The sequence below is a fragment of the Acidithiobacillus albertensis genome (genome assembly GCF_001931655.1).
GTDB classification, from domain to species: domain Bacteria; phylum Pseudomonadota; class Gammaproteobacteria; order Acidithiobacillales; family Acidithiobacillaceae; genus Acidithiobacillus; species Acidithiobacillus thiooxidans.
Genome location: NZ_MOAD01000001.1, coordinates 1,051,584 through 1,107,483, shown reverse-complemented (window position 1 = coordinate 1,107,483; position 55,900 = coordinate 1,051,584). Strand labels below are relative to the sequence as shown.

General features: G+C 52.7%; 63 protein-coding genes and 1 pseudogene (1 of these 64 running past the window's edge). 32 read left to right on the top strand and 32 right to left on the bottom strand.

The features are described 5' to 3' along the window. The 6 genes in view from flgG to flgB are tightly spaced (at most 20 nt apart) and all read right to left on the bottom strand, a layout consistent with a single transcriptional unit that may run on beyond the window. On the bottom strand, positions 1-546 hold the 5' portion of the coding sequence (gene flgG, locus BLW97_RS05800) for a flagellar basal-body rod protein FlgG (RefSeq protein ID WP_075322618.1). The gene continues 240 nt to the left of window position 1, outside the view; the window shows 546 of its 786 coding nt (coding positions 1-546); its start codon is at positions 544-546; the stop codon falls past the left edge of the window. Positions 547-566: 20 nt separating this feature from the next. Continuing rightward, positions 567-1,307 (bottom strand): flagellar basal-body rod protein FlgF, encoded by a 741-nt coding sequence (gene flgF, locus BLW97_RS05795; protein WP_075322617.1) that lies wholly within the window; start codon positions 1,305-1,307, stop codon positions 567-569. 11 nt (positions 1,308-1,318) lie between these two features. Then, positions 1,319-2,563 (bottom strand): flagellar hook protein FlgE, encoded by a 1,245-nt coding sequence (flgE, locus tag BLW97_RS05790; RefSeq protein ID WP_075322616.1) that lies wholly within the window; start codon positions 2,561-2,563, stop codon positions 1,319-1,321. A 12-nt stretch (positions 2,564-2,575) separates the two neighbouring features. Then, the gene (locus tag BLW97_RS05785) at positions 2,576-3,271 is read right to left on the bottom strand and encodes a flagellar hook assembly protein FlgD (RefSeq protein ID WP_024892680.1); all 696 of its coding nucleotides are present in this window, start codon (positions 3,269-3,271) and stop codon (positions 2,576-2,578) included. Between the two features lie 2 nt (positions 3,272-3,273). Beyond that, positions 3,274-3,690, bottom strand: a complete 417-nt coding sequence (flgC, locus tag BLW97_RS05780; RefSeq protein WP_010640019.1) for a flagellar basal body rod protein FlgC — start codon at positions 3,688-3,690, stop codon at positions 3,274-3,276. 19 nt (positions 3,691-3,709) lie between these two features. Continuing rightward, positions 3,710-4,123, bottom strand: a complete 414-nt coding sequence (gene flgB, locus BLW97_RS05775; RefSeq protein ID WP_075322615.1) for a flagellar basal body rod protein FlgB — start codon at positions 4,121-4,123, stop codon at positions 3,710-3,712. A 307-nt stretch (positions 4,124-4,430) separates the two neighbouring features. Between flgB and flgA the strand changes: the two genes are divergently transcribed. The 5 genes from flgA to fliW all read left to right on the top strand — a co-directional run bounded on the left by flgA (position 4,431) and on the right by fliW (position 6,699). Next, positions 4,431-5,120, top strand: coding sequence for a flagellar basal body P-ring formation chaperone FlgA (flgA, locus tag BLW97_RS05770; RefSeq protein WP_035209695.1), 690 nt, complete (start codon positions 4,431-4,433; stop codon positions 5,118-5,120). Positions 5,121-5,217: 97 nt separating this feature from the next. Beyond that, entirely contained in the window at positions 5,218-5,562 is a 345-nt protein-coding gene (flgM, locus tag BLW97_RS05765; protein ID WP_075322614.1) for a flagellar biosynthesis anti-sigma factor FlgM, read from the top strand. 7 nt (positions 5,563-5,569) lie between these two features. Next, positions 5,570-5,959 carry a hypothetical protein gene (locus BLW97_RS05760; protein WP_075322613.1) on the top strand — a complete coding sequence of 130 codons (390 nt, stop codon included), beginning with the start codon at positions 5,570-5,572 and terminating at the stop codon, positions 5,957-5,959. Positions 5,960-5,962: 3 nt separating this feature from the next. Next, on the top strand, positions 5,963-6,226 hold the full coding sequence (locus BLW97_RS05755) for a carbon storage regulator (RefSeq protein WP_075322612.1): 264 nt from the start codon (positions 5,963-5,965) through the stop codon (positions 6,224-6,226). Next, on the top strand, positions 6,226-6,699 hold the full coding sequence (fliW, locus tag BLW97_RS05750; RefSeq protein WP_075322611.1) for a flagellar assembly protein FliW: 474 nt from the start codon (positions 6,226-6,228) through the stop codon (positions 6,697-6,699). Before BLW97_RS05755 ends, fliW begins: the two co-directional genes overlap by 1 nt. Here the strand turns inward: fliW and BLW97_RS05745 are convergent. Further along, a complete protein-coding gene (locus BLW97_RS05745) occupies positions 6,679-7,422 on the bottom strand; it encodes a flagellar brake protein (RefSeq protein ID WP_075322610.1) in 744 nt (247 codons plus the stop codon). The two genes, fliW and BLW97_RS05745, sit on opposite strands and share 21 nt — an antisense overlap. A 212-nt stretch (positions 7,423-7,634) precedes the next feature. Here BLW97_RS05745 and motD point away from each other — a divergent pair, with 212 nt between their 5' ends. The 11 genes and pseudogenes from motD to BLW97_RS05695 all read left to right on the top strand — a co-directional run bounded on the left by motD (position 7,635) and on the right by BLW97_RS05695 (position 16,735). Further along, on the top strand, positions 7,635-8,480 hold the full coding sequence (motD, locus tag BLW97_RS05740) for a flagellar motor protein MotD (RefSeq protein WP_010640033.1): 846 nt from the start codon (positions 7,635-7,637) through the stop codon (positions 8,478-8,480). 372 nt (positions 8,481-8,852) lie between these two features. Beyond that, entirely contained in the window at positions 8,853-9,269 is a 417-nt protein-coding gene (gene cheY, locus BLW97_RS05735; RefSeq protein WP_010640349.1) for a chemotaxis response regulator CheY, read from the top strand. Beyond that, positions 9,269-9,760 carry a protein phosphatase CheZ gene (locus BLW97_RS05730; RefSeq protein WP_075322609.1) on the top strand — a complete coding sequence of 164 codons (492 nt, stop codon included), beginning with the start codon at positions 9,269-9,271 and terminating at the stop codon, positions 9,758-9,760. Before cheY ends, BLW97_RS05730 begins: the two co-directional genes overlap by 1 nt. A gap of 5 nt (positions 9,761-9,765) precedes the next feature. Then, positions 9,766-11,862: a chemotaxis protein CheA gene (locus BLW97_RS05725; protein ID WP_075322608.1), complete on the top strand. Its 2,097-nt coding sequence runs from the start codon at positions 9,766-9,768 to the stop codon at positions 11,860-11,862. Beyond that, positions 11,862-12,482, top strand: coding sequence for a hypothetical protein (locus tag BLW97_RS05720; protein WP_031569810.1), 621 nt, complete (start codon positions 11,862-11,864; stop codon positions 12,480-12,482). Before BLW97_RS05725 ends, BLW97_RS05720 begins: the two co-directional genes overlap by 1 nt. Beyond that, the gene (locus BLW97_RS05715) at positions 12,460-13,209 is read left to right on the top strand and encodes an oxygen-binding di-iron domain-containing protein (protein ID WP_075322607.1); all 750 of its coding nucleotides are present in this window, start codon (positions 12,460-12,462) and stop codon (positions 13,207-13,209) included. The genes BLW97_RS05720 and BLW97_RS05715 overlap by 23 nt, the downstream gene beginning before the upstream one ends. A gap of 22 nt (positions 13,210-13,231) precedes the next feature. Continuing rightward, positions 13,232-13,654: pseudogene (locus tag BLW97_RS20395) on the top strand (methyl-accepting chemotaxis protein); the annotation flags it as partial. A gap of 12 nt (positions 13,655-13,666) precedes the next feature. After that, positions 13,667-14,080: a CZB domain-containing protein gene (locus BLW97_RS20390; protein ID WP_404812155.1), complete on the top strand. Its 414-nt coding sequence runs from the start codon at positions 13,667-13,669 to the stop codon at positions 14,078-14,080. Positions 14,081-14,090: 10 nt separating this feature from the next. Then, on the top strand, positions 14,091-15,047 hold the full coding sequence (locus BLW97_RS05705) for a chemotaxis protein (protein WP_010640337.1): 957 nt from the start codon (positions 14,091-14,093) through the stop codon (positions 15,045-15,047). Positions 15,048-15,072: 25 nt separating this feature from the next. After that, positions 15,073-16,416, top strand: a complete 1,344-nt coding sequence (locus BLW97_RS20195) for a methyl-accepting chemotaxis protein (protein WP_031569817.1) — start codon at positions 15,073-15,075, stop codon at positions 16,414-16,416. A 19-nt stretch (positions 16,417-16,435) separates the two neighbouring features. After that, positions 16,436-16,735: a hypothetical protein gene (locus tag BLW97_RS05695; protein WP_031569819.1), complete on the top strand. Its 300-nt coding sequence runs from the start codon at positions 16,436-16,438 to the stop codon at positions 16,733-16,735. Positions 16,736-17,000: 265 nt separating this feature from the next. Here BLW97_RS05695 and rluB read toward each other — a convergent pair whose 3' ends face one another. From rluB to BLW97_RS05660, 7 genes are all read right to left on the bottom strand, one after another. After that, positions 17,001-17,852: a 23S rRNA pseudouridine(2605) synthase RluB gene (rluB, locus tag BLW97_RS05690; protein ID WP_075322606.1), complete on the bottom strand. Its 852-nt coding sequence runs from the start codon at positions 17,850-17,852 to the stop codon at positions 17,001-17,003. Between the two features lie 92 nt (positions 17,853-17,944). After that, on the bottom strand, positions 17,945-19,252 hold the full coding sequence (locus BLW97_RS05685; RefSeq protein WP_075322605.1) for a sulfide:quinone oxidoreductase: 1,308 nt from the start codon (positions 19,250-19,252) through the stop codon (positions 17,945-17,947). A gap of 150 nt (positions 19,253-19,402) precedes the next feature. Continuing rightward, entirely contained in the window at positions 19,403-19,900 is a 498-nt protein-coding gene (scpB, locus tag BLW97_RS05680; RefSeq protein WP_024892663.1) for an SMC-Scp complex subunit ScpB, read from the bottom strand. Continuing rightward, positions 19,893-20,720 (bottom strand): segregation and condensation protein A, encoded by an 828-nt coding sequence (locus BLW97_RS05675; RefSeq protein ID WP_143214853.1) that lies wholly within the window; start codon positions 20,718-20,720, stop codon positions 19,893-19,895. Before BLW97_RS05675 ends, scpB begins: the two co-directional genes overlap by 8 nt. Further along, positions 20,717-21,928, bottom strand: a complete 1,212-nt coding sequence (locus BLW97_RS05670) for a tryptophan--tRNA ligase (protein WP_075322604.1) — start codon at positions 21,926-21,928, stop codon at positions 20,717-20,719. The genes BLW97_RS05675 and BLW97_RS05670 overlap by 4 nt, the downstream gene beginning before the upstream one ends. Next, complete coding sequence (locus BLW97_RS05665; protein WP_010640319.1) at positions 21,928-22,635, bottom strand: site-2 protease family protein; 708 nt, start codon at positions 22,633-22,635, stop codon at positions 21,928-21,930. The genes BLW97_RS05670 and BLW97_RS05665 overlap by 1 nt, the downstream gene beginning before the upstream one ends. 214 nt (positions 22,636-22,849) lie before the next feature. After that, the gene (locus tag BLW97_RS05660) at positions 22,850-23,476 is read right to left on the bottom strand and encodes an L-threonylcarbamoyladenylate synthase (protein WP_010640035.1); all 627 of its coding nucleotides are present in this window, start codon (positions 23,474-23,476) and stop codon (positions 22,850-22,852) included. 16 nt (positions 23,477-23,492) lie between these two features. Here BLW97_RS05660 and BLW97_RS05655 point away from each other — a divergent pair, with 16 nt between their 5' ends. Together BLW97_RS05655 and BLW97_RS05650 are read left to right on the top strand one after the other, a co-directional pair. After that, entirely contained in the window at positions 23,493-24,191 is a 699-nt protein-coding gene (locus tag BLW97_RS05655) for a 7-cyano-7-deazaguanine synthase (protein ID WP_158025128.1), read from the top strand. Between the two features lie 37 nt (positions 24,192-24,228). Then, the gene (locus BLW97_RS05650) at positions 24,229-25,065 is read left to right on the top strand and encodes a ferritin-like domain-containing protein (RefSeq protein WP_075322603.1); all 837 of its coding nucleotides are present in this window, start codon (positions 24,229-24,231) and stop codon (positions 25,063-25,065) included. On the opposite strand, the gene BLW97_RS05645 is transcribed toward BLW97_RS05650, so the two are convergent. Beyond that, on the bottom strand, positions 25,062-25,310 hold the full coding sequence (locus BLW97_RS05645) for a hypothetical protein (protein ID WP_075322602.1): 249 nt from the start codon (positions 25,308-25,310) through the stop codon (positions 25,062-25,064). The genes BLW97_RS05650 and BLW97_RS05645 overlap by 4 nt on opposite strands. A 578-nt stretch (positions 25,311-25,888) precedes the next feature. Between BLW97_RS05645 and BLW97_RS05640 the strand changes: the two genes are divergently transcribed. Further along, positions 25,889-28,054, top strand: a complete 2,166-nt coding sequence (locus BLW97_RS05640; protein WP_242947705.1) for a mechanosensitive ion channel family protein — start codon at positions 25,889-25,891, stop codon at positions 28,052-28,054. Here the strand turns inward: BLW97_RS05640 and proB are convergent. From proB to guaB, 3 genes are all read right to left on the bottom strand, one after another. After that, positions 28,048-29,208, bottom strand: a complete 1,161-nt coding sequence (gene proB, locus BLW97_RS05635) for a glutamate 5-kinase (RefSeq protein ID WP_075322601.1) — start codon at positions 29,206-29,208, stop codon at positions 28,048-28,050. The two genes, BLW97_RS05640 and proB, sit on opposite strands and share 7 nt — an antisense overlap. Positions 29,209-29,521: 313 nt before the next feature. Beyond that, positions 29,522-31,066 carry a glutamine-hydrolyzing GMP synthase gene (guaA, locus tag BLW97_RS05625; protein ID WP_075322600.1) on the bottom strand — a complete coding sequence of 515 codons (1,545 nt, stop codon included), beginning with the start codon at positions 31,064-31,066 and terminating at the stop codon, positions 29,522-29,524. A 3-nt stretch (positions 31,067-31,069) separates the two neighbouring features. Then, on the bottom strand, positions 31,070-32,530 hold the full coding sequence (gene guaB, locus BLW97_RS05620) for an IMP dehydrogenase (protein WP_075322599.1): 1,461 nt from the start codon (positions 32,528-32,530) through the stop codon (positions 31,070-31,072). A 195-nt stretch (positions 32,531-32,725) separates the two neighbouring features. On the opposite strand from guaB, the gene BLW97_RS05615 reads away from it, so the two are divergent. The 11 genes from BLW97_RS05615 to BLW97_RS05565 all read left to right on the top strand — a co-directional run bounded on the left by BLW97_RS05615 (position 32,726) and on the right by BLW97_RS05565 (position 45,468). After that, positions 32,726-33,691: a glycosyltransferase family 2 protein gene (locus BLW97_RS05615; protein ID WP_075322598.1), complete on the top strand. Its 966-nt coding sequence runs from the start codon at positions 32,726-32,728 to the stop codon at positions 33,689-33,691. Further along, the gene (locus tag BLW97_RS19005; RefSeq protein WP_341465656.1) at positions 33,573-34,424 is read left to right on the top strand and encodes a mannosyltransferase family protein; all 852 of its coding nucleotides are present in this window, start codon (positions 33,573-33,575) and stop codon (positions 34,422-34,424) included. Before BLW97_RS05615 ends, BLW97_RS19005 begins: the two co-directional genes overlap by 119 nt. A 590-nt stretch (positions 34,425-35,014) precedes the next feature. Continuing rightward, positions 35,015-36,499 carry a polynucleotide adenylyltransferase PcnB gene (gene pcnB, locus BLW97_RS05605; RefSeq protein ID WP_075322596.1) on the top strand — a complete coding sequence of 495 codons (1,485 nt, stop codon included), beginning with the start codon at positions 35,015-35,017 and terminating at the stop codon, positions 36,497-36,499. Between the two features lie 24 nt (positions 36,500-36,523). Continuing rightward, the gene (locus BLW97_RS05600) at positions 36,524-37,828 is read left to right on the top strand and encodes a CCA tRNA nucleotidyltransferase (protein WP_075322595.1); all 1,305 of its coding nucleotides are present in this window, start codon (positions 36,524-36,526) and stop codon (positions 37,826-37,828) included. Continuing rightward, on the top strand, positions 37,786-38,355 hold the full coding sequence (gene folK, locus BLW97_RS05595; protein ID WP_075322594.1) for a 2-amino-4-hydroxy-6-hydroxymethyldihydropteridine diphosphokinase: 570 nt from the start codon (positions 37,786-37,788) through the stop codon (positions 38,353-38,355). Before BLW97_RS05600 ends, folK begins: the two co-directional genes overlap by 43 nt. Next, positions 38,352-38,951: a deoxynucleoside kinase gene (locus BLW97_RS05590; protein ID WP_075322593.1), complete on the top strand. Its 600-nt coding sequence runs from the start codon at positions 38,352-38,354 to the stop codon at positions 38,949-38,951. Before folK ends, BLW97_RS05590 begins: the two co-directional genes overlap by 4 nt. Before the next feature lie 9 nt (positions 38,952-38,960). Further along, the gene (panB, locus tag BLW97_RS05585) at positions 38,961-39,746 is read left to right on the top strand and encodes a 3-methyl-2-oxobutanoate hydroxymethyltransferase (protein ID WP_075322592.1); all 786 of its coding nucleotides are present in this window, start codon (positions 38,961-38,963) and stop codon (positions 39,744-39,746) included. 1 nt (position 39,747) lies between these two features. Next, entirely contained in the window at positions 39,748-40,587 is an 840-nt protein-coding gene (panC, locus tag BLW97_RS05580; protein WP_010640060.1) for a pantoate--beta-alanine ligase, read from the top strand. Next, entirely contained in the window at positions 40,584-44,417 is a 3,834-nt protein-coding gene (locus BLW97_RS05575) for a DUF3683 domain-containing protein (RefSeq protein ID WP_075322591.1), read from the top strand. The genes panC and BLW97_RS05575 overlap by 4 nt, the downstream gene beginning before the upstream one ends. Then, positions 44,414-44,821 (top strand): Smr/MutS family protein, encoded by a 408-nt coding sequence (locus BLW97_RS05570; protein ID WP_075322590.1) that lies wholly within the window; start codon positions 44,414-44,416, stop codon positions 44,819-44,821. The genes BLW97_RS05575 and BLW97_RS05570 overlap by 4 nt, the downstream gene beginning before the upstream one ends. Before the next feature lie 5 nt (positions 44,822-44,826). After that, the gene (locus BLW97_RS05565) at positions 44,827-45,468 is read left to right on the top strand and encodes a class II aldolase/adducin family protein (RefSeq protein WP_075322589.1); all 642 of its coding nucleotides are present in this window, start codon (positions 44,827-44,829) and stop codon (positions 45,466-45,468) included. Here BLW97_RS05565 and BLW97_RS05560 read toward each other — a convergent pair. Then, positions 45,441-46,103: a putative quorum-sensing-regulated virulence factor gene (locus tag BLW97_RS05560; protein WP_024892642.1), complete on the bottom strand. Its 663-nt coding sequence runs from the start codon at positions 46,101-46,103 to the stop codon at positions 45,441-45,443. The genes BLW97_RS05565 and BLW97_RS05560 overlap by 28 nt on opposite strands. Positions 46,104-46,325: 222 nt before the next feature. On the opposite strand from BLW97_RS05560, the gene BLW97_RS05555 reads away from it, so the two are divergent. Beyond that, the gene (locus BLW97_RS05555; protein WP_075322588.1) at positions 46,326-47,021 is read left to right on the top strand and encodes a Bax inhibitor-1/YccA family protein; all 696 of its coding nucleotides are present in this window, start codon (positions 46,326-46,328) and stop codon (positions 47,019-47,021) included. 277 nt (positions 47,022-47,298) lie between these two features. Here the strand turns inward: BLW97_RS05555 and BLW97_RS05550 are convergent, their stop codons facing one another. The 12 genes from BLW97_RS05550 to BLW97_RS05495 are packed head-to-tail and all read right to left on the bottom strand — an operon-like array spanning position 47,299 to position 53,346. Then, the gene (locus BLW97_RS05550) at positions 47,299-47,838 is read right to left on the bottom strand and encodes a glycoside hydrolase family 108 protein (RefSeq protein WP_075322587.1); all 540 of its coding nucleotides are present in this window, start codon (positions 47,836-47,838) and stop codon (positions 47,299-47,301) included. Continuing rightward, positions 47,835-48,170, bottom strand: coding sequence for a hypothetical protein (locus tag BLW97_RS05545; RefSeq protein ID WP_075322586.1), 336 nt, complete (start codon positions 48,168-48,170; stop codon positions 47,835-47,837). The genes BLW97_RS05550 and BLW97_RS05545 overlap by 4 nt, the downstream gene beginning before the upstream one ends. Beyond that, positions 48,167-48,511: a hypothetical protein gene (locus BLW97_RS05540; RefSeq protein ID WP_075322585.1), complete on the bottom strand. Its 345-nt coding sequence runs from the start codon at positions 48,509-48,511 to the stop codon at positions 48,167-48,169. Before BLW97_RS05540 ends, BLW97_RS05545 begins: the two co-directional genes overlap by 4 nt. Positions 48,512-48,514: 3 nt before the next feature. Beyond that, positions 48,515-48,733 (bottom strand): hypothetical protein, encoded by a 219-nt coding sequence (locus tag BLW97_RS05535; RefSeq protein WP_075322584.1) that lies wholly within the window; start codon positions 48,731-48,733, stop codon positions 48,515-48,517. Next, the gene (locus BLW97_RS05530) at positions 48,723-49,538 is read right to left on the bottom strand and encodes a patatin-like phospholipase family protein (protein WP_075322583.1); all 816 of its coding nucleotides are present in this window, start codon (positions 49,536-49,538) and stop codon (positions 48,723-48,725) included. Before BLW97_RS05530 ends, BLW97_RS05535 begins: the two co-directional genes overlap by 11 nt. After that, positions 49,535-49,999 carry a DUF1003 domain-containing protein gene (locus BLW97_RS05525; RefSeq protein ID WP_075322582.1) on the bottom strand — a complete coding sequence of 155 codons (465 nt, stop codon included), beginning with the start codon at positions 49,997-49,999 and terminating at the stop codon, positions 49,535-49,537. Before BLW97_RS05525 ends, BLW97_RS05530 begins: the two co-directional genes overlap by 4 nt. Then, positions 49,996-50,373 (bottom strand): hypothetical protein, encoded by a 378-nt coding sequence (locus BLW97_RS05520; protein WP_075322581.1) that lies wholly within the window; start codon positions 50,371-50,373, stop codon positions 49,996-49,998. The genes BLW97_RS05525 and BLW97_RS05520 overlap by 4 nt, the downstream gene beginning before the upstream one ends. An 8-nt stretch (positions 50,374-50,381) precedes the next feature. Beyond that, a complete protein-coding gene (locus tag BLW97_RS05515) occupies positions 50,382-51,125 on the bottom strand; it encodes a LamG-like jellyroll fold domain-containing protein (RefSeq protein ID WP_075322580.1) in 744 nt (247 codons plus the stop codon). After that, positions 51,125-51,985, bottom strand: coding sequence for a hypothetical protein (locus tag BLW97_RS05510; RefSeq protein ID WP_075322579.1), 861 nt, complete (start codon positions 51,983-51,985; stop codon positions 51,125-51,127). The genes BLW97_RS05515 and BLW97_RS05510 overlap by 1 nt, the downstream gene beginning before the upstream one ends. Before the next feature lie 3 nt (positions 51,986-51,988). Next, on the bottom strand, positions 51,989-52,498 hold the full coding sequence (locus BLW97_RS05505) for a hypothetical protein (protein WP_075322578.1): 510 nt from the start codon (positions 52,496-52,498) through the stop codon (positions 51,989-51,991). A 9-nt stretch (positions 52,499-52,507) separates the two neighbouring features. After that, positions 52,508-52,993 (bottom strand): hypothetical protein, encoded by a 486-nt coding sequence (locus BLW97_RS05500; RefSeq protein ID WP_075322577.1) that lies wholly within the window; start codon positions 52,991-52,993, stop codon positions 52,508-52,510. Beyond that, a complete protein-coding gene (locus BLW97_RS05495) occupies positions 52,984-53,346 on the bottom strand; it encodes a hypothetical protein (RefSeq protein WP_075322576.1) in 363 nt (120 codons plus the stop codon). The genes BLW97_RS05500 and BLW97_RS05495 overlap by 10 nt, the downstream gene beginning before the upstream one ends. A 79-nt stretch (positions 53,347-53,425) precedes the next feature. On the opposite strand from BLW97_RS05495, the gene BLW97_RS05490 reads away from it, so the two are divergent. Next, positions 53,426-53,794 (top strand): acid shock protein, encoded by a 369-nt coding sequence (locus BLW97_RS05490; RefSeq protein WP_075322575.1) that lies wholly within the window; start codon positions 53,426-53,428, stop codon positions 53,792-53,794. Here the strand turns inward: BLW97_RS05490 and BLW97_RS05485 are convergent. Further along, positions 53,795-55,900 (bottom strand): hypothetical protein (locus BLW97_RS05485; RefSeq protein WP_207650560.1); only part of this gene is annotated, 2,106 nt, incomplete at its 5' end.

Genomic DNA, 55,900 nt, shown 5'->3' with positions numbered 1-55,900 from the left:
GGTGGGATTGATAAAATTGGCGAGCTGGATGGTACCCACCTGCTGAGGTTGGGCCTGCCCCGGCAGCACTACCGAAACAGTCCCGTCACTACCAATCGTAATGCTTTGGGCATTGGGTGGAATGGTTACCGGTGGCTGCAACAGATAACCGTTGGAGGTGACCAGTTGCCCCTGATTATTCATCTGAAAAGTACCGTCCCGGCTGTAAGCAATGGTCCCGTTGGGCTGCATGATCTGGAAAAAGCCCTGGCCATTGATCCCCACATCCAGCGCATTGCCGGTCTGGGTCAAGTTGCCCTGGGTCATCAGGCGTTCCGTGGAAACGACGCGCACCCCGGTGCCAAGCTGAAGTCCTGAGGGATATTGGGTAGTCTGCGAAGACTGCGCACCCGGTTGCCGCAGATTCTGGTAGAGCAAATCCTGAAAAACTGCGCGGGACTGCTTGAATCCGGTGGTGTTGACGTTCGCCAGATTGTTGGCAATAACGTCCATTTTGGTCTGTTCACCTTCCAGGCCAGTTGCTGCTACATAAAGAGAACGCATCATGATTTATTGCTCCTGATTGTTCATGACAACACCAGCAATTGATTGGCACTTTGCCGATCCTGGGAAATGGTTTGCATCAACTTGGTCTGCATATCAAACTGGCGGGTATCTTCGAGCATCTGGATCATCGCATTGACCGGATTCACATTACTGCCTTCCAACGCTCCAGGCTCAAGCACCACATTGCCATCTTCAGCTGCCGGTTTGCCATCACTATTCTGAAATAGTCCATCGGGATTTTTCTGCAAGCCTTTTTCCGAAGGATTCACCAGTTTGATCTGGTTGATTGTGACAACAGCATTGGGTTGACTGCCTACCGGCACCCCGGAAATCACCCCGTCACTACCAATGACCAGAGACTGCATCGGCGGCAGGGAAATAGGCGAGCCATTCACGCCCAGCACCGGATGCCCGGTCGCAGTCATGAGGATACCCTGACCATTGAGCTGCAGATTCCCGTCCCGGGTGTAAGCTTCCTTGCCATCAGGCCCCTGAACAGTCAGCCAGCCCTGGCCATTCACCGCCACGTCCAGAGGCCGTCCGGTGCGTACTACGGGGCCTGACTGAAAATTCACACTGGGGGTTTCCGTAGCCGTATAGGTGCGGGTCGGTAAACCTTGCCCATACACCGGCAAGGCACTGAACTGGGCTTCATCCGCACGATATCCGGTGGTATTGGCATTAGCCAGATTATTCGCCGTAACCGTCTGCTTTTGCAGAATGGCATTGGCGCCACTCATGGCAATGTAAAGGGTATCCATGACTTATCCTCTTACAAACTCAAGAGCGTCTGTACTACCGTATTCTGGGTTTTAATAGTCTGGGCATTGGCCTGATAAGCCTGCTGCGCCACAATCAGATTCACCAGATCCTTGGAAATATCCACATTGGACTGTTCCACCGCCCCGGCCTGTAAAACGCCCAGATTGGAACTGCCAGGGCCACCGGAAAGGGGTTGTCCCGAAACATAGGTTTCTGCCCAATAATTATTTCCGAGATTTTGCAAACCATTATTATTGGGGAATCGGGTCAGGCTGATTTGCCCCATGAGCTGGGATTCACCATTGCTGTATCTTCCATAAATATTCCCCCCGGCATCAATGGAAAGTCCGGATAATTGCCCGGCACTATAACCATTACTGTTGTTGGTGATGACGGAATTGGGAGAATTATAATTCGTGCTGCCGCTGAAGCTTACGTTGATGGAGGTGGGAGCCGCACCATCAGCCCACGGAGTACCAGTAATAGGTTGAGAAATTGAACTGGTTTCCTGACCATAGGCATTAAATTCCAAAGTTCCAACATAACCAGAAGTAATACCACTGGCACCAGTAGTTCCCGTTACCGAGTAATCCACGTTCCACTTTTGCCCGGATGTTGTCGTACCTGAACCGCTTTGCAATTGATAATAAGTAGTCAACAATTGCGGGGTACCCAGACTATCGTATACTGTCGTCGTGGTCGAATAATTATAGGTACTCGGATCATTCATATTAATAGTGCCACTGATGGGCGTATTGGTTGAATCCAGGTTCAAACCCAAACTCAATCCTGAAGTCGCTTGCGGGGCAATGGCATTCTGATTGATGCTCAAGGGACCGCTGGCACCGGTCAGTTGACCATTTTGCGCTTGTATCCCGATCAATTCACCACCGTTGGCATCCACAATAACGCCGTTTTTATTCAGTTGAAACTGTCCATTACGGCCATAAACTGTTGAACCATTATAGTTGAACTGAAAAAAACCATTGCCGTTAATGGCAACATCCAGAGGATTACTGGTTGTTTCAATATTACCCTGAGTAAATTGTTGAGCGATGGTTTGTACAGTAGTGCCAATACCCACCTGTCCGTCGGTTGGTGCTGTATTGGCCATGGCTGAAGCATAGGCATCAGCAAACTCGGCATTGGAGCTTTTAAATCCTACCGTATTGGCATTGGATATGTTATTACCCAGAGTCTGCAAATCCGTATTAGCTGCCTGTAATCCACTTAACGCTGTATTGAATGCACCCATTTTGCAAACTCCTTAAATAATATTCTGTACAGAGCTGAACGGCACCGAGCCTTGTTGCCCCTGTAACTGCAGGGTAGGACCAGAACTTCCCAAAGTAACGCCATTCACCACGCCAAACATGTAGGGTGTAGTCGTGACTGCATCCCCATTGGCATCGGCGGCCTGTACCGAAAACTGATAATTCCCTGACGGCAAAGCGCTCCCATTGGCGCCTTCTCCATTCCAGCTAAAAGTCTGCATTCCCGAAGACTGCGAACCCTGAGGTAAAACCGCCAGTGTCTGACCGGCACTATTCTGTACCAGCACGTCCACTGCACTGGCGGCGCTGCCCAGATTATAAGCCCCATTGGCACTGCCGCTGCTCAAGGTCAACTGATTCCCTGAAGTAGTGACCGACTTGCCAATCAGGGAAGCAGCCTGCAATCCCTGGTTCTGATTGATTTGATCCATGAGAGAACTCAGCGAACCCTGAATGGCCTGGACGCCATTGGCCATGCTGAATTGTGCCAGCTGTGAAGATAAATCCTGATTACTGAGTGGGTTCAGGGGGTCCTGATTGGTGAGCTGGGTAACCAGAAGATTGTAAAAGGTGCTTTCGCTGGCAAGGCCACTGGCGCCGCTGCTGGCTGTACCTGAGCTACTTGCCGAACTGGTCTGCAACGATTGATAAAAAGGATTGACGCTGGATGTCAGAGAATTGACGCTCATGTTCAGGCTCCAAGGCTAAGGGTTTTCTGCAAAAGGGATTTCGTGGTGTTCATCACATTCACATTGGCCTGATAGGCCCGCGAAGCCGAAATCATGTTGACCATTTCATCGACGGGATTCACATTGGGCATTTTGACGTAGCCTTCTTTATCTGCCAGCGGATTCCCTGGTTGATAGACCATTTTGAATGGCCCGGGTTTACTGATGACCCCGGCCACCCGTACGCCATTGACCCCAGCGGGAGCGCCAGCATTGGCAAAAGGTTGCGCGGCAAAAACCACTTCCCGGGCCCGGTAGGGTTGACCATCTGAACTGGTTGCCGAATTGGCATTGGCCATATTACTGGCGACCACATTAAGCCGATAACTTTGGGCGGTCAGCGCCGAGCTCGCTACATCCAAAACTGAAAACAATGACATAAGTCTTACTCCTGCATGTTTAAGCGGTTGTTCCCGTAATGGCCGAGGTCAAGGTTTTAATTTTTCCGGTCAAAAAGGTCAGATCGGCCTGGTAACGCACGCTGTTTTGCAAAAAATCTGCCTGCTCTCGATTCATATCCACCGAATTATTATCCAGTCCTACCTGGCTGCCACGTTGATATTGCACAAAAGCAGCCATGCTCGCGTTATTGCCGGTTTCAGTAAATTGCCGGTTACTGTCAGTCGTCAATGGTAAACTGCCTTTATCACCCGCCTGAACGGCTTGCATCACCTGAGCAAACGGAATATCTACGGCCCGATAATTGGGCGTGTTGGCATTGGCGATATTGGCTGACAGCAGTTGCTGCCGGTAACCCGTAACCTTAAGCGCCGCAGCCAAAGGATCCAGAGCCTGATCTAACAATCCCGACATTGTCGTGAGCCCCTTAAAATTATTCACAATCACCTTAAAGCAACATACATGCCAAAAATTATCCCGTGATTACCCCTTCATTACGCATGCTACACGGCAGAATAAAGCCGCCCCGCTTCAGTCCTCAGGACACAACCGGCAAAAAAATGCCGCTCAACCATTCCCGCTGCGCGCATTCAGAAACCACTGGACGAAATAACCTCCTTAAAAGTCTGGCGCATTATTTGCTTTGCTTGTTGACTAACACCCTATTTACATGAGGTGCCTTGGGGTTATGAAGCTCAGTTTCACAAACAGCATAAAATCTATGGTTGCCAGCTTGCTGCTCGCGGCGATATCCGCCATGGTCAGCCCCTGCGCTCAGGCTGCTGTAGAAAACCCCGCAACTATTCGTGAGGTGGTTCGGAATTTTGTGCGGGCGCATTTACCTGATCAATCAGCGGATGTTCATATTCAATTGGACGGACCGGCCCCGGGTATTCATTTTCCTGCCTGCAGCAAGTTGAAAGTGGCGTATTTTGGTTATAGCAACCCCTATGGCAACCAAACCGTACAAGTCCACTGTCAGTCGCCTTCCCCCTGGCAGTTATATTTACCCGTACAAATCCAAATGGATCAGAGTGTCGTCATTGCCTCCCGGCCACTATCTGCCGGATCCATTCTGCAGGCTGGAGATCTGGCTGTCGTACGCAGGGATACCAGTGGTTTGGGGGGCAACACCTTAAATTCGCCCCAGGAAGCCATCGGTAAAATTCTGCGATTCGGAACATTAGCCGGACAACCTATTACTACGAGCATGCTGAATGCCCCTGATGTGGTCCATGCAGGGGAGCAGGTCACTCTTTATGCCGAAGGCAATGGGATTCGTATTGCCACCATCGCCGACGCCATTGAAAGCGGTCGCCCCGGACAAAGCATCATGGTCAGAAACCTGCAGTCAGGTCGCGTAATCCGGGGGACAGTAACCGCACAAGGGCATGTCGTGGTAGACTTTTAGGCCAATTCAGAGTAATTCATTGGCTATTTCGCTTTAGTTTTTAATCTGATGTGTCGTAGTAGTGACTATGGCAGCAGATACGTTAGGAGATAAGCGCATGAATCCCATCAATCCATATTCTGGATCACTTGCAGGAATACCGACTGCAGACACGCGGAGTAACACCGACAAAGCAGTGAGTGGGTCCACCCCGGACTCTGGTAAATCTTCCGGACAAGCTCTTGCCCCGAGCACTGTTGCACAGGATCATCTCACGCTTTCACCGCAGGCGCGGCAATTGATGGCTGCTCAGGATACGAATACTGGCCATACTGATCAGCTCGCGCAGATCAAAGCCGCCATATCCAATGGAACCTATCAGATTTCTCCCCTCAAAATTGGCCAGGGCCTGACTCAGGATAATCAGCAGTTCATGCCTGCAAGTACCAACAAGTCAGCCTGAGCCGATCATGGATCTCAACGATTCGACTGATTCTCAAGAAAGCTTGCTGCTCGAACAATTGCAGGCCTTACTGGATGACGAGACTGAGTGCCTGAAATCAGGTCAGATGGCAGAACTCCAGCGGATTGCCACTGAAAAAATGTGCTGTTTTGCCGATATTCAGAGCTGCATGACAGCAGCAAGGCAACCTTCAAAAAATTCATCCGCTGATGCGCATTTACGCAATTTATTAAACGAAATCATGCGTAAAAACCAACTAAATGGTCAGATTATCAGCGCATTGCAACGCTTTAATCAGGGCGCCTGGGAAATTTTTTTCGGTGTACAGCCCGCCACATACTCAGGCCTGGGTACTGCAAAATCATCAGCTGAACACCATTTGATCGGGAGCGCCTGAATCGTGCTGGTTCTTACCAGACGACGCGGTCAGGCCATATGTATTGGTGACAATATTCGTATTGTAGTGACCCGTATTGAGGACGGGCAGGTCCGCCTGGGCATAGAAAGCAGTGACAATGTCACCATTTTACGTGAAGAATTACTGGAAACCGTCAAACAGGCCAACCAGTCCGCTCTAAGCTCGGCCCCGGAAGCATTCAATCACTGGCTGAATCAACAGCCCAAAGCCGTTGATGATGCTGGCAATACAAAGGACAAAGCCTGATGAAAACCTATGATACCCGGTTCGGCCCATTTTCTATTGCCGACGAGGAAGTATGGCACTGTATTGCGCCCATGCCAGGCTTTACCGACTTGCAACGCTTTGCTTTACTACATCTTCCCAGTCAAGGGCCATTTGTCTGGTTACAGTCACTGGATGAAGCGTTGATCACTTTTTTACTGGTTGCTCCCGAACACTTCAATATACGGTATTCCCAGGTTCCGCATTTTGCCAAAACGTCAGGGGTACCCATGGTAATGGTGATACTACCCCAAACGGAAAACGGCACACTCCAAAGTAACTCGCTGGCCCCGCTTTATTTCCTCCCGGAAACCAGACAATTTGGACAATGGATTGTAGAACATCACGAAATGCCTACTGAACCATTAAGTGCTGCACATCTACCACCGGCTGAACTTCAAGCTCAGATTATTGTTCCCATTCAGGATCAATCCCTAGCGACTGGCACGGCGTAGGCATTCCCGATCATAACGTAGCGTGTACTGAATGATTTTATCCTCCAGCGCAACGGGCAAATGGATAAACGCCAAACCTAACTGCTGAACCCCACCTTGGGTGTAAATTCCTGGCCCCAGATGACAGACCTTAGCCTCCACTGAACAGGCTTGCCCCTGAAACTTAAACTGAACCTGGGCCAGGAGTTCACCCTGAGTCACCGGATAGTCCTGTGGCGCGGTGATGGCGATACGCATACCACCGGCACCAATATCCACACATTCACCCTCTACAGCCCTTGCTCCATAACGTTTTAATAATACAGAAGTTTTATTGGACGAATCGACTACTGCACGCAATGTACTGCGCCTTTGCCATTGAAAAACCATTTCGGGTCGCTGGATACGAATGGCCGCAAAACGCTGCCAGATAAGTTGCTCTACAACCACCGTCTGAAAACCAAGGGGCAAGGCATCGTCAGTCCACAGCAGCAGGTCTTCGCCGGCGAGCGCATAAGCATTAGCCGCATCCGGCGTCAGAGCATCCAGAATCAGGCTCTCATGAAGCGCATCATCATACAGCAGAGCGGCGTGCCCCATGAAAGTGCCGGGTTGACCTACCAGGACCTGCATGTTTTGCTGATTTTTCACCAGGAACTGGAGTGCGCGATCGCACGCTGCTTTTAACGTCAAACGATTGGCATCTACAAACAGTTTATCCAACCGGGTTTCATCATTGACCATGACTGCTTCCTTCTCACATCTATCCATATGTCAAAAATTTGACAAGTCCAGTAAGGTTGGCCCTGCATTGACGACCTTTCAGCAGAATTCATGCCGCTTCACAGCCAGCCTGATCAGGCATAAATCTCGCTTATTTTTCGAGCGGACGCTGTAAACGTAAAAAACCGACTATTTAATGGCTGAGTGTATTAGAGAACACAGGAGAATATGGGATGGCACGCAAAAAGAAAGCAGAAGAGGAATGGGAAAACCACGAACGATGGTTGGTCTCCTACGCCGACTTCATTACCCTGCTTTTCGCATTTTTTGTGGTCATGTATGCCATTTCTTCAGTAAATGAAGGAAAATACAAGGTATTATCAAAAACTCTGGTATCCGCCTTTAGTGGTCAACCCTGGTCACCCGTCCCGATACGATCGGATACCAATAGCCTGACCCAAACCCCGGTAGCCCTGCCGGCATTACCGAAAGTAGCCACCCTGGACCCGGTTCCCCATGTGCAGCAAGGTCAGGTATCACCCCGAGCGCATGAACCCAAACCCCAGGTAAATCCGGAAATGCAAAAAATTGAGGCGCAAATGAAGGCCTTACTCAAGCCATTGATTGATCAGGGTAGCGTGGCCATCCATCGCAGCAATTTGGGAGTAGTCATTGACTTGAATGCGAAGATTCTCTTTCCATCAGCGCAGGCACAACTCAGCGGTAATGCGCGCAGCACCTTAGGCAATATCGCCAAAGTTCTGGCGCAGGTACCTTATCAAATCCAGGTGAACGGCTTCACGAACGACCTGCCCATCCGTACCCCACAATTTGCCTCCAACTGGGCACTATCTGCAGCGCGGGCCGTATCCGTCGTCGAACTGTTTATTGAGCATGGCGTCAACCCGCATCATCTGGTTGCTGCCGGATATGGCAAGTACCACCCTGTAGCATCTAATAATACCGCCAAGGGTCTGGTCATGAATCGTCGTGTGAGTATCGTGGTGGTCGCTCCTCAAAACCCCAGCAAGGCAGGAACAGACCCGATCATGGCAGGCAACATCAGCCAGCGCGGCTGATTGCCTATGTAAGCATTCTTTAACCTAAAAACGGCAGTTGCCGTGGGTGCTTTTTGCTCCCTTGTTCTTCGCCTGTTGTTCTACGGCTCATCCTGCTGTCAGGAGAGAACTCGCCCTGCGGGCTCAAACAGCTCTCCTGACGGACGCAGGATTTCGCCAAGAACAACAACGGCTCGAAACAAAAGTCGCTACAAAGCACCCACGGCAACTGCCATTTTTAGATTTGGATTTAACCAACCGGCTTTAGTTTTCCTGGAGATGTGCCGTATTGAAAAGCAGAACATCTGCACTACTCCATCCAGACAGGTGGTACAGGAATTGCTTTTCCGTATGCAACGGATGGAGTACGACTCAAGGAGGAGATCAGCATTTATGGGTATTGATCAGGTCGACAAGGGCATCCACATTTTAGTGGTGGATGACTTCTCTACGATGCGGCGCATTGTACGCAATTTGTTACGCGAACTCGGTTTCAGCAATTTTGATGAAGCTGAGGACGGCGTTCAGGCACTACAGAAACTGCACAGCAGACCCTTTGATTTCGTTGTTTCCGACTGGAACATGCCCAATATGCAGGGAATTGATCTGCTGCGTGCCATCCGTTCAGATCCACAACTCAAACATATTCCGGTACTCATGGTCACAGCTGAAGCCAAACGCGAAAACATCCTGGAAGCAGCCCAAGCCGGAGTCAACGGGTACATCGTCAAGCCTTTTACGGCCGACACCCTGAAAGAAAAGCTGGATAGCGTGTTCAAGCGTCTTCAGGCGGCTCAGGGAGGCCAGTGATGACCACACAAAATCCGCTGGATCCTAATCGTCTGCTCAGTGAGGCCGAGTTACTGCTGCGTGAAGGCCTGAAGCGAATCGCCAATACTGCCGAAGAAAATTTGTCCGGCGCACAAAACCCTCTGGAAGAAGCACTGCGCTTAACCGAAGAGCAGACTATGGCCACTCTTGCCGCTGTCGAAAGAGCGCAAGATGCGGTAACCATCATTCGCAACACGCACAATAGCTATATTGATAAGCCCCTGAAAGACATTGAAAGCGCCCTGCTCGTTATTCTGGCCAGCCAACAGGGGCAGGATCTTGCCGGTCAACGGCTGAAAAAAGCCATCACCCTGCTTCAGGCCGTTGAAGAGCGCATACGCCTTACCCTGACAGAAGCCGGTATGGAATCAGCCAGCAGTATCGCAGAGGAAAACGCCGCAACCGCCGAGGCTAATCCCAGCATCAATCAGGAAGAAGTGGATAGCTTGCTGGCAGAACTGGGGATCTAAAAAGCATGGATATGGAAATTCTGCAGGATTACTTGCCGGAAGCTCGGGAACTCCTCGAAAAAGCTCAGGACGACACCCTGCGTCTGGAATCCGATCCGAACAATGATGAGGTGCTCGCCTCTGTCTTCCGGGCTTTTCATACCCTCAAAGGGGGTGCCGGATTTCTCGAAGCCGATCATCTCGTCAGTTGGACCCATCATCTGGAAGATCTGTTGGACAAGCTGCGTTCCCATACCCTGGTCGTTAATGGAGCGATGATTGATGCCATCCTGCGCGGCCTTGACGTGATTGATGATATGCTGCAACAGCTTGCCTGTGGAGAATATCCCGGGCCAGGACCAGAAGAACTCGGCCAGCTTATTCAGGAACTGGCAGCAGGAAAACGCGCAGAGCAAGTTTCTGTAAATGGACCGATCGAAAGTGACGCAACACCTTCCAACCCCTTTCCTCCGGAAGCCACGCTATTGGTCAGCCAGCGACCCACAGCTGCTGGTGAATCTGGACTGTTCCTGGAACGCACGGAATCCGCATCTTCCAGCGAGACTGCAGCGGATGAAATTACCGACGCAGAATTTGAGGCCACTCTGGACGCTCTTTATGGAAACAAGGCCCCAGGGGTTACCAGTGCGTCCGATTCCGGCCAATTGAACAGTGACGAAATTTCGCCGGAAGAGTTTGAGCAGGTGCTGGATCAACTTTACGGCCAGCAAGCTCCAGGATATGAACAACCCGCCCTTACCGCAACCGTTTCTGCAAGTTCGATAGATTCAGAAAAAGCCACTGCCGAGATTGCTCCGCCAACACAATCAGTCAGCACAACGACCAATCCATCCTCGGAAGCAACCAATGCAAGCAAAGCAGCCCCCCCCGCACGCAGCGCCGCCGCTGCGCAAGAAGCAGCCGATACTACATTGCGCGTCGATGCCGCCCGTCTGGACGCCGTAATGAATCAGGTGGGTGAACTGGTTTTGCTCCGTAACCGACTGAGTTCTGCCATCGGCAGCCTGGGCGAAGAAAATGAAGACATGCTGCGCATCGCCCGCGAAGTGGACATCACCGTCAACGACATTCAAAGCACCGTCATGCGTCTGCGTATGCAACCCTGCAAGCGTCTGTTTCAGCAGTTGCCCAGAGTAGTCCGGGACGCTTCCCGGCAACTCGGCAAAGAAGTTGCGCTCGAAATTGTGGGCGAAGACGTTGAAATCGACAAAGCTGTGGTCGATGCACTATCTGGTCCTATGACCCATTTGCTCCGTAACAGTCTCGACCATGGCGTTGAGTTACCTGCAGATCGCCAGGCCGCAGGGAAGGCGCGCAGTGCCAAAATCAGAGTTGCTGCTATTCATTTGGGCGATAAGGTGCGTATTGAAGTCTCCGATGACGGGCGCGGTATTGACAGTCAGTTTGTTACCCGGAAAGCCGTGGATAAAGGAGTCATCACTGCAGAGCAGGCGGCGCGCCTCTCGGAACAGGAAGCGGTTGAACTGATTTTCCGCCCCGGATTTTCTACCAATGATCAGGTTACCGACATTTCCGGACGAGGTGTCGGCATGGATGTGGTCAAGGAAACTGTTCGCAAGCTGCGTGGGCGCCTGGATATTCAGACCAAACCGGGTTTAGGCACAAGTATTTCCATGGAATTTCCTTTGACCATGGCGGTACTACCCGTGCTTTACCTGCGTTTGCGGCGGGAAATCTACGCGCTTCCGGTATCCAGCATCGAAAGTCTGTTAGATATACAGGAAAGCCGGATTCATCGCATGAGTGGTCGCAGTGTCTATCGGGTAGACGGTACTGAAGTCATCCCCATGGTCGATCTCGGCAGACTTCTTCATGATCGCCCCCTCCGTTTAGGATCAGAACCGATAGAGGGGATATTGACAGAGCGGGGTTTGATTATGGTTTCTGAAGTGCTTGGAAACGAGGACTCTGTGGTCAAACCCATTGATTTCCTCGCTGAGCAGAACTGGTACCAGGGCGCTACCATTTCCGGAAAAGGTAATGTCGTGCTGATTCTCGATGCCGGCGCCCTGGCTAACCATGTTATTGATCATGGTGGAGATTCGACCATTATAAATGTTTCCTGTAAGGGAGCTGCCTGATGGATATTCAGCACATCATGAGGGTCGTAGACGCGTCCTTTGCAGCACGGCAAAGTATCGAAAAGGCATTGCGTGAAATTGACCGGCGCGCACTTAATGCCATGGTGCTGGTCAAGCGTCATGGTAACGCCTTGGCCGGTTATGGCGTGGTAGCCCAGGCCTTCCGGGAAAGAGCAGCCATTTTAAAGACATCAGCCTCTCATCTTCAGGAAAGTATCGCGCCACTCATTGAAGCTTATATGCGCATTTTGCAGCATCAGCGCTTTGCTCAATCATTCCAGGAAATGCTGAGTGACAGCCCGATCCATGGCAAGGCTTGTCCCAACCTGATCAGCACCCAGAACACCTGGCAAAAAGTTATTCAGCAGGAAGAAGTCGAAGCTGTCAAAATTTTGGGCCATCTCCTGGAAACCGTTCAACAACTTCAAGAAGGTATTGAAGAACAAGAATATGTAGTCACCAACGGCCGAATCGAAGCGGCACTTGCAGAAAGAACCGGAGCTCCGCTGATGCGGGTTTCCAGAGATATGGGCGAAGCCGTCCGCACCGTCGCGCAGGCGATTCGTAGCTATCGCCATCAATTGGAGAGTCTGGAACATGAAAGCAGCACCCGTCTTTGAAGCAGGCAGCCATCGCTGGTGGATCATTTACGATCAGGACGAACATCGGGTCATTGATTCCAATGTTTACGTCATCGAATCGAACGGACAAAGCATCATTCTGGATCCAGGCGGATTTGAGATTTTTCCCCAGGTCTTTGCAGCCATGGTGGAAGTCATTCCGCCTTCCAGCCTGAAAGCAGCCTTTGTTTCACATCAGGACCCCGATATTGCTTCCAGCTTGCCGCTATGGCATGCCTGTAATGATAAAATGGAATGGCACGTTCCCAAGCTATGGGAAGGTTTTATCCGTCATTATGGTGCGCTCAATGCCCCACTGCAAAACATTCCTGATGAGGGCGGAGATGTGATGATTGGAGGGCGGCGCCTGGAGTTTATACCGGCTCACTACCTGCATTCTTCAGCTAATTTTCATGTTTATGATCCAGAGGCAAAAATTTTGTTTTCCGGTGATGTGGGTGCCGCATTATTACCCCCCGGTCATGACGCATGGGTAGACCGACGCGATAAAACCGGGCGCGCTTTTGAAGAACATATCAAGAAAGCCAAATATTTTCATGAACGCTGGATGCCTTCCAATGCCGCCAAGAAAAACTGGATAGAGCGGGTAAGCCAATTAGATATACAACATCTCTGCCCACAGCATGGGGCTATTTATAGTGGCGACAATGTTAAGCGCTTTCTGGACTGGTTCGACAAAATCAATGTCGGTACCGGGATCAATTAACCATTAAAGGGAATAGAGTACTATGGATGAATTTTCGGAAAGTAGCTCCAGAAATGCGACCCAAAATGCGCGTATACTCACCCATACCTCCGCTGAAGCTGCTTCGGCTATGGAAACAGTCAACAAAAACCTGACGTTACTTACAAAAGCTATTGATGATAACCATCAAGCCTCGCAGTCCCTCATGAATCAGGTAGTTGCAATCAGCCGCATCGCCCAGACTATCCGCGAAATTGCTTATCAAACCAACCTGCTTGCATTAAATGCCGCCATTGAGGCCGCTCGTGCCGGAGAACATGGTCGAGGTTTTGCCGTAGTAGCTGATGAAGTCCGGAATTTATCCAAACGTGTCCAGGATGCCACAGACGAAGTGCAAAACAATATAACAGCCGTCAATTTAACGGCAAAAAATATTGATAGTGCCGCACAGAACAATCAGCAACAGGCGCAGCAATCCATGGATGTGACGCGCAATCTGCAAAAAGAAATAAAAAATTTACGTACGCTAGCGGTATCCATGACCCTGGATGCCGCCCGTCAAAGTCATGAAGCATTGGTTCACCGCCTGCAAAATGCCGTGAGTGATAATGGGTCACCAATGAGTCCGGATGATCTGCAGGACCAACATCAGTGTGCTCTGGGCTCATGGTATGAAGGAACAGGGAGGCAGCTTCTGGGCAATGAAGCTGAATTTGTCGCCCTGGCCGAGCCGCATCGGCAATTCCATCAACGCGCGCGGGAACTACTGGCTGCACATCAAGCCGGTGATCAGGAAAGTACTGGCAAATTACTGCGGCAGGTCCTGGATAGTCGGGATAATATTTTCCAGCATATGGACGCGCTAAGCGCGATCATTCAAAAAACCTATTGAGGATTGGATCATGAATCAGTTACTGCGGGAAGTTGATGAACGCGCCCAGCTTGCGGGCACCAACAAGTTTGAGCTGCTGGTATTCCGTCTCGGCACGGATCCCAAAATCAATAGCCGCGAACTTTTTGGGATCAATGTGTTCAAGGTCCGTGAAGCACTGGTCATGCCCAAAATCACGCCCATGCCCGGTGCGCCTGAGCATGTGATGGGCGTCGCCAACATACGTGGACAAATCATTCCCGTGATTAATTTACCAGAGGTGGTCGGCTGCAAAACAGACGGATTAAATATTCTGCTGGTTACAGAATATGAGCGTTCTGTGCAAGGATTTGCCGTTGAAGATGTCGAAGAAATTGTCCGACTGGAGTGGAGTCGCGTACTTTCTGCGGAGGGTGCCTCAGTAGGCGGCCTGGTCACCAGTCTGGCACGGCTTGATGAGGACGAAGAAACCGCACGCCTGGCTCTGGTGCTGGATGTGGAACACATTCTTCGTCAGGTATTACCTTCGCGTTTCAAAGCCGGAGATGAACTCGTACAACAACATGCCATAGAAATTCCCAAAGGTGCCGTCATTCTTTATGCCGATGATTCTGGTGTCGCGCGCAATCAGATCGAAAAAACCCTGAAAAGTTTGGGCTTGGCTTTTATAGGAACCAAAACCGGCAAGGAAGCACTTGAACGTTTAAAACAGCTCGCGCAAGATGCCAAAGCGTCAGGCACCCCACTTCGTGACAAGGTCGCACTGGTTTTGACCGATCTTGAAATGCCCGAAATGGATGGATTTACATTGACCCGTCATATTAAAGAAAATGAAGCCCTCCGCGATGTACCGGTCGTCATTCACTCATCGCTATCTGGTACCGCCAATGAAGCCCATGCGCGCAGTGTCAACGCGGATGGCTACGTAGCAAAATTTTTACCGGATGATCTGGCTCGCGCTATTACGAGCGTTATTCATTCTCACTAAAATCTCACCATGACGAGGCTACGCCATGTCCACTGAAAACCATACTCTGCTTTCCCTGTTTTCTGCCTGCCTGGATGGTGACGCAGAAACGGCACAGTTAATTCGAGATGATCCTGAACTCGGAAAAACCATTACGCCGATTTGTGATTGGCAAAAAGCACGTCTTTGGCAAAGCTGTAAAGTTCTGGATCATCAAGTTACAGCCCTGGAGCAAACTGCTGAAAGTCACTTGCTGGGTATGGACTTAGAGCAGGATTTACGTACTGCACAGCTGGATAGCCAATCTCTGTATGATCAGGCCGATGCGGTCATAAAAGCGGTGCGCAGCACGGCTGACAGTATTGGCTCCAACCAGTCGCTGGCCGAAGCGACCTTACATGATGTGCAGATGGGAAACGAACGGCTTTCCGTGTTAATTGGCGAAATGGATCTCGTCGAGCAAACCGTCACATCCATGGGGGAAACTGTACAGGCTTTTCTGCAGCAAACCCGTACTATTACCACATTGGCAGGCAAAGTGCAGGAAATTGCCAAGCAAACCAACCTGCTGGCTCTCAATGCGGCTATTGAGGCTGCACGCGCCGGGGAACATGGGCGCGGTTTTGCGGTAGTTGCCGATGAAGTCAAAAAACTGGCGCAAAGTTCTGCTCGTGCTGCTGCTGATATACGTAGTTCTGCAACCACCATAAACAAAGGAGCCATACAAGTTGAAACGGGCGTCAGCGCCAGTGTGGAACATTTGCGTCGTGGCGGAGATGCTCTCGAAACAGTTGCCGAGGTCCTGGGTATGGCCAACCAGTCTGCACAAAAAACCCGTGGAAACATTGAAAACATTGTCAGTGGGAGTGCCCGGGAAGTTGTCGCCGCAGAAAGCATGGGTACACACATGAATGCATTGCAGCAGTCCATGGGACAATTTGCTCAGCAATTCCAGGCTATCCGCCAGTGTCTCGACCATGTTCGTGATGAACTGGCGCACGCCAGTGAAGCGGCCATGCAGGGTGATCCGGCACTGGCCACTCGACTGACCGTGGTTAAGGCAGACCATGTTTTATGGGTCAGCCGAATTCTGGAAGCGATTACTGATAAAGCCAGCCAAATTGATATCAACAACATTAAGGACCACCACCAGTGCCGTTTAGGGCAATGGATGGACAGCATGCTGGAAACTCCCATCGCTCAATCCGAAGCCTTTATTGCTGTACAGCAGGTTCATCCGCAAGTACATAAGTTGGGAATCGCCATTATTAATGCCTTAAAAAAAGGAGATAATGCCGCCGTTCATACTGGTGCCGATCAGCTGAAAAGTCTCAGCACCATGGTGCAACAACAACTGGATAAACTGCGCGACCATGTCATGGGTCACTAAAAAATAACTACGAGATATCATGGCAAAGGACAAGAAAGAAGAACCAATAGTTGATCAGAAATTCAAGCCCAAGCGCCGCAGTAGCCCTACTGCCAGCGTAAAAAGTTGGGCGATCACCTGGTTATTGGCCATTATTGCTGCTGAATGGGGATTGCTACCCCAGCCCTTGGGATTCGGTGGGGAGTTCCCTTTCTGGATACCTATAATAATGGATGTATTACGTTTTTTTGTTATATGGTTCGCAGCACATATCATCACTCGGATAATTTTTGCTGCTTGGGAAATTATCGGTGAATATTATCAAGCTTCAACGAAATAGTTTGACAAAAAAACCTATGACCTCTGAAAGAATAATAAACAAAACTGTTGTCATCCATGAAATATTCGCATCATCCTTCTCCGGATCAAGGCACTGTGCCCGCGTAACTTCTTGAATCTTGTTTTCCGGTACCAATAAATAAGTCCGCACCTCGTTAACGGGGCTTCTGGATTGGGTCGTGAGTTCCATATGAACACTCTCTCAGCATGCTTACACGAGCAAAGTAACACAAATATTACATATGAATCAATTATAATACATTCGTTCAAAATTTGTACCTCGATGAACGAGATGCCCCTGGATGCCGCTCCGATGATGATCTGTTTGAGTTGTGCGATTTGGAATCTGCCACTCCATGCTCGGTCATCGGTCTTGCCGGATTCACCCATTTGACGCTAGCCAGCAGATTATCTCGTTCTTCATCGGGTAATTCATCAAAATAACCATTTTTGAGTAAACGCGGCATTTCCACCACGCCATAGCGCACTCGAATCAAACGGCTGACTGCCAGGCCCAAGGCTTCAAAAAGACGGCGCACTTCCCGATTGCGACCTTCAGCAAGAGTGACGTGATACCAGTGATTGGCTCCCTCACCGCCGGCTTCTTCAATTTTGAGAAATCGCGCTTCCCCATCTTCCAGCGCCACACCTTTCAAAAGCTGGATTTGCTGTTCGTTACTCAAAACACCCAATATGCGGACCGCGTATTCTCTTTCAATGCCCGCACGGGGATGCATCAAGGCATTGGCCAGATCCCCATCATTGGTGAGAAGGAGGAGTCCTTCCGTGTTATAGTCTAAACGGCCAACGGCCACCCAACGACTGCCACGCAACTTGGGCAAGCGATCAAAAACAGTTGGACGACCATCGGGATCATTCCGGGTAGTCAGCTCCCCTGCCGGCTTGTGGTAACGCAGCACCCGCAGACGCGGGCGAACCCAGGAGGGAATCCGCAAGGCTTCACCATCTACCGATATTTTATCGTGGGCTGTGACCCGATCCCCCAGCTTGGCGACCAGCCCATTCACCTGAATACGACCGGCAGCAATCCATTGTTCCATAAGTCTTCTGGATCCCAGACCAAAGCGTGCCAAAACTTTTTGTAATTTTTCATCCATTGTTCAAAAATCTCCGGACATGCCCTATGGGTAGTTTTCAGGATAAAAAACCCCGCGCAAGGCGGGGTCTGATGTTATGCTGCGGGTGATGCTCAGGAAGCTTTACGATGTGGCGGCACTTCTTCCTTGAGGCGGGTGATGCCCATCATCTTGAACAGCACTTTTTCATAGAAAGGTTCGGAAACACCCATTTTCATCTTGCGAATGAAATATTTTTCAAAGGCCACCTTGGCCAGATGCACCCAGCGACCATAGGCAAATACGTCAACCTTGCGGGGACGCAACTGCGGCAGAGCTACGAAAGCTGCGCCGCGATCACCCATGTCAGCAAAACAGACGGCATTCCAGGTACCCATGGTCTGCTCACCTTTACGACCTTCCAGGTCCGCTTTGATATTGTGCACCGCAGCAGAAACCATGGATTCGATCATGTAGCCGGTTTTCGGGGCCCCAGTAGGCACCGGTGTGGCTTCCACCGGAGGAATCGCAATGGCAATGCCAGCAGCGAAAATGTTGGCGTACTTTTTGCTGCGCTGGTGTTCGTCTACCAGCACAAAGCCGCCCGGATTACACAAGCCTTCAACACCCGCTACGGCAGGAACCCCCTTGAAAGCAGGAATCATCATGCCGAACTTGACTGGCAAGGTGAATTCCTTGGCTACTTCACCCTTGTCATTGACCTGGGTGACAAACATTTTGCCACCTTCTACTTTGGTGACCTTACAATTGGTGTAGGCTTCAATACCTTCTTCCTTGAGCCCCTTGCTCAGGATTCCAGTAGAATCACCAACGCCCTGAATACCCAGGTGACCCAAATAGGGCTCACTGGTCACAAAAGTAAAGGAAGAGATTTTGTCACGCATGCCGCGCTTTTTAAGGTCGGAAGCTACAACCATAGCATATTCGTAAGCTGGCCCGAAACAACTGGCACCGCCCATGGCACCGATCACAATGGGACCGGGTTCGGCCAGAAGCGCCTGATAGTCATGATAGGCTTTTTCCGCATGATCCACCGTACAAATAGACTGAATGGGGCCTTCGTGCGGATCGGAGCCCGGTACATTTTCAAAAGCCAGTTTCGGTCCGGTGGTAATCAGCAGATAGTCATAACGCACCTTACTTCCGTCAGCCAGGGTAATTTCCTGGCCTTCAGCATCAATTTTTTCCGCTGCCTTGGGAATAAAATGAATGCCCTTGCGTTCTACATAAGGTTTAATGGGGAAAGCAATATCATCCCGTTTGGTCCAGCCCACGCCCACCCAGGGATTAGATGGTACAAACTGGAAATAATCATTGGCGCTGATGAGCGTCACTTCATGCCCGGAACCCAAGGCTTCCTTCATTTCATAAGCTGCGGGCATGCCACCTGTACCTGCCCCTAAAATCACTACATGTGCCATTGGTCTGCTCCTCGTCACATTATTGACCACATCTAACCCAATGCGGATGCCGGCCTCTTTTTATTAACCGCCATCAACAAATTCCACAAAAATATGCGACCATATTATCAAGCCGTCAAATAAGTTTTTTCTAATATTAAAATAATCTTTCTATTTATCGGTCCTTACTACGGGCAAATCTCCCAAGGAAGCCAAAGCAAAATGCTGCATAAATTCAGAAGTAGTTGCCCAAAGCGCCGGACGACCAGGGCTTTCGCGGTGACCTACCACAGCAATCCAGCCAAGCTCCTGTAACTGCTCCATGATGCTCGCACCTACCGATACTCCCCGCCAGTGTTCAATTTCCGGACGGGTAACAGGCTGTTGATAGGCAATAACCGCCAATGTTTCCAGCACCGCTTTGCTCAATGGGCGGGGAGCCTCTACATGCAAGCGCGCTAACAGCCCATGGTGGCGAGGATGAATCTGCAGACGATATCCACCTGCAACGGCGATCAGCTGCATGGGACCTTCACCAGCGGCCAGTAAAATCTCCAGTGCCGCTTCCCAACCCGCATATTCCGGGTCGTCGGCGAAAATGCCAGCGAGCTGTTCCCGCGACAGTGGTTCTGCACTGGACAAAAACAAAGCCAGCAAGGCCTCACGCATGCTGCGGAACCTCCATGCCCGCAATACTTACCCGCCAACCACCGGCACCGTCTTCAAGCAATTGCAAGGCTTCCTGGCGCAACAACTCCAGAATGGCCAACAAGGATATAGCCAAGGCCTGCCGACTCAACTCCGGCAACAACTCAAGCAGTTGCCAGGGACGCTGATCCCGACGACAGCAAAGCAGCACTTCCACCATGCGCTGCCGCAAACCCATGGCCGGGTTGGAAAGCTGATGGACAGTTTGATCACGTCGCTCGGGGCGCCGCTGTATACGCAACCAGGCCGCAGCGATATCACCCAGTTCGAGCAGAGGCGGAGATGAGGGCAATGCCGCATAGGTGACCGGGTTGACCATCCAAAAATCGCGCCCTGACTGCGGCAAAGATTGGAGGATTTCTGCCTGGCTTTGCACCAGGGCCAGGGCTTCCAGGCGGCGCGCCAATTCCAGTCGAGGGTCCATGTCTTCATCTTCACAGGCGGGCGGCACCGGAAGCAGCATTCTTGCCTTGATTTCCGCCAACCAGGCGGCCATCAGCAGATATTCTGCTGCCAGCTCCAGATTCCGCCGCCGGGCTTCCTGGAGGTACTGCAAATACTGACGGGTGACTTCCGCCACCGGAATATCGCGAATATCCATACGGTTACGACGAATCAGCCAGAGCAGTAATTCAAGAGGTCCGGAAAAGCTGTCCAGAAGCAACTCCAGGGCATCGGGAGGAATAAACAAGCCCTCTGGTAAGCTGTCCAGAGGCTGACCATTGACCTGTACAGCCTGCCCCATACCAGCATTCACCACCGTCACGTGAATACCACTCAACCAATACCCAGTTCGTGAGCCAAGCCCATGGCGGAGCGCACTTTTTCCATAGTCTGCTCGGCCCTGTTACGGGCACGTTGCGCGCCAGCATGGGCAATTTCCCGCAATTGTTCCGGACGCGCTGCCCAGTATTCGGCGCGTTCGCGAATCGGTGCCAACTCCACGAGCACTGCTTCAATCACAGGCTGTTTGCAATCCAGACAACCAATACCAGCGCTGGTGCAACCCTGACGTACCCAATTTCGCGTCTCCTCACTGGAATATACCTGATGAAAACCCCATACCGGACATTTTTCCGGAGTACCCGGATCAGTACGCATGACGCGCGCCGGATCAGTAGGCATGGTACGGATTTTCTTGCGAATCTGTTCCAGGTCTTCCTGTAAGGGAATGGTATTCCCATAGGATTTACTCATTTTTTGGCCATCGAGGCCGGGCAATTTGGAAGCGGCAGTCAGTAACGCCTGGGGTTCGCGAAGAATTTCACGGCCCTTCCCTTCCAGATGCGCCAATAACTGCGCCTGCATCAGCGGACTCAATCCTGCCTGTTGCCGGAGGAATTCAGCGGCTTCAGTGACGGCCAACAAATCCCCATTTTGCTGAAAACGCTGTTGCAACTGAGCAAAAGTTTTGGCAGCACGCTTGCCCATGGCCTGCAACCCTCTTTCAATCTGCTGCCGGGTTTCCGCATCACGGCCATAAAAGCTGTTGAAACGTCGAGCCAGCTCCCGGCTGATTTCCAGATGCGCCACCTGATCGGCCCCTACGGGCACCTGTTGGGCCTCATACAGCAGAATGTCCGCCGTCATCAGCAGCGGATATCCGAGGAAACCGAAGGTCGCCAGATCCCGTTCCCGCAGTTTTTCCTGCTGGTCCTTGAAAGTCGGCACGCGCTCCAGCCACGACAAAGGCGTCAGCATCCCCAGCAGCAGGGCCAATTCGGCATGTTGGGGAACATGCGACTGAATAAATAGAACTGCTTTATCCGGATCAATTCCCACCGCCAGCCACTCAACCAGCATATCCCAAACGGCGGTACTGATGCCCTCAACGCTTTCATAATGGGTGGTCAGGGCATGCCAGTCTGCCACAAAAAAATAGCACTCGCCCTGATCCTGCAAGCGTACCCAGTTTTTCAGTACGCCATGATAATGACCAATATGCAAACGCCCGGTCGGGCGCATTCCAGAGACAATAATTTCTTTCATTATCCAGCACCTACTGCCAGGAAAAAATGATAAACCCACAAAAACAATGGGCCCAGTACGTTCCACAAAATGCCGGTAAAAAGCAGCACAATGAGAATAATAAATCCATAAGGTTCAACCCGGCTGAGGGCGATACTGGCAGAAGCCGGCAACAAGCCTACAGCAACCCGACCACCGTCCAGTGGCGGAATCGGTATCAGGTTGAAAATGATCAGGATGACATTGATGATGATGCCCGCCTCGCCCATCAACTGCATGGGCGTAGCGACATAAGCCAGGGTGCCGGGAAGGTGTCCACCCAACCACAGTATGGCTGTCCAGAAAATGGCCATCAGCAGATTGGCTGCGGGTCCGGCGATAGCTACCCAGACCATGTCCGTTTTCGGCTTTTTCAGGCCACTAAAATTCACCGGCACTGGTTTGGCATATCCAAATAAAAAGGGGGAATGAAACAGCAACAAGATACCCGGCAGGATAATCGTTCCAAAAGGATCAATATGTTTCACCGGATTCAGGGTCAGACGACCCATGAGCATCGCCGTGGGGTCGCCTCGCTTCCAGGCCACCCAGCCGTGGGCGACCTCATGCACGGTGATGGCAAACAGCACCGGAATCGCCCAGATCGCAAGGGTACGAACAAAATGTGTGAGATCAAACATGGTCGCGAGTATATCAGCAGGAACTACCGGCCACCTAATGCAGCCCATTTGCGAGACCCTTGTCCTGGTAACAGCCATGGGCCGAGAAGCTTTGCCGCGACTTTGGCCCGCGCCGTTGTTGTTCTTGGCGAAATCCTGTGCCCGTCAGGAGAGCTGTTTGAGCCCTCAGGGCGAGTTCTCTCCTGACAGCAGGATGAGCCTTAGAACAACAGGCAAGGGACGTTGGAGCAAAAAGCTTCTCGGCCCATGGCTGTTACCAGGATTATTCCAACCCCAGAGCCGCCGGATCTCCGGCCCCCTTGCGCAGCAATTGCGGAGGCCATTGCAACAAATCAATAACGGTCGAGCATTGGGCCCGCCCCTGTTCGGCGAGGATCACCTTATCCACCTGGTTACCGAGCAGCGTGCAAATTTCTTCTGGATCAATCAGCGGAATATCAGATTCAGGCAATTGCAGTGTCGAACTCATCAAGGGTTCACCCAACTCTGCCAGGAGCATTTCACAAATGGGATGAGCTGGAATACGCACGCCGATACTCCGTTTTTTAGGATCCGCCAAACGCCGAGGAACGTCTTTGGTGGCTGGCAAAATAAAAGTATAAGGTCCAGGTAAGGCTTTACGCAGCAGAGCAAAAGCGCGGTCATCCAACTTGGCATATTCTGCGAGTTGGGCAATTCCCGGAAACAGGAGGGAAAGATCATGCTGCAAATCCAGCTGCCGGATACGCCGCAGCCGTTCCTGGGCGGCGCGAGCCCCAACCATGCAACCCAAGGCATAACAGGTGTCTGTCGGAAAAACAATTAACCCACCCGCCCGTAACACATCCAGTACCGGCTCCAGCAGGCGCCATTGAGGATTGACCGGATGCACACTGACGCATGAACTCATGTTATCTTTAATCTCCATGAACACTCATACCGAAACCGCTGCGATCATACGCCAGCCCGACCCAATGTCGCCAGACCCGATGTCTCTGGACGTGGCCCGGCCCAAAACCGCAAATTGCCTGCTGCTGATGAGCGGCGGGGTAGAAAGCAGCACGCTGTTATTTCAGCTTGCCCAAACTGAGTGCCCCCAACCGGTTTTTCTGGACTATGCGCAACGCGCTGCCCAACAGGAATGGGAAGCCGTGCAAAGGCTCAGTGAAAATCAGCAAGTCCAAGCACAGCGCTATGATCTTTCCGCTTTTGGAAATGCCGTTGGAGCATTGCGCGCTGAACGGTACCATGTCCCCCTGCCCCATCGTAATTTTTTCGCTATTGCTGCCATTGCGACGATTGCCAGCAATTTGAATATTCAACGTATTGTGATAGGTCTCAGCGCTGATGATGCGCAGGTAGATACCTGCTCACGTCCCGCTTTTCAAAATGCCATCACAAACACCCTGGGCACTTTGAATTTGCAACTGGAAACGCCTCTGATTCAACTCAGTAAGGCTGCCATCATACTTGAGGGGAATCGTTTGCACGTTCCCTGGAAAAAAACCTATAGTTGCCTGCTGGGGCGCGAAAAACACTGTGGTTTTTGCCCCCAGTGCAAGAAAAGACGGGAAGCTTTTGCACAGGCTGGCGCCAATGACCATGATCTGGGCTATAATCTTTGACCCGATTTCATCCGCCCCAAAGGAGACGGCTCAATCCATGCCCGTTGCCATCCCCACTATGAGAAAGCATCCAACCTGGACTCTGGCAGATATACCCTATGCAAGCATAGAAAAAACCAGAATAGTTGATCAGACAGACTGGTTTTATTTGCTGGCAGGAGCCTCCTTTGTGGAAACGCTTTCTGACCTCTATGCCCGCAATCTGGTGGAATACTTTCAGGAGAATGCTGCGGCTACTGCATGGCTCAGCAAAGAATGGGAGCAGGAAGAAGTTCAGCATGGATTGGCCCTGAAAGCCTATGTCCTGCAGATCTGGCCAGACTTCGACTGGGACCACGCTTATAAAGGCTTTGTGCAAGCTTACATGCCCTACTGCCAGACAGATTTATTGGGTCCTAGCCAGGCGCTGGAAATGGCGTCTCGCTGCGTCGTAGAGACAGGTACCGCCAGTTTTTACACCATGATTCAGTCCGCCAGCCCGGAACCGGTTCTCCGCTTACTGGCTGGGCGCATTCGTGCTGATGAAGTCCACCACTACAAATACTTTTATAAATTCTTTCAGGCTTATCAGCAGCAGGAAAAAAATTCACGCTGGCGCATTGGCCGGGAACTCTGGAAAAGAGTGTCGGAAGTCGATCAGGAAGATAGCTATTTAGCCATCAAAAATGCTTTTGAAGTAAAAAATCCTGGGCAAACTTTTTCAGGTAAGGACTTTGCGGCATTCCGGGAACGGATGGGAGACTGGGTCAGCCGCCACTATCCCTTTGAAATGGCAATTAAAATGCTGCTAAAACCGGTATCCCTACCACCCACCTTACAAAAAATGGCACTGCCCCTGTTGAAGCGCAGTGCCCGAAAGGCCTTGGCCAGTTAGAGTGACCAGGTGCGAACTTTTAACTTGTCCGGATGCAACTGCAGCCAGCCAGCGGATTCAAGATGCGCGGCAGTTTTACCCATAACGCGTACTGCCTGATATTCACCGTGAACAATAGGGTGAGGCAAAGACCCTTGCGCCAGTTGGTTATGTAAAGGGGTGACGGCATGCACAAAGCTCCCCAAGGCCATAAAAGGCGTGGCAAGCAGCAGAACAAAAATCATATTGCTGAGTGACTTTTTCATGAGAGGTCCTTTTTCGATTCAGGGAGAATGGTATGCTTAAGCAAACTGCATGCCAGTTATTAAAAACTCTCATTCCTTTAGCCGGATCAGAAGTAAAATCTTTTCTCTACCGGTAGTTACGTCATCTTCATGAATAGGATCAAATTCTGACAAAATGATTATCTTAGCCATGCACGCCCTACATACTCGCCCAGCCTGTCTCCATACCCCGACAAGCAGACGCCCCTTTTCGTTCACAGACCGGTTTTTAATGATCTGACCATACTGCGGTCATTTGGCTACAGCCTAAGGATTAGGTCTTTAATGCCAGATTATGCTATATTTATTCATCCTGATATTTGTTGAATATTATCTTACTGCCATAAATAGGAGTTATTGTGACAGAACGAAAATCTTCTTTTTGGATACGGCACGGCTCACACTTTAAAAACAATTCCATGTACACTGTTATCATTAATATTCTTATATTTATAACATTGGTTTTTTCTTTTTCTGCTGATGCATCTACCAGCACAAAAATTGATCAGGACAGCAAAATTCTGCAGGAAATACATACACAATTAGAACAACCAGTTGATATGCAGCAGCTTCTTAATTGGCATAAAAGCACCAGCATCATCAAAGACCATGCACAGAAGTGCATCAGCGACAAGAATAATCAGCTTAAACAGACTGATAATGGCTTGGGAATTCTCGGGCCTGCGGTCACCGGTGAACCAGAAAACCTGACGGCATTAAGAACAAAACTACTCACTCGACAGAAAGATCTGCAGGGAGAAATTGCTACCTGCAAAGTTATTGCGGTAGCCAGCACTGACTTGGAACAAGAAATTGAGAAAAAGCGTGACAATCTGCATGCGCAAATACTATTACGTAAGGATCAAAATATATGGGCACAGATTAATACTTTTTGGGCTGTAAGTTCAAGTACCTGGACGCAGGAGAGAAACTACTGGTTTCATCGCAATCATCGCTTCATTTTTGCCCAGAAAAACCTTCAGGTATCCATAGCCATTGGTCTATTTGTTTTTTTATTACTGCTGATTGTACGTAAATCACTTCCCGAGAGCACAAAGCTTGGAACGCAACTATCGGCAGCGCAAAAAAGTCTCTATCACTACTTACCCATTGTTGCCGGCGTTTCCGCAACGGCACTAGCAGCGCACTTTACAGGGGTCCTTTCTCCATTTGTAGATATTGTGCTGATAACCTGGGGAGGCTATGCCTTGCTGGCGATTCTGGTCACCTGGGCATTACGTCCTAGTGGAGTCGTTTTTCATCATTTCGCCTGGGGTCCGAAAACCTTACGTTCCACATTGCGTACCCTGCGTTTTATTGCTTTTTTAGCCGCCTTTGCGGTGAGCTGGATTATTACCGCTCCACAGGATTTCCTGAACAGGCAACAACAGGCTTTATTATGGTCGATTTATCATCTTTTGGTGATCAGCGCGGTAATCCGACTGGTCATGGAAGCCGGGGGTAAAAAGCCCTTTAAAGCTTACCCTTTTTTGCGGATTATTATACTGATTGCGCTGCTGGCAACAGCTGTATTTACATTACTGGGTTATCGCAATCTAACCAACTATCTGTTTTTTGGCCTGCTGATGTCCTTGTTAGCACTGGGTATTGGCCTGTTTATTTCCTGGGGGCTCAGTGATTTCTGGAATTACACCGCGCGTAAAGATGGTCGCTGGCAACATGTGCTGAAGCTACGTCTGGGACTCAAGGATGATCAAGCACTACCTTGGCTTGGCTGGTTCAGTGCGCTGAGTCATATTGCCGTCTGGTTGGGAATTGGCGCCTTCATTCTTTACGCCTGGGGGCTCACCCATACCGGCTTCTCATTAATATGGAAGTATTTCATTACCGGGTTTACCGTTGGAACCTTTCATCTTCAACCTTTCCGCTGGATTATTGCCATTGGACTATTGATCCTGCTGATTAATATCAATACATTTGTGCAACGCTATCTTTCTGATAATTCCCGTATTATTGGTCATATGGAAAGCGGTGCACGTCATTCAATTCTGTCTATTGTACGTTATACAGGTTTTATTATTGCCATACTTATTGCCCTTTCAACAGCCGGTGTAGCCCTCCATAATCTCGCCATTATTGCGGGCGCACTGTCAGTGGGCATTGGTTTTGGATTACAAAATATTGTCAATAATTTTGTCTCTGGGTTGATCCTGTTACTCGAACGACCGATTCGGGTGGGTGACTGGATTCAGGTCGGCAGCACCCAGGGTTATGTAGAAAAAATGAGTATTCGTTACACACTGATCCTGACTTTTGATCGTACCGAAGTCTTTGTACCCAACTCCGAGCTCATCTCTGGTCAGGTAACCAACTGGATGTATACCAACAGTGTGCTGCGCCTGATGATTCCATTTAATGTTGCCCATAGCGCGGATATTGAACTGGTCAAAGAATTGTTGGTCAAGGAAGGGCAAAATCATCCGGATGTTCTGCAGGATGACCCGCGTGGAATTCCTCCAACTGCCTTGTTGCTGGATGTCAGTGAAAATGCCTTGCAGTTTTACTTGCGTGTTTATCTTGATGACTGCAACAAAAGTTTTAACGTCCAAACCGATTTGCGGGCATCGGTCGTGGAGAGTTTGTTACGTCACAATATTCGTCTGGCCCACCAGCAACAGGATGTGCACTTTATTCCCAGTCAAATTCTTCCTGTAGATAAGGCTACCGGGACCATTCATGATCCACTAGAACCAGGCAATCAGTGAATTAATAAATTATCGCGATGAATCATGACCCCTTCTGCCACATCGGGGTCATCTGTAATTTCCGCACTTTTTTTACCCAGACAGCGTTGCACCACGTTAGCGTCCCAATTGACCAGGCCTCGGGCAAACACATTACCATCGGGATCCTTGCAGAGCACCAGATCCCCGCGATGGAAATTGCCTTCCAGAGCCGTTACTCCAACCGGTAACAAACTCCCGCCATCCTGCTTTAACGCGTGGACCGCGCCAGCATCCAGGTGCAGCGTTCCTCTTGCCCGCAAATGCCCGTCCAGCCAGCGTTTACGCGCATCCAGTTTGGGAAGTCGGGCATGAATGAAAGTACCCAGAGCTTCGCCATCGCGAATGCGCAGTAAGACATTGTCGCAGCGACCATTGGCAATAATGGTGGATGTGCCGGAACGGGCAGCACGAGTTGCTGCACGCACCTTGGCAAGCATACCACCGGTGCCGACACCCGAACCGCCACTACCGGCAATCCGTTCCAGCATGGCGGCACCAGCATTAACTTCTGTAAGTAGCTGCGCGTCCGGATTGCTGCGCGGATCGGCATTAAACACCCCATCCTGATCCGTTAGAATGACCAGCAAATCCGCATCCAGCAAATTGCTGACCACAGCGGCAAGCGTATCATTATCACCAAGATTGATGGCATTGTAAGAAACTGTGTCATTTTCGTTGATGATTGGCAAAACATTCATTTCGAGTAAGGTCAACAAGGCAGAACGGGCATTCAGATAGCGGCGTCGGCTGCGCAGATCATCGTGTGTCAATAAAACCTGACCACAATGAATGGGCATTTCATTGGGTTCATCGCACTCTCGAAGAAGTTTTTCATAGGTGTGAATCAAAGCGGATTGACCAACACTAGCGGCCGCCTGACGTTCCTTAAGATTCGCTGGTCGTTGCGACCAACCTAAACGTTGCACTCCGGCACTGACTGACCCTGATGAAACCAGAATGACTTCAATGCCGGAACGGCGAAGTGCAATAATTTGTCGGACCCAGCCGCCTATGGACTTTCGATCGAGGCCTCTTCCCTCATCCGTAAGAAGACTGCTGCCTATTTTTACAACCCAACGTTGTGCTTTCGTTTGCAATAAATTCCGCGATTTATCCGGTGATTTATTTCTCATGTCCGCCTAAATTTCATCAAATATATTTTAATTATAACATATTATTATAAAAAAATAAACATAATATGGCAATTGCAAACTATCCACATAATTAATCCATTATTTAATCGACTATACTAATAATCCAGTCCAATATGGATGAACTATTTTTTTACCAGGAATTGATAATGCCCACTCCAGCAGCTTGAAATGACGCAGTATCGCGCGATGCCATAATAAAGCCCCGCGATAAGGCAATTGTCACGATATATCCGTCTATACCAGATAACTCCAAAAAAGCCTGCATGAATGCAGGCTGGGAAATATTTTCAGATCACTCCCACTCAATGGTGGCCGGTGGCTTGGAAGAAATATCGTAAACCACCCGATTGATACCCGATACTTCATTGATGATTCGGGTGGAAATGCGGCCGAGAACTGCGTAGGGCAAATGCGCCCAGTCCGCCGTCATCCCGTCGGACGACTCTACCGCACGCAGGGCAATGGTTTCATCATAAGTGCGGGCATCGCCCATGACCCCCACACTCCTCACGGGCAGCAACACGGCAAAAGCCTGCCAAAGCTGATCATATAATCCAGCCTCGCGAATTTCTTCCATGACAATGCGATCCGCACGCCGCAGTATCTCCAGGCGTGACGCATCAATGGCCCCCAGACAACGAATCGCCAGACCAGGGCCAGGAAAGGGTTGTCGACGAATGACTTCTTCGGGCATGCCCAATTCCCGACCCAGCTCCCGGACTTCATCCTTGAATAATTCCCGGAGAGGTTCCACCAGCTTCAGATGCATGCGTTCCGGCAACCCGCCAACATTATGATGGGATTTGATGGTGGCACTGGGACCCTTGAATGAAACTGACTCAATGACATCGGGATATAAGGTGCCCTGCGCCAGAAAATCGGCACCTTCCACCTTTTTGGCTTCTTCCTCAAAAATCTCGATGAACAAATTGCCAATAGCCTTGCGCTTTTTTTCAGGGTCCGTAACCTGATCCAACACATCCAGAAAACGTTGCCGGGCATCTACGACCTGTAATGGAATCTGAAAATAATTGCGAAAAACCGTCTGGACCTTTTCGGACTCACCGAAACGCAATAAACCATTATCCACAAAAATACAGGTCAATTGATCGCCTATGGCGCGATGAATCAAAACAGCCGCCACAGCCGAATCCACGCCTCCAGACAGAGCTGCAATGACTTTACCCTTGCCGACCTGAGCGCGAATGGTGGCTACGGCGCTGTCCACATAGGAATGCATGGTCCATTGACCGTGACAACCGCAAACACCACGCACAAAGGCCGTGAGCATTTCTGCCCCGCGCGGCGTATGGACTACTTCCAGATGAAATTGCACGCCATAAAAATGGCGCAACGGATCGCCAATAGCCGCCAAAGGGGAATTGGCGCTACTGGCCAGAATCCGAAATCCGTCTGGCATTTTTTCAATGCGATCACCATGACTCATCCAGACTTCTTCGGTGGCATCCGCGCTTTTAAAAGGCAACAAAGGCCCCGAAGCTTCCTGAATCTGCAGCTGGGCGCGCCCATATTCCCGATGTTCGGCTTTGGCGACTGCGCCACCCAGCACATGAGCCATTAATTGCAGACCATAACAAATACCAAGAATCGGCAGACCCAGCGCAAATATACCCGGATCCACCATGGGTGCATCCTGATCGTGAACAGAAGCAGGCCCTCCCGACAGAATAATGCCCTGGGGTTCCCAATTCTGTATATCCGTCAGCGACATATGATGCGGATGTATTTCGCAATAAACATGCGTTTCACGCACCCGCCGGGCGATCAACTGGGTGAACTGGGAACCGAAATCGAGAATCAGGATGCGTTCTTGCATGAGTCACTCCACCCGGTAGTTAGGGGCTTCTTTGGTAATATTAACGTCGTGAACATGACTTTCACGAACGCCAGCCTGTGTGATCTTGATGAAACGGGCGCGATTGCGTAAGGCGGTCAAGTCTTCGGCCCCCAAGTAGCCCATGCTGGAACGTAATCCACCCAGCAATTGATGAATCACCTGTCCAGCCGGCCCCTTGTAGGGAACCCGGCCCTCCACACCCTCCGGAACTAGCTTGGGTGCTTCCGGGCTGGCGTCCTGAAAATACCGATCAGCCGACCCCTGTTGCATAGCGCCCAAAGAACCCATCCCGCGATAAGCTTTATAAGAGCGGCCCTGATAAAGTTCAATTTCTCCAGGCGCTTCATCCGTACCCGCCAGTAAACCACCAACCATCACCGAGTGGGCTCCGGCGGCCAGTGCCTTGGCAAAATCACCCGAAAAACGAATGCCACCATCGGCAATCAGGGGTACCCCGGTATTGGCCAGGGCATCAGCCACATTACTGATAGCCGTCACCTGCGGCACGCCGACACCGGCCACAATCCGGGTGGTACAAATAGAGCCCGGCCCGATACCGACCTTCACCCCGTCCGCGCCCGCTTCCACCAGGGCCAGGGCCGCTTCACCGGTGGCGATATTGCCGCCAATGACATCCACGTCCGGGTAACGTTCCTTGATCCAGCGCACCCGATCCAGAACGCCCTGGCTGTGGCCATGAGCCGTATCCACAATGATGACATCAACCCCGGCCTCAGCCAGTGCCTGCACCCGGGCATCGGTGCCCTCCCCCACACCCACGGCCGCGCCAACCAACAAACGGCCTTGGGCGTCACGACAAGCCAGTGGATGCTCCGTGGCTTTGCGAATGTCTTTGACCGTAATCAGACCGCGTAACTCAAAGTCTTCATTAACGACCAGAATTTTTTCAATTCGATGCTGATGCAATAGCGCTTTGGTTGCATCCAGACTGGTACCTTCCGGAACAGTAACCAACCTTTCCCTGGGCGTCATCACACTACTTACGGGCGCATCCATGCGCGTTTCAAAACGCAGATCACGGTGGGTCACAATCCCTTCCAGATGTTCTCCATCCACCACCGGCACACCAGAAATACCATGCAGAGCCATAATCTGTAGCACCTCACGGATGCTGACGTTGGCACGCGTAGTGATGGGATCCTTGATGACTCCGGCCTCAAATTTTTTGACCCGTCGCACCAAAGCGGCCTGCTGATCCGGTGACATGTTTTTATGGACGATACCAATACCACCTTCCTGCGCCAGCCCGATGGCCATGGTGGCCTCCGTCACCGTATCCATGGCAGCCGACAACAAGGGAATATTGAGGCGGATGCGTCGACTCAACTGTGTTGAAATCTGGACGTTGCGGGGGAGCACTGCAGAGTGGGCAGGTACGAGCAGGACATCATCAAAGGTCAGAGCTTCGCCGATCAGTTGCATAATGGATCACCTATAACAAGAAAGGGGCCGGGTGTGCGCATCCCAGCCCCGTGATAAAAGGCATCCCGAACTATAGCCAATGAGCAGCCATTTTTCCAGTATGGAGGATTGATTCGGAATTGACCGAAGCGGTCTGAGCCTGCTAACTTTCGCAATTAACGCCGCAGGCTACTTATATCATAACGAAAACATGCAATGACCGTTTCCATCATCGTTCCCTGCCATAATGAATCGGGCAACCTGAAAATCCTTCATGAGCGGGTGAGCGGCATCATGGATGCCTGTGGTGAACCTTGGGAAATGGTCTGTGTGAACGATGGCAGCACCGATGATACCCTCCTGCAGCTGATCGCCCTGCACCAACAAGACCCTCGGATTCAGGTCATAGACTTATCCCGCAACTTTGGAAAAGAAGCCGCTTTGACCGCCGGTCTGGACGCAGCCCAAGGCGATGCCGCCATTCCTCTGGATGCAGACCTGCAGGACCCTCCCGAGCTCATCCCTGAACTGATTGCCCAATGGTACGACGGTTATGATGTGGTCAACGCCGTACGTCTCTCCCGGGAGGGAGAGTCCTGGCTCAAACGCGCTTCTGCCCATTTTTTTTACAGGACAATCAACCGGATGAGCGCCGTAGATATTCCCGCTGACACGGGTGACTTCCGGCTTTTGTCGCGTCCGGTACTGGATGCCTTACAAAGCCTCCCAGAACGCCGACGCTTCATGAAAGGACTGTTTGCCTGGGTGGGTTTCCGCAGCACCAATGTTTACTACCATCGTGCGCCCCGACATAGCGGCAAAACCACCTGGAATTACTGGAAACTATGGAATTTTGCCGTCGAAGGCATTACTTCATTCAGCCAGGTGCCACTACAATTAGCGGCTTATCTGGGTTTTATCGTCTCCGGCCTGGCTTTCCTTTATGCCTTGTGGCTGATTATCAGCACCCTGGTTTATGGAAACCCTGTCAAGGGATATCCTTCCATGATGGTCACCCTGCTGTTTTTAGGCGGAGTGCAATTGATGGCGCTTGGTGTCATTGGTGAATATCTTGGAAGGATTTACGAAGAAAGCAAGCATCGCCCTATATATCTTGTCCGTAATACATGGAAAAACCAGCAGAGATCGAATAGTGAACTTAATAAAAACAAAACCAGTTGATCAAATAGTCATAACATTCTTGTTCACCATTTGGGCTGGGATATGGTTAAGTCAGTATTTTTTTATACCTAACGCCACGTACGATCAAATCCCAAATATTATACAATCTTTAATACACTGGGATGCCGGTTGGTACATGGACATCGTCCAGCATGGATATAGTTATAATGGCAACCCGAATGTCCAGCAAAATATAGCTTTTTTTCCATTATACCCTATTATAATGAAAGTTTTAGGACAATTATTTGGCCTACAAAACGGAGTTGCGACTATTTTCCCAGCTTTATTTTTTGGGGTTGCATCAATCTATGCATTTCACGCTTTAGCGCGAACGAGATTGCATGAAAATGCATCACTATTTGCTACAGCTGCTTATGCACTTTATCCAGGCGCGACTTTTTTCGTATCTGCCTACCCAACTTCTATCATGAACCTGCTTGTTATAGCCACTTTACTGGCTTTCAACAGAAAAAAATACTTCCTAGCGGCAATAGCTGCGGGAATAAGCACTGCCGGAGGAGCATTATTAGTATTTTTAAGTGCCACAATAACTCTAGCCTATGCAAATAAAATTATGTTCGAAAAAAACCAAAAAAAAAATCTCTGGGTTTTTTCAGGTTATATTTTTTGCCACCTTGTCTCTTTTTGGGATTATCGGTTTTATGTTGTACCAACAAATTGCTTTTGGCAACGCACTCGCTTTTGTGGATGTACAAAAAGCTTGGGGATATAAATCCATTGTTGATCGTATAATAAATTTAGTCACGCTCTCCCCAATTTTCGGCGGTGGATATGGGAGCTTCTTCCGGTCAATTTTCTTTTTGCAACCCACCAGCAAATCTCCTGAAGGATCAGTTGAATACATAACTAATACTTTCAGCATAATCATGGCAATGTATTCAACCTGGATACTATATAAATTCAAGGAGTATTTGTTATCAATATATAGTCTACTGGTTTTATTGGGATACATATGGTTCATTGGTTCAGTTCAAGGACCTTCTTCAACTTTTAGGTTGCTCTATATAGATATCCCGATTTTTATTGCAGCTGGAATTTATTTTCAAAATTCTGATAAAAAGATTTCATGCGTTTTATTACTTGCATTTTCAGCTCTCGCGCTGCTTATCCAGACCTCTTTTTTTGCAAGCGGGTATTGGGTTATTTAGGTCCTGACAAATTAAATGATGGGTATAAAAACAGAATGCATGCCTTTTAAACATACGGAATCAGGGGTATTCAAGGCCATTGCAACTGCTTTTCCCCGATTTTTCAGGTACACTGTCGCCCAGAATGACAGACCACCCTCGCTAGGGATCAGCCTTGGTATCTTTAAAGTCTTTTATAACCAGTCAGTTAAATATTGCAGAGACCAGTACGGACAGCTCTGCGGATGTGCCGACTTCGCTCCCCTTGCAGATTCCCGGCGCGCAGGTAACGCCGCGAGCAGAGCATAATATCTCCCGGAGGGATATTAGCGACGGCGCCTTGCAGGTACTGAATGGCTTGCATCGGGCGGGTTTTCAGGCCTACATGGTCGGTGGGGGGGTGCGTGATCTACTTCTGGGTCGCGAACCCAAAGATTTTGATGTGGCCACGGACGCGCATCCGGAGCAGGTGCGCAAACTGTTTCGGCGCAATGCCCGCCTGATCGGGCGGCGCTTTATTCTGGTGCATGTGCAGTTTGGCAGCGAAATCATTGAGGTGGCGACATTCCGGGGCGGCGCCGATGGCAAAAAGAAAGAAGCCAGTGAGCGCAGTGAAAGTGGACGGATTCTGGCCGACAATGTTTACGGGTCGCTGGAAGAAGATGCCCGGCGCCGGGATTTCACGGCCAATGCCTTGTATTACAACATTGCTGATCGCGGCATTCTGGATTTCTCCACAGGCATGGAAGATTTGCGGGCTGGCCTTTTACGTATTATTGGGGATCCCGAACAACGCTATCGCGAAGATCCGGTACGCATGTTGCGGGCAGTGCGCTTTGCCGCAAAACTGGGGTTCACACTCGACGAAGCCGCCCGTGCGCCCATCAGCACCTGTCGGGACTGCTTGCAGGAAGTGCCCTCTGCGCGACTTTTTGAGGAAACCCTCAAGCTGTTTTTGAATGGCAACGCCCGTTCCAGCTTTGAATTACTCCGCCAACATGGCCTGTTCGCTGCTTTATTTCCACAAGTTGACGCCCTCCTCGATACGGACAGCGCCGAACCTGCTCGGATTTTATTACAGGGCGCCCTGGAAGGGACCGATCAGCGGGTTCACGATGGCAAATCCGTCACGCCGGCCTTCTTGTTTGCAGCCCTGTTCTGGCCGGTATTGCAACAACAAAGCCAGGTACTGGAGCAGCAAGGAAAACCTGCAGCCATTGCCTTGCAGCAGGCGGCCAGCGATATTCTCCAGGATTGCATGGGCCGGGTAGCTGTACCACGGCGCTTTTCCCTGCCCATGCGCGAAATCTGGGATCTCCAGGCGCGTTTTTTGCGCAGAGGCGGAAGACGTCCCCATGCGCTACTCGCCCATCCCCGCTTCCGTGCGGCCTTTGACTTCTTATTACTACGGATCCAAGCCGGAGAGATCGCTGCCGAATTAGGAAACTGGTGGGAACAATTTCAGACTGCCGATCATGAAGGTCGCCGCATCCTGATCGAAGCCGCCCGCTTAGAGGAAAACGGACAGGAAACGGCTCTCGGTCCGCTGCCCGCGACCCGCAGTCGCCGTCCCAAACGACGGCGTCGCCGTCATCCCCGTTCTGATTCTGTGGCTGCAAAAAATACAGCAGACACTGAAGAAGTGACAGACAACGACTGACTAGGTCGTACGTCTATCCGCCCCATGGAAGCAGACTCCGCAAATCTCCTCCCCTTGCTGGAAAAGCAGTGGGGAGCTGCAAGGCTGGACCATCTGCGGCAAATTGGCCATATTGCCCAACAACTGGGCACCCCTGCCTATCTGGTTGGTGGTGCGGTCCGTGACCTGTTTTTAAAGCGCTATGCGCCCGATCTGGATGTGGCCGTAGAAGGAGATACGCGCATGCTGGCGGAAGCCTGCAAAGCGCAGATTCATGGCGCGCACTATCAGTTTCATGCCCAGTTCGGCACGGCTATTCTGGAAGACAGCCAGGGAGTTGCTCTGGATCTTGCCCAGTGCCGACTGGAGCATTACCCCGCCCCGGCTGCCCTGCCGGAAGTTCACCCCGGAAATATTCATGCCGACCTGGCGCGCCGGGACTTCACCGTCAATGCCATGGCTATCCGGCTGGATCCCCAACATTTCGGAATCCTGCTTGATCCTTATGATGGACAGGCTGATTTACAGGCCGGTTTACTCAGAACCCTGCATTCCCGCTCTTTTCTGGATGATCCTACCCGCATATTGCGGGGATTACGCTTTGCAACACGTTTTCAGATGGATTTGGCCCCGGAATGTCATCAGCAACTCAAACAAGCCCTGCAAGCAGACATTTTTACCCAACTGAGTGGCGCAAGATTGTGGCGGGAACTCCGCTACCTGTTGGAATTGGAAGCACTACCCGTTGCATTATCCCTGCTGACTGCCTGGAAACTCTGGTTTTTGCTGCGCCCAACGCCACCCGCAAGCAACACCATGCCAACTTTGCTGCAGCGTGGTCAGGAACAGATTCAGTGGCTGAGTGCACAGTTTCCTGAGGAGCCGCTGGCCATTTTTATCCCCATGCTGACTCTCATCTGGCAGGATGTAACCCTACCCGATATTCAACACTATCTCGACCGGTGGCCGGTTCCAGACCGGAGTCGACTGCTGGCGGATCTCCGGGTCTTGCCCGGCTTGCCGGACACCCTGCTTAAGGCGAAGCGTCCCAGTCAAAAGGCAAACATCTGGCAAGGCGTCTCGGTCGCGGGCATACTGGCGGCTATGGCGATATATGCCGATAACCCAACACTGGTGGACAGCGCCCGTCTTTACTTGCAGGTACAGAGACGTCTCCCGTCGCCATTCAACGGACAGGAACTGCAAACGCTGGGGCTAAAGGCCGGACCGTCTCTGGGAAAAACATTGAAATTATTGCGGGAAGCCCAACTGGATGGCGAAATCTCGAACAAGGAAAACGCGCAACAATGGTTGATCAAACAGGGCATTCTGCCTCCGAACCCGCTGTAATTGCCTGGATCAGTATTGGCAGCAATCTTGCGCAGCCCGTGCAACAGGTGCAGAAGGCCATCCAGGCTTTGGGAGAATTGCCGGATTCAAAGCTGCTCTGGCGTTCGCATCTCTATCGAACGGAGCCGGTTGGCGGGGTCGAACAACCGGCGTTCATCAATGCGGTTGCCCGTTTGCAAACCCATTTGCCGGCCCAGGACCTGATGAAAGCCCTGCAAAATCTGGAAGCCCTGGCGGGCCGACAACGCAGTGCCGAAATATTCTGGGGTCCGCGCATTCTCGATCTGGATTTATTGAGTTATGACCATCTGATTTCCCGTGATCCTAGCCTGCGCATACCGCATCCACGCATGAGCGAGAGAGCCTTTGTCCTGATTCCACTCGCGGAATTTGATCCTGCGCTGAACCTACCAGGATGTGGATGTATTGCCGATTATCTGCCCGCCGTTGCTGACCAGTCTGTCACGCGCCTGCCTGAATCGGCCATACCCAAGGAAACTTTACGCCAGCACAGAGCCAGCGCGTGAATCATCCGCGCATCATCAGCATTGAGGGACCCATAGGGGCCGGTAAAACGAGCTTGGCCCGTCTTCTCGCAGATCATTTTCAAGGCGAAATGATTCTTGAAAAGCCTGAAGAAAACCCCTTCCTGCCCGGATTTTATCGGCAACCCGGTGGCGAACTGGCCACTGAACTGCAGTTTTTACTTCAGCGTCAGGCGCAGTGGCAAACAGCGGCGCTGACCAATGCCTACATCATCAGTGACTACAGCGCCCGCAAAGACGAAATATTTACGCCCCTGACACTCAATGCGGCTGAATTCCAGTTATTTCAGCAAATCAAAATGCAACTGCATTATCAAGCCACGCCCGCCGCTTTGCTGATTTTTCTGGATGCCCCCCTCGCCACACTCAAAGAGCGTATCCTGTCCCGGGCCAGAGCCTATGAACAAAATCTGAATGCGGATTATCTGGCCAAAGTCCAACAGGCTTATCTGCACTGGCGCAGCAACTACACCGCGCCGTGCCTGGAAATCAATACCGCAGAACTGGATTTTGTCCATGAAGAGCGGCACAATGAGAACTTGATCAAAATGGTCAAGTATCACCTACAAGACATTTGAGGAGCACAAATGCACAAGAAAATTTCCCGCTGGGTTAAAGACAAACAACAGGGCGTCAAACGGGCGCTGGTAACCGCCTACGATTACCCCACGGCGCGCTTTGCAGCGGCAGCGGGCATGCACGGTGTTCTGGTCGGAGACTCTCTGGGGATGGTCGTCTGTGGGGATCATGACACGCTCAACGTCACGCTGGAGCAGATGTGCTACCACACCCGCATGGTGCGCCGTGGCGCTGGCGGATGCCTGGTATTTGCTGATCTTCCCTTTGGTACTTATGAGAAAAGCCCGGAACAGGCCTGGGAGTCGGCGGGTGAATTACTGCGTGCCGGGGCCGATGTCATCAAACTGGAAGGCGGTGCGGAAATGGCAGCGACGGTAGCTTTCTGCACAGAACGCGGCATCAATATTTGTGCGCATATTGGCCTGACACCACAGCGCGTTCGCCAGTGGGGCAGTTTCCAGCGCCAGGGAAACACCGATGCCGAGGCTCAGCGTCTGCATCATGAAGCCGCAGCACTCAGCACAGCCGGGGCGCGCTTTGTGGTTATGGAAGCCGTCCCTGATCAAGTCGCTGCCAGAATCAGCAGAGCCATTGATGCCGTCACCATTGGCATTGGTGCGGGGCCTGACACCGACGCTCAGGTGCTGGTAGCCCATGATGTATTGGGTTTGGAGGCAGAAAGCCCACCCTTCGCACGCCGCTATCTGGAAGCCGGAAACCTGCATCAGAAAGCCTTTGTCCAATATGTTCAGGACGTGGTCAGCGGCAATTTTCCGCCCCGACGCCCACACTGACATGCCGGTATTCAAGGATATTGCCAGCCTGCGTCAGTGGCGCCAAAGCCTGCGCGGCACCCTCGCGTTTGTCCCCACCATGGGAAACCTGCACGAAGGGCATATGGCTCTGGTCCGTCTGGCTGCCGCCCGCGCCGAACAGGTGCTGGTCAGTATTTACGTCAACCCGCTGCAGTTCGGGCCAAATGAAGATTTCGCGCAGTATCCCCGCAGTCTCGACAAGGATTTACAGCAACTCCACGCAGCGGGATGCTCCACAGTTTTCACCCCGGACGATGCATTGATGTATCCGCATGGCAGAAAGGATCTTTCCATCATCATCCCGCCCCACAGCCTGACCAAAGTCCTTTGTGGGGCCAGTCGTCCGGGACATTTTGCCGGGGTCTGCACTGTAGTCAACAAACTCCTGCAAATGGTTCAGCCCGAAATTCTGATTCTTGGCGAAAAAGACTATCAGCAGCTGCGGATTGTTCAGCAAATGGTGGCCGACATGAACATGACCACACAGATTCTTCCCGGCCCTGTTCAAAGAGAAGCGGACGGGTTGGCCTACAGCTCACGCAATGCACGGCTCAGCCCTGGCGAGCGGCAAATAGCCCCTCTGTTGGCTGCTACACTGTTCGATCTGGTCCAGCGCAGCACCCCTCAGGCATCTATTGCAGAGTTGGCCCAAGCCGGTCAAGACAGTCTCGAACAGGTCGGATTTGTCATGGATTATCTCGAATTACGGGATAGCGACACGCTACAGGCCGTGAATGTCGCCCGGCCCGGTGCGCGTTGGTTTACGGCCGCGCATCTGGGGCAGACCCGGCTCATTGACAATGTTATGATTCCCTTATGAACTCACGTCTCCGCGAAATCCCCTACAATTACACCTCTTTTTCCGATGGCGAAATCGTCTCACGCCTGATTGGCCAGGAAGCCTGGCGTATTCTCGAAGACCTGCGCGAACAACGCGTCACCGGGCGTTCAGCGCGCATGCTTTTTGAGGTATTGGGTGATCTCTGGGTGGTGGAGCGGAATCCTTATATTCAGGATGACCTCGCCCGTGATAAGCACAGGCGCGAAGCCCTGTGGAATGCGCTGGACCATCGGCTCAACGACATCAGCGCGCGAGCCGAGGGCAATGCGCTGGTATTACGACTATTGGATAACACCCGGGAAGCCGTACGAACCTTCACCCGGCAGTTTGATGAAGATCTGCAACTGCGCAAAAAATCGGAAAAACGTCTCCTGAAAATTACGGCACGGGACAATGTCGATTTCAGCGCCTATGCGCGTATAGCCCATATCACCGATGCTTCCGACTGGCGGGTGGAAATTCCTTTTGTAGTGCTCTATCCCACCGATGAATCCGAAGTGCAACGCATGGTAGCCGCCTGCCGCGAACTGGGTCTCGCCATCATTCCGCGCGGCGGCGGCACCGGCTATACCGGCGGCGCCATCCCGCTCCGGCGACACACTGCCGTCATCAACACCGAAAAACTGGAGCAGACCTCGGCTATTGAAATGATTACGCCGACGGGACTGAACTCCGCAGTACCCAGCATGGTCGCGGGTGCCGGCGTTGTCACCAAAGTGGTCGCCGATGCTGCCGATGCCGCTGGTCTGGTGTTCGCGGTAGATCCCACCTCCATGGATGCTTCCACCATCGGCGGCAATATCGCCATGAATGCCGGCGGCAAAAAAGCGGTACTCTGGGGTACAGCCCTGGATAATTTAATCTCCTGGCGCATGGTCACCCCCGACGGTAACTGGCTGGAAGTGGAACGTCTGAACCATAACCTCGGCAAAATTCATGATCAGCCGCAGGTGGATTTCCTGCTCAAACGCTTTGCTGCCGATGGCAAATCGCCATTGGGTGAGCCAGAAAAACTCAGCCTGCCGGGCGCCAGCTTCCGCAAGCCGGGACTGGGCAAGGATGTGACCGACAAATTCCTCGGCGGACTACCGGGCATCCAGAAAGAAGGCTGCGATGGCATCATCACCTCCGGACGTTTTCTACTGCATCGCATGCCCGCCCATATCCGCACGGTTTGCCTGGAATTTTACGGGAGCGATCTGAATGCCGCAGTGCCTGCTATCGTCGAAGTGAAATCCTTCGTGGAAAGCCAGAACAATGTTCTGCTGACCGGACTGGAGCATCTCGACGACCGCTATCTGAAAGCCATCAAATACAGTAACAAGGCTCCCCGCCACGAGCGCCCGAAAATGCTCCTGCTGGCCGATATTGCCAGCGATGATCCTGATGCGGCCGGAGCCACGGCGGCCGCAGTCGTGCGCATTGCCAATGCCCGGGGCGGCGAAGGCTTCGTAGCCACCACGCCCGAATCGCGACGGCGCTTCTGGGCCGACCGCAGCCGCACCGCCGCCATATCCGCCCATACCAACGCCTTCAAAATTAACGAAGATGTGGTGATTCCCCTGGAACAACTGGGTGCTTATACGCGCGCTGTGGAACGCATCAATATTGAACAGTCCATCAGCAGCAAATTGCGCAGCCTCGCGGCGTTGGAAGCCTATTTCAACGGCGACATGGCCGAAATCCGCAAAGCCAAAGATTACGAAGATTCCAGCGAAGATCAGGCCATTGTTGCCGCTAAAAGAGCGGCGGCCCTCGCCCTGATTGAGGATACCCGACAACGTTGGGAATCCCTGCTCAGGCTGCTCGATGACGACGCAGCCTTGCATCCCGAACTGCTGGACGCTCCGGCGGCTGCGGCGCTGCAGCCGGAAGAAACCCTCATTGACCTGCTCCTGCGCGGGGCTTTGCGGGTCAGCTATCGGGAGCGGGTAGGAAGGCCACTGGAGGCGCTATTTGCGGGAGACGCCTTTAATGCCCTGCGCGAACGGATCCGGGAAATTCACGCAGAGCACAAACGCGCCCGCTTGTTCGTCGCGCTGCACATGCATGCGGGTGATGGCAATATCCACACCAACATTCCGGTTTTATCCAGTAATCATCGCATGCTCCATGAGGCCGACGGCGTAGTGGACCGGATAATGGCCATCGCCCTGGAACTGGGCGGTGTCATTTCCGGCGAACACGGCATTGGCATTACTAAAATGCGCTGGCTGGAACCGGAAAAAATAGCCGCCTTTGCCCGCTACAAGGCCGAAGTGGACCCCGGTAATGTCTTCAATCCGGGCAAGCTGCTGGCAGGCTCAGGTCTGGACAACGCCTACACCCCCTCCCTGCAACTGGTGGAGCAGGAAGCCCTGCTCCTCGAAGCCAGCGAACTGGGCGAACTCAACCGCGAAATCAAGGATTGCCTGCGTTGCGGCAAGTGCAAACCGGTTTGCATGACCCACATTCCCCGGGCCAATCTGCTCTATTCGCCGCGCAACAAAATTCTGGCTACCGGCTTGCTTATTGAGGCCTTTTTGTACGAGGAACAAACCCGGCGCGGTGTTTCGCGGCAGCATTTTGAAGCGATGAATGATGTCGCCGATCACTGTACTACCTGTCACAAATGCTTGACGCCCTGCCCGGTGGATATTGATTTCGGCAAGGTTTCCATTCATATGCGCAACATTCTCCGGGCGCGTGGTGAAAAATCCTTCAACATGGGGACCCGCCTGGCCATGAGCTACCTGAATGCCACTGAACCCGGCAAGGTACACTTCATGCGTCAGGGGGTTCTGCAGACCATGTTCAAGGCCCAGGCACTGGCCCATGACATCGTCAAGCCCTTGCTGCCCAAGGGCCCGCCGCCGGCGACTACCGGCAAGGCCAGCATGCGTACGGAAGTCATTCATTTTTTACGCAAACCCCTACCCACCAAAATGGGTGCCCAGACCATGCGCCAGCTACTGGCCATTGTCGATGACAAAACCGTGCCCATTATTCGTGATAGCGCCAAAGTCACGGACGACAGTGACGCCGTGTTTTATTTTCCGGGATGCGGCAGCGAACGGCTGTTCAGCGACATTGGTCTGGCGACACTCGCCATGCTCCATCATGTCGGTGCGCAAACTGTCCTGCCACCCGGTTATCTCTGCTGCGGTTATCCCCAGACAGCGGGCGGACAGGAAGACAAAGGGCAGGAAATTTCCGTGCGCAATCAGGTGCTTTTTCACCGGGTCGCCAACACCCTCAACTATCTGGATATAAAAACGGTCATCCTCTCCTGTGGCACTTGCATGGATCAGTTGCTGCAATATCAATTCCAGCAAATATTCCCCGGTTGCCGTCTGCTGGATATTCATGAATATCTCATGGAAAAAGGGATTGCTCTGGAAGGCGTCGCGGGCGTGCAATATTTGTATCACGACCCCTGCCATAGCCCCATGAAAACCCACAAACCCCAGGCAGTTGCCAGTCGCCTGCTGGGTCAGGAAGTGCTGGAATCGGCCCGCTGCTGTGGCGAAGCCGGAACGCTGGCCAGCAGTCGTCCCGACATTGCCACTCAGTTACGCTTCCGCAAGGAAGAAGTGCTCAAAGAAGGCGTTTTCCAGCTCACCGGCAGTGACAAAGCCGTAGACAACAATGTCCGTCTTCTGACCAGTTGCCCGGCTTGTCAGCAGGGTCTGGAACGCTACCGGGAAGATACCGGTCTGGATACCGACTACATTGTCGTGGAGCTGGCCCGTAAAATTCTCGGCAGCCAGTGGCAACAGGGCTTTATTGACGCCACCCGACAGGGAGGCATTGAGAGGGTTCTGCTTTGACGCAAGGGCCGGATCCGGTTTTCAAAAGCGCAATAGATGGGGTTCTTGATCTCCATGCCTTCCGTCCCAAGGAAGTACCTGATCTGGTTCGGGAATATTTACGCAGTTGCCGCGCTGCCGGCATTACTGAAATCCGCATCATCCACGGCAAAGGTAAAGGCGTGCTCCGTGAAACCGTACATGCCTTGCTGCGCCGGGAACCCATGGTCAAAAACTTTCGTCTGGCCAATGACCGCAGCAGTTGGGGAGCCACCCTGGTAGATATTTACCCGCCGGATGTAGCCCTGCCCGAGCACCCGACCAGTCCCGGCAAAACAGTGGCCAGATTCCATGCAGCCCAATCCGGCCCGGTCACCCTCCCCGGCTGGTACCGACTCCTCCAAAAAATTTTTGTCCGGCGCTAAAACCGATGAGCACAGCCAACACATCCGAAGAAGGCGTCACCAAATTCCTGTTGCACTGGACACCGGCCGCAGCTCCTGATCAGCGCGAAATTACTACCTTACAGGACTGGCGTGATGTTTTTTTTGCCCGCCAGCTGATCGGTGCGGATCCACAGCGCTATGGCGGCATCGGTTTTGGTAATGTGAGCTGCCGCAGCCCGCAGGGCTTTCTGGTCAGCGCCACCCAAACCGGAGGGCTCCCGACCTTGAGCGCGCATAATTTCTGCACTGTGACAGGCTGGGATATCCAGCGCAATGAAATCCGCGCCAGGGGGCCGCAGCCGCCCTCTTCCGAAGCCCTGAGCCATGCGGCCTGTTACGCCGCACGCTCTGACATTCATTGGGTATTTCATGTGCACAGCCCGGTACTCTGGCAGGCTGCCGCCCGACTGGGCATGGCGGCCACCCCTCTGGATGCGGAGTATGGGACCCCCGCCATGGCCGAGGCCATCAGCAGTATTATCCAGAATGCTCATCTGCCGGTGTTACTGCAAATGGCGGGGCATGAAGACGGCATCATCGCCGCTGGCAATAGTGCCGCCCAGTGCGGAGCACTACTACTGGAGGCAGTACTGCGTGCTCAGCTTTCCAGTGCCTTGCGCAAATAAAAGTCCATGTCGGTAAGATTATTCAGTGCCCATTTACGGTAGTCATCGGGCAAATCAATAATTTTGACGCCCTTATGCTTACCAAAAGGCATGGTCTCTGGAATACGGGCACGCTCACTAAATTCCCACAGGTCTTCCCAGGAAGAAGGACGCACCGCCAGAATCACCTTGTTGAGCAAAATCCGGCAGAATTTCACATCGGCCAGGGCGGAGTGGGCATTTTTAAGATTATCCCGCGTTTTTTTGCGGTCCTTGCTGAAATGAAACATAAGTGCCGACTGGGAGTGACTATCCACTTCCGGCCACAATTTGCGGGTCATGGCATAAGTGCAAATGCGTTTGACATCGGGTTTACCTATCACACCCCAGTCATAATCAATACTATGCCCTACCAGATAACCCGTATCTTCCGGCAAAGTAAAAGTCCGCGCCGAAGGACAATCCAGCAGTTCTTCTTCAAGAATATGGTGCACCGCCATGGCCCCCATCTCAATGGGCTTATCCGGGCGATAACGCTGCACAAACTGTTCTTCTACTTCCAGGGTCTTGAGATCACTGACTGCCAGCCAGGCCGCTTCGATCAGATCGGGCTCCACCCGCCCCGTGGTTTCCGTGTCAAAAATCAGTGCGCGCATGCTGGCTCCATCATCAATCCGAGAAAAGAATTGCAGGGTAATGATGTGTTCAGCAATGGGCAAGTCACAAATCGCCGATAACTACCGGAACTTTTCGCCGCTGCCAGACTCTTAGCCCCGATCTGCTTTGTTGAAAGTTCAGCAGGACCATTGATTTATCGAACAGAAACCCCCATTCTTCAGATATACCCAAGCACGTTGCTTGTTTGAAGGAGTCCGTAAATGAATCAGGATCAGAACCCCTATCAGTTTCCCGACAGCATGAACCCCCAGGGAAGCCGTACTGGCACGTCCATTGGCGCATTGCTGGGGAAGACCTACGCGCTGCTGGCTGCGACTCTGGTCGTTTCGGCCATTGCTGCGGTTTATGGAATGAGCTCTCCGTTTGCCTATGAACATCCCTTCATCCTGATGATTGGCTCTTTTGCCCTGCTGTTTGCCGTGCAGTATACCGGTGCTCACCGCAGTCCTTTTGCCATACCCCTGGTTTTCCTCTTTGCCGCCGGCATGGGCATGATGATGGGACCCGCGATTGAAATGTATTTGCGGATGCCCAACGGAGCCACCGTCATTGCCGAAGCGCTGGGCACCACGGCAGCCATGTTTATCGGCCTGTCTGCTTACGCCATGACCACCCGCCGGGATTTCAGTAACATCGGTGGATTCCTCATCACCGGACTGATTCTGGCCATTGTCGTGTCTTTGCTGAATATGTTCCTGCTGCATCTGCCAGCCCTGCAACTGGCTATTGCCGGGGTTCTGGTACTGGTGTTCAGCGGTCTGATTCTGTTTGACACCCAGCGCATGGTGCGCAGCGGCATTCAGGAGCCCGTTCTGCTGGTAGTCGGCCTGTACCTGGACATCATCAACCTGTTCATGGCCCTGCTGGAAATTTTTGGCGGCGGCAACCGAAGCTGAATTCATTCGTACCACTTTCCGTCCGTCACCTGCAAGGGGTGACAGACGTAGCCGCAACTACTTGTCCTGCGCTATCCTCCGCGCAATATGAATATTGATTCGCACAGGCAACCCTCTCACCATGCGCTCCACTGAACCAAGCGCGAAGCACACCCCCATGATGCAACAGTAGGTGTTTATAGGGTCGTAAATTGTTGATTTTATGGAGTTAAGTGGGCTGGGCTGTCTAATACGATTGACCTACCAGCCTCACCTAAGTTATTGATTACACATGCGCTCAAACAGTAGTATTAGACAGCCCCTGCAGGTAATTCCGCAGCAAATCGACCCGATTTAACCACCCTTGCAGGAACTCTTGCTGAGACGGATTGGCCGCCGCGTCGTCCTGATACCACTGCTCCCGCAGTGCCAGATACTTCGTCACTGTCGGCCACACATCGCAGCTGTTCGCTGCCCGAAGCGTGATCGGGCCAATGTCCCCATCCTGGTAAACGCCCAGTGCGGCCTGCAGTGTAATGGCTGCACCCCCCACGCCGTGGTTTACGCACCAATCGAAATGTGCGACTCCGAGCTGTAGGGGCATCTGGCCGCAAAAACCAGCATCCCAATAACCCCACTGATAGACGCTTGCAGCATCCAATATGACAATGTTCGCCACATCACTGGATGGCAGTCCCTGCGCCTGGCAGTAGGCGTCCCACGTTGCCTGTGTGACCCCGAAGTTCGTGGGGCCACCGTGGTCGTTGGGATTGTCTGAAAAGCCACCCTCAATGCTTGGGCCGAGGGTGAACTTCAGCGCGGTCTGCAGCGGGGTCATGACGCTTGGAACACTTGGCCGCTGGCCGGAGCAGGTGAAGCTGCCACAACTGCAGGAGCCGCCGCGTTGTGTGCTGCGACCTTCTGCGCTACAAACGCTTGAATGGCCGCAGACGAGCTTTCGTCCTGAGCGACGATCTGCGCCCACTTCGTAGCCATCTGGGCAGCAGTGTCGGTGCCAGCGGACTGCTCGCTAATCACCTGCTGCATGATCTGGATAAATACGGGCGTGAGGCCGAGGATCAGCCCGGCTTCAGGCGATGCAGCACCGGCAATAGGAGCCGCAACCTGCGCGGCCATTGAGATTTCCTGCAAAACAGTTTGTGTGGTCATGGCTTCACTCCGTGAGCGGTTTCGATAGCAGTCAGTGTGGCAATCGCTGCTGTAATCTGACCCAGATTGGCTGAGGACGGGTTCACTCCAGGTCCGCACAGCGGGCTGACTGAGGCATCCACAGTCCCCAACTGCACAATTTCCGGGTAACTGAGCACCCCGGCTTTGGCGAGCGTGAAAACGCCCTGATCCAGACCGATATAATCGGCACAAGTGTTCTGGTAGGTGGCTGTAGCCGAGTTTGGCCCAGTCGCGCAGCCAGCCATCAACAGCGCGGCTGCACCGCCCATCGCAATCTTCGGCAAGCGCCGACGTATCCACGGAATTAAGATTTTCTTCATTGTTCAGCCCTCCTTGGGCGCTTCGATAGGGTTTTCAGGTGCCGCCTTGGGGTCGTTCAGCATCCTGATGATGTGGTAGAAAAACGCGCCCAGTACGAACGCGGTGTATTTTTGATACTGGGCAGCGGGGATCAGCCCGGTGAACATCATGGCGGCAATCACCCCACCGAGAATCACGATGCCGAGCCACTGCCGCGTTGAACGCTCAATCTCAATTTTCATCACTCACCCTCCACGCCTTACCTTCCGCAGAACCCAACCACGCAGTTACTGCGCTGTATCCAATTTGATATAACGTCTCTTTGTCACTGCGCGTCATATCCCGCACAAGAAAACCCCGTCGGCCCACATCGAGCTTGATGACGGGGACACCCAGCGATTTGGCATAGGCTTCGGACTGCATGACGTTGGCTTCGAGCATCATCGAGAGCAGGCGCAGGGCTTGGTCTACCGGGCCGCTCACCGGCTCATCGGAAGTAAACGCAGTCACGGCGAGGGCCAGGCGCTTAGGCATCGTCGGCAGCTGGTTCACCGGCAGGTTATCCATCGTGCCGCCATCCACGTACTCGCCAAGGTACGGCGGGAAAATGAAGGGGATCGCCATGCTGGCATAGACCGCCTCCCAGACTGGCATTTTCGGCACTTCCCAACTGCGCCAGTACGTCGGAGTCTGACTCGCCAGATTACCACTCACTGTCACCAGTGGGATGGCGCAGTCCTCCATCGCCTGGTCCTCTGTGATTTCGCGCAGCCAGGCGATGACATTTTTGTTCGATGCGGCAGTCCAGCGACCGGGCACTGTGAGGTAGCTGTAGTCGATCAGCTCCGCGTAGTCTGCGTCGAGCACGATCTGCTTACACTGTGCAGGAGTGCGGCCTAGGGCGATCAGGGCGGCGGTAATACTGCCTGCACTGGTGCCTACTGGCCGCGTAATCTGAATTCCATTATCAGCCAGTGCGGCCACTGCGCCCACTTCCGCGCCCCCGTTGGTTCCTGCGCCGGATATTGCGCCTGCGATGTTTGTCATGAGTGCGCCTCCACGAGTTCGCGTACCAGGCGCTCGATGACGACCTTGCGCCTGTCTCCTTCTTTAATGGTCTGGTGCAGGCTGGCGTCCCGTTCGGACTCACGGTTGCCCATATCTTCCAGCGACCGCATCAGTACAAGGGTGGACTCCATCATGCCGACCAGCAGTGTCGTCTGGGCGTCGGTCTTGGCGACCAGCTCCGCCGTTCTCGCCGTCTGCTCGTCGGCCTTGGAGCTGCCGACGATCTGGGCGATAACGATGATGACATCCATTTCCGCCACGAAGATGGCAAGAATTAAATTAAGAAAAACAAAGGGGTAACTGTCGAACGGGTGGAAACTGTGCTCCTGCCATTCGACATAGACAATGAGGAACAGGTTAATAAACGCGAAGAACCCCCACATTACCGGCGTCGTAAATGCGGCAAGAGCCATCCGGTCCAGAAAGGAGTGCTGCTTCATACAGCGTGGGTCCACATCGCCACGGTGAGCACGACCACAATCCCCATGAGCGAGATAATCGCCCCGAGCATTGCGCCCTTGGACCGCCCGTCTGCAATGGCGCGTTTTTCTACCAGTACGCGTTCATCGGCTGCCCACTTCGGGAGGCTGTTGAAGGCGTCCGTCTGTACGGTCTGCAGGGTGGCCTGAATCTGGGTAAGCTGGGAGGCTGTGGCGCGGTTGGCGTCTACCATCTCGGTTCTGTAGGTGCGTAGTGCCTCTTCGGTCAACGCAATGCGCTGGTGTAACGCTTGTGCAGTGGTGAGGATTTCCTGTTTCAGATCCTGATGGTCGTTTTCCAGGATGGCTACGCGGGTGTTGAGGTCGTCGGACATGAGGGCTCCTATGCGATTCCGGCGTTGTAGTGGTTTTGAATTTGGGTGGCGGTTAGGGCGCTGTTGTAAATGGCAGCGTTGCACAGCGCTCCACTGAAGAAACGGGCAATAGCATTCGCGCTTGAGCTATTTGCATCATCGGCACCAATTACCCACTCCCCAGTAGGCCCATCAATATTTGAATTAGAATTCGTGGCGACCTGGACACCATTGATATAAAATGCGCTTTCGCTATTTGGACCAATCACGTTGACACAGTGCTGCCATCCCGTCGTTCCGATTGGCGAAGTTGTTGGGTTCCAAGATGTAATTTCATACAATCCTAGAAAATAGTTTCCCGAATTATCGTATGTACCGTTGCTGTTCCCGAAAGAATAACCGTTTTGATAAGTGCCGTTCTTGAGAAAACAACTACCGGGCGGAGTGCTAACCCCCTGGAAGTTAACCCATGCTTCCAATGCCACATTGGCTGTAGCCGATGTAATTAACTGACTACCTGTGACATAACCAGAAGACCCATTAAAAACAGGAGCCATGCCGCCGGCAGGGAATGCGACGGATGCCAATGTTACACCGCCCTCAAAAGTCCCATTGAAGCCATTCCCACTCAAATCATTCGCCACCGTCCCGCCCGTTTCGTTGAGCGGCCAGTAGGCGACGGGCTTATCGGCGAGGATAACACTCTGATAGGCCACAAGCCCCAACACTTTAGGTGCCCCGGAGTATCCATACGGCGTACAGATCAGTCCCATCAGTTCACCCCCACAATACTGAGCGACACGTTCGCCAGAGTGCTGTCAGCTGTACTGGGTGCGAGGACCAGCAGAGTGTCACCCACGCCAAATGACCGGCTTACGCCCGACTCCGTAGCAAACGTGGGTGCATACGCCCCCGCCGCGAAGCTGACCGTACCGATCAGGGTCTGTGTAACTTGCCCCGCAGGAACGTGGTACACGTTGAACGTGGCTGCTGCGGTAGCCGCAGTACCACATGACCCAGTGGACCCGGCAAACTGCGCTGGGATACTTCCGGCCACCGTGGCGCAGTACCCCATAACAATACTACTGGCGGGCAGCGTACTGGCTCCGCCTGAAACAGACATGACCGATACATCTGGGGTGAGCAGGAGCGAGATAGACACCGTTGCCAGGGTGCTGTCTACAGTGCTCGGTGCGAGGACCAGCAGGGTATCACCCACTGCAAACGAGAGGTTGGCCCCCGACTCCGTGGCAAACGTGGGTGCATACGCCCCAGCCGCGAAGCTGACTGTGCCAATCAGTGTCTGAGTGCTGGTCCCTGCCGGAACATGATACACGTTGAACGTGGCCGCAGCCGTGGCTGCAGTACCGCATGACCCGGTGGACCCGGCAAAATTAACCGCTGCAGACGCAGCAGACGTGAGTGTGGCCGTGCCCACAATCACACTGGCAGCCAGCGTAGCCGCACCAGCGGCCAGCACCGTGTTAGTAGGTGGTAGCATCGTTGCATCCACCTGACCACTTGAATTCAGCGCCACCACACTGCCTGCACTCGACGCACCTGCGCTGCTCTGGACGGGGTTAAGCCCCACCAGCTTTCCAGATACCCATTGCAGGAGCTGCGGGAGGGCCATGAATTATGCCAATGTGACGGGCTGTTCGGGGCGGAATTGAATGGCAGTGGCCGATACGGACTTACCCACCACCTGGCTGATATACCCTGCGGTGGTTGGCGGGGTTGTTGACACGCCGCCTGCGGTGCTGAGGTAATACGGAGTTGCGGGAGTGAGTGCTGTACCCGCCGAGCTGTTCTGATCGTTCAGATACACGGTGCCAGTGTTACCAGCAGTGACAGCAGCCAGCACATACCCATCAGCAGGCAGGCCCGTTGAGCAGTCGGCCAGCTGGGCAGTGACCACCCCGGCATTGTTGTAAAGGTTTACGAAATTACCAGCGGACAGGGCCACGCCTGCCGTGGCAACCACACTGTCTACACTGCCGGTACCTGCGGGCAGCATACTGGAATCAAACAGACCAGAGGTGTTCAAGGCCGGAATCATCCCTGCGCTGGCGCTACCACCAACCACGGCGGGGACCACTTCGGTCAGTTTGTTTCCGGTTCCCAAACCTAAATAACGGTTCGTCATGGTGTTCTCCTAAGCAATCAAGACAGGGGCTTGCAGCCCGATGGACATGGATGTGGCGCTGATCGGCACCCCCACAATCTGGGAAAACCCGCTCGTCGGCGGGGTCTGTGTCAGGGGTCCGTTCGGCCCCACAAAAATCAGATTACCCAGCACCCAGTTCCATGAAGACAAGCTCATTTCTCCTAACTGCTGTATATCAATAAGCGTCCCCGAAAGTCCGCCATTTTGCGCGATGCCAATAACATTTCCCGCCTGCGTGGCGTCTCCACTCTGCGCGGGAACCGCCTGACCATTCACCAGTGCGATGGCGGTGTTGGCGCTGATGGTGACTGCTGCGGTCGCCTGAACGGCCTTAACCGAGCCAGCGGGTCCGGGCGGTCCTTGTTCTGCCCCTGACACCACGGCAGACGTAACCGGCTCGACGGCGGCAATCGTGGCTCCCGTAGCTGTTACGGTAACGACGCTGGCACTGCCATACGCGCCGGTTACGGCCATACAGTCACTCCGGGATTAACAGTTACGGAGCCTGCGACCGGCGTGTTCACCGTCACTCCGTCCGCCATGAGCACTTCGATGTCGTACAGGCCACTAAGCAGGTTCTGGGCGTCCGTGGCACTGATGTTCACTTCGATGGTTCCAGCCGTGCCGCCCAGAGTCAGACCCGACCCGTTGGTAGTCAGTGCGGCACTGGAGAGGCTGAGCAGTGCCGGATCGCCGTAGTTCTGTTTGATCTGCATGTTCGCCACGCAGCCGGTCAGGTCCACAGGTGTGCCACCGGCAGTCCAGGTGAATGTGTAGGGGAACGTATCGCCCTGCTGCACGGCCAAGTTAATTTGTGCTGGGATCATGTCGAACCTGCTAGTCACCGTATTACAGTCACGCTATCATGAGGAAAACTGAAATCGCGCCATTTTGCGGGGGTGGGAAATGAGAAAAATAAGTTTGGTGCTGGCGGTTTTGATGGGGCTGAGTGGTGCGGCTTACGGGGCGGACTGGGTGCAGACAAACAGTACCCCTGAAACGAAGATTTGGCTGGCTCCTGCACCTGCGGCCCATCAGGTTTGGGAGAAAATTAAATACTCCACTCCCCAAACTGCATCCGACCATAAGTATCTATACGATAAAATTGTTCTGCTCCCCCAAGCAGATTGTAAGAGAGGCTCGTTACAGATTATTCAGTCCGTTTCTTATTTACGCGGCCACATTGTTTCAATGTCTGGCGCATCTGCACCTGTTTACCCGCTTCCAGGTACGGGCGGCGCACAGATACTGCACATGCTGTGCGCCAAGAAATAGTCAGGGACGGACAGCAATCGGCGGCATGGGGTGCAGGCCGCGCCCACTGAACTCACCTAACCGCAGGCGCTGCATCGGTGTCAGGCTGTTCAGCATGTGATGGCGCATCAGTTCGCTGTAGTCCTGTCCGGTAATGAACTCGTGGGACCACGGCGCGGCCTTGGCGTAAGACTGGATAATCTGGTTTCCTACTGCGCTCAGACCTTGGCTACCCGGCTGTTCCATTGATGCCTGCAGGTCTTGCAGAGCCTGGTCCTTCACCAGTTTACTGACAGTCTGGGCGTACCGCGCCTGGCCCAATTCGTCATAGCTGTCCTGCAGCCTGGTAGTAGGTAGCCCAATCGTTGCAGCGGCAATCTGAGCCGGTGAACTTTTCATCACCGTGGAGCCTGTTGGCGTAGTGAACCGGCCCGTTTTGGCGGCTTCAGCAGAGCGAATCAGATTTTCTACCAGCGGAACCGGTAGGCTCCGAGCGGCCTGCATCCAGTTATCGTTAGCCGCTGCCCGCGCAGTGTTTACTCCGCCCATAATGAACGAGGTCGCTGGTGCGGCCTGATCCGCAGGGATGAGGTGCAGGTTCTGGTTAGCCACGTCCCCACCCAACTGCACCAAATTGTTGCCCACGTTGTTTCCCAGCCCTGCAAACTCTGACAAGTCGCTGCCAAATACGTTGTGCAGACCGCCGTGCATCGCCAGTTCCGCCAGCTTGGGCGGCAGGTTTTTAATCATCCCTTCGTTGATAAGCGCCTGTGCCCCCTGCCCATCCCCCAGGCTGCCTAAGTGGTAGCCGTGGGTCGCCATCCATGCAGACAGCCCGTTGTAACCAGACTCTGCATCCTCAGCCAGCGGCAGCGCCTGATAACCGCCCAGCCCGGCTGCACCAGCTACCAGTGCCGCGCCAATCAGGGGGTTAGTGCGGGCCATGTGGTGCAGCATACTCAGGTTTCGCGCTTGCGGGGTAGCAAACTGGAGCATGGTTCGGAGATCCCCGAGCTTACCAAGCAGCGGGATGGTGTCCTCGCGCTGGTAGTTCTGGTTGCTCAGGTTACTCATATCACGGGCGTAAGTTTCCGGGTTCATTTCCGGTATGCGTTTACCCTGCTCGTTCATATCCAGACCGAGGGGCTGCTTACCGGCTTTCAGGAGCGCGGCGTGTTGGCGCAGTGCGGCCAAATAAGTTGCCATGCGAAGGTGGTTTTCGGTCACTGCAAGCGGTGACATTAGAGCGTGTTCCACTGCCTGCCGCCCTACGCTGCTGCCACCATGAGCACCGAGCACGAGGTTGGCATACTGCGGAGCCAAGTCGCCCGCCTGGTGGGCCTTCCACATGGTTTGCGTTTCTGCTTTGGTCAGCCCCGGTACTGCTTCACTTTTATCTACGGCAGCACCCAGAGAGTGGGCGGTCAGGCCGACTACATCCTTCAACGCCTTGGTGTAGCGTAGGCTGCCCATTCCACGCTCATTACGGGACAGGTTTGCCATTGCAAACGGCATGTTCTGCAGGGCGTACAACGGGGCTTTCAGGTTGCCACCGAGCATCGCCAGCCCCGTGGCTGACCGGATAGCCTTTTCAAATCCCGGCTGCGCCCCATCTGCATGAAGCCCTTTTTCGTAGGCTTCGGCGTAGGAGGCCAGTCCTGCATTGCCGCTCTGGCGAATTCCCCGCATCGCGTCTGCACGTTCGCCCGCTGTGCGGTGTGCGCCCATCTGTTCGCCGGTGAAGACTGCCCAGTGTGCCAGCGCCTTGCGTACATCATCATCTTCGCCAGCTATATCTTTACGTTCGACGTGTTTGTTAAACCCAGTGGAGTCGGCATCCACCACTTGGCGGAGCAACGCCAAACGCTGGTCGGTACTCAGCGCCACGCCATCGTCGTTCAGCCCTTCGAGCAGGCGTTGAGCAGCTTCCATCCCCAGGCCGCCTTGCGCCGGTGCAGGCTTACGCTCCACTTGCGTGGTTGTTAAACAGCGTGCAAAAGTTGCCAGAATTGGGTGGAAAACAGCGTGTAAATTGACCACCTGATATCCTGCCGGATTTGCCGGGAGGAAACTGGAGTGATTTGCATGGAAACCATAGCCAAAGTGCGCCGTCTGTATCATCTGGAC

Excerpts from the sequence above, each read along its gene's own strand:
- BLW97_RS05525 (WP_075322582.1), bottom strand. The coding sequence starts at position 49,999 with ATGAAGCAGCACTCCTTTCTGGACCGGATGGCTCTTGCCGCATTTACG.
- BLW97_RS05725 (WP_075322608.1), top strand. The coding sequence starts at position 9,766 with ATGGATATGGAAATTCTGCAGGATTACTTGCCGGAAGCTCGGGAACTC.
- BLW97_RS05520 (WP_075322581.1), bottom strand. The coding sequence starts at position 50,373 with ATGTCCGACGACCTCAACACCCGCGTAGCCATCCTGGAAAACGACCAT.
- scpB (WP_024892663.1), bottom strand. The coding sequence starts at position 19,900 with ATGCGTGAGGCCTTGCTGGCTTTGTTTTTGTCCAGTGCAGAACCACTG.
- BLW97_RS05495 (WP_075322576.1), bottom strand. The coding sequence starts at position 53,346 with ATGATCCCAGCACAAATTAACTTGGCCGTGCAGCAGGGCGATACGTTC.
- proB (WP_075322601.1), bottom strand. The coding sequence starts at position 29,208 with ATGAGAAATAAATCACCGGATAAATCGCGGAATTTATTGCAAACGAAA.
- BLW97_RS05695 (WP_031569819.1), top strand. The coding sequence starts at position 16,436 with ATGGCAAAGGACAAGAAAGAAGAACCAATAGTTGATCAGAAATTCAAG.
- BLW97_RS05575 (WP_075322591.1), top strand. The coding sequence starts at position 40,584 with ATGAACTCACGTCTCCGCGAAATCCCCTACAATTACACCTCTTTTTCC.
- BLW97_RS05660 (WP_010640035.1), bottom strand. The coding sequence starts at position 23,476 with ATGAGTTCATGCGTCAGTGTGCATCCGGTCAATCCTCAATGGCGCCTG.
- BLW97_RS05745 (WP_075322610.1), bottom strand. The coding sequence starts at position 7,422 with ATGGTCAATGATGAAACCCGGTTGGATAAACTGTTTGTAGATGCCAAT.
- BLW97_RS20390 (WP_404812155.1), top strand. The coding sequence starts at position 13,667 with ATGGATGTGACGCGCAATCTGCAAAAAGAAATAAAAAATTTACGTACG.
- flgA (WP_035209695.1), top strand. The coding sequence starts at position 4,431 with ATGGTTGCCAGCTTGCTGCTCGCGGCGATATCCGCCATGGTCAGCCCC.
- flgC (WP_010640019.1), bottom strand. The coding sequence starts at position 3,690 with ATGTCATTGTTTTCAGTTTTGGATGTAGCGAGCTCGGCGCTGACCGCC.
- rluB (WP_075322606.1), bottom strand. The coding sequence starts at position 17,852 with ATGGATGAAAAATTACAAAAAGTTTTGGCACGCTTTGGTCTGGGATCC.
- guaA (WP_075322600.1), bottom strand. The coding sequence starts at position 31,066 with ATGCAAGAACGCATCCTGATTCTCGATTTCGGTTCCCAGTTCACCCAG.
- BLW97_RS05650 (WP_075322603.1), top strand. The coding sequence starts at position 24,229 with ATGCCCGTTGCCATCCCCACTATGAGAAAGCATCCAACCTGGACTCTG.
- BLW97_RS05560 (WP_024892642.1), bottom strand. The coding sequence starts at position 46,103 with ATGCGCGCACTGATTTTTGACACGGAAACCACGGGGCGGGTGGAGCCC.
- BLW97_RS05640 (WP_242947705.1), top strand. The coding sequence starts at position 25,889 with ATGCAGCAGCTTCTTAATTGGCATAAAAGCACCAGCATCATCAAAGAC.
- BLW97_RS05535 (WP_075322584.1), bottom strand. The coding sequence starts at position 48,733 with ATGAAAATTGAGATTGAGCGTTCAACGCGGCAGTGGCTCGGCATCGTG.
- BLW97_RS05705 (WP_010640337.1), top strand. The coding sequence starts at position 14,091 with ATGAATCAGTTACTGCGGGAAGTTGATGAACGCGCCCAGCTTGCGGGC.
- motD (WP_010640033.1), top strand. The coding sequence starts at position 7,635 with ATGGCACGCAAAAAGAAAGCAGAAGAGGAATGGGAAAACCACGAACGA.
- BLW97_RS05600 (WP_075322595.1), top strand. The coding sequence starts at position 36,524 with ATGGAAGCAGACTCCGCAAATCTCCTCCCCTTGCTGGAAAAGCAGTGG.
- BLW97_RS05565 (WP_075322589.1), top strand. The coding sequence starts at position 44,827 with ATGAGCACAGCCAACACATCCGAAGAAGGCGTCACCAAATTCCTGTTG.
- BLW97_RS05760 (WP_075322613.1), top strand. The coding sequence starts at position 5,570 with ATGGATCTCAACGATTCGACTGATTCTCAAGAAAGCTTGCTGCTCGAA.
- BLW97_RS05715 (WP_075322607.1), top strand. The coding sequence starts at position 12,460 with ATGAAAGCAGCACCCGTCTTTGAAGCAGGCAGCCATCGCTGGTGGATC.
- BLW97_RS05515 (WP_075322580.1), bottom strand. The coding sequence starts at position 51,125 with ATGGGACTGATCTGTACGCCGTATGGATACTCCGGGGCACCTAAAGTG.
- cheY (WP_010640349.1), top strand. The coding sequence starts at position 8,853 with ATGGGTATTGATCAGGTCGACAAGGGCATCCACATTTTAGTGGTGGAT.
- BLW97_RS05720 (WP_031569810.1), top strand. The coding sequence starts at position 11,862 with ATGGATATTCAGCACATCATGAGGGTCGTAGACGCGTCCTTTGCAGCA.
- guaB (WP_075322599.1), bottom strand. The coding sequence starts at position 32,530 with ATGCAACTGATCGGCGAAGCTCTGACCTTTGATGATGTCCTGCTCGTA.
- folK (WP_075322594.1), top strand. The coding sequence starts at position 37,786 with ATGGTTGATCAAACAGGGCATTCTGCCTCCGAACCCGCTGTAATTGCC.
- flgM (WP_075322614.1), top strand. The coding sequence starts at position 5,218 with ATGAATCCCATCAATCCATATTCTGGATCACTTGCAGGAATACCGACT.
- BLW97_RS05550 (WP_075322587.1), bottom strand. The coding sequence starts at position 47,838 with ATGACCCCGCTGCAGACCGCGCTGAAGTTCACCCTCGGCCCAAGCATT.
- BLW97_RS05555 (WP_075322588.1), top strand. The coding sequence starts at position 46,326 with ATGAATCAGGATCAGAACCCCTATCAGTTTCCCGACAGCATGAACCCC.
- BLW97_RS05490 (WP_075322575.1), top strand. The coding sequence starts at position 53,426 with ATGAGAAAAATAAGTTTGGTGCTGGCGGTTTTGATGGGGCTGAGTGGT.
- fliW (WP_075322611.1), top strand. The coding sequence starts at position 6,226 with ATGAAAACCTATGATACCCGGTTCGGCCCATTTTCTATTGCCGACGAG.
- panC (WP_010640060.1), top strand. The coding sequence starts at position 39,748 with ATGCCGGTATTCAAGGATATTGCCAGCCTGCGTCAGTGGCGCCAAAGC.
- flgE (WP_075322616.1), bottom strand. The coding sequence starts at position 2,563 with ATGGGTGCATTCAATACAGCGTTAAGTGGATTACAGGCAGCTAATACG.
- flgF (WP_075322617.1), bottom strand. The coding sequence starts at position 1,307 with ATGGATACCCTTTACATTGCCATGAGTGGCGCCAATGCCATTCTGCAA.
- BLW97_RS05670 (WP_075322604.1), bottom strand. The coding sequence starts at position 21,928 with ATGAAAGAAATTATTGTCTCTGGAATGCGCCCGACCGGGCGTTTGCAT.
- BLW97_RS05685 (WP_075322605.1), bottom strand. The coding sequence starts at position 19,252 with ATGGCACATGTAGTGATTTTAGGGGCAGGTACAGGTGGCATGCCCGCA.
- BLW97_RS05645 (WP_075322602.1), bottom strand. The coding sequence starts at position 25,310 with ATGAAAAAGTCACTCAGCAATATGATTTTTGTTCTGCTGCTTGCCACG.
- BLW97_RS05540 (WP_075322585.1), bottom strand. The coding sequence starts at position 48,511 with ATGAAGAAAATCTTAATTCCGTGGATACGTCGGCGCTTGCCGAAGATT.
- BLW97_RS05510 (WP_075322579.1), bottom strand. The coding sequence starts at position 51,985 with ATGGCCCTCCCGCAGCTCCTGCAATGGGTATCTGGAAAGCTGGTGGGG.
- BLW97_RS05500 (WP_075322577.1), bottom strand. The coding sequence starts at position 52,993 with ATGGCCGTAACCGGCGCGTATGGCAGTGCCAGCGTCGTTACCGTAACA.
- BLW97_RS05730 (WP_075322609.1), top strand. The coding sequence starts at position 9,269 with ATGACCACACAAAATCCGCTGGATCCTAATCGTCTGCTCAGTGAGGCC.
- BLW97_RS05505 (WP_075322578.1), bottom strand. The coding sequence starts at position 52,498 with ATGACGAACCGTTATTTAGGTTTGGGAACCGGAAACAAACTGACCGAA.
- BLW97_RS05545 (WP_075322586.1), bottom strand. The coding sequence starts at position 48,170 with ATGACCACACAAACTGTTTTGCAGGAAATCTCAATGGCCGCGCAGGTT.
- BLW97_RS05655 (WP_158025128.1), top strand. The coding sequence starts at position 23,493 with ATGAACACTCATACCGAAACCGCTGCGATCATACGCCAGCCCGACCCA.
- panB (WP_075322592.1), top strand. The coding sequence starts at position 38,961 with ATGCACAAGAAAATTTCCCGCTGGGTTAAAGACAAACAACAGGGCGTC.
- BLW97_RS20195 (WP_031569817.1), top strand. The coding sequence starts at position 15,073 with ATGTCCACTGAAAACCATACTCTGCTTTCCCTGTTTTCTGCCTGCCTG.
- flgB (WP_075322615.1), bottom strand. The coding sequence starts at position 4,123 with ATGTCGGGATTGTTAGATCAGGCTCTGGATCCTTTGGCTGCGGCGCTT.
- BLW97_RS05785 (WP_024892680.1), bottom strand. The coding sequence starts at position 3,271 with ATGAGCGTCAATTCTCTGACATCCAGCGTCAATCCTTTTTATCAATCG.
- BLW97_RS05530 (WP_075322583.1), bottom strand. The coding sequence starts at position 49,538 with ATGACAAACATCGCAGGCGCAATATCCGGCGCAGGAACCAACGGGGGC.
- BLW97_RS05615 (WP_075322598.1), top strand. The coding sequence starts at position 32,726 with ATGACCGTTTCCATCATCGTTCCCTGCCATAATGAATCGGGCAACCTG.
- BLW97_RS05665 (WP_010640319.1), bottom strand. The coding sequence starts at position 22,635 with ATGGGCTGCATTAGGTGGCCGGTAGTTCCTGCTGATATACTCGCGACC.